Source organism: Mesorhizobium sp. M0909, assembly GCF_040319515.1.
Lineage (GTDB): Bacteria > Pseudomonadota > Alphaproteobacteria > Rhizobiales > Rhizobiaceae > Mesorhizobium.
In genome coordinates this window covers 1-55,969 of record NZ_JAMYOA010000022.1, presented here as the reverse complement: position 1 = coordinate 55,969, position 55,969 = coordinate 1, and the positions used below count along the sequence as shown (strand labels likewise).

Annotated in this window: 55 protein-coding genes and 1 tRNA gene (1 of these 56 cut by a window edge); 21 read left to right on the top strand and 35 right to left on the bottom strand. The window is 62.4% G+C overall.

What is annotated here, in order from left to right; all coding sequences use genetic code 11:
• Together argB and NKH83_RS26380 are read right to left on the bottom strand one after the other, a co-directional pair.
• Positions 1-540 carry the 5' portion of an acetylglutamate kinase gene (argB, locus tag NKH83_RS26385; RefSeq protein WP_023677482.1) on the bottom strand. 354 nt of this gene lie to the left of the window's left edge, so the window shows 540 of its 894 coding nt (coding positions 1-540); the start codon lies at positions 538-540; the stop codon falls past the left edge of the window.
• Positions 541-696: 156 nt separating this feature from the next.
• Positions 697-2,193 (bottom strand): amidase, encoded by a 1,497-nt coding sequence (locus NKH83_RS26380; RefSeq protein ID WP_352477046.1) that lies wholly within the window; start codon positions 2,191-2,193, stop codon positions 697-699.
• 126 nt (positions 2,194-2,319) lie between these two features.
• On the opposite strand from NKH83_RS26380, the gene NKH83_RS26375 reads away from it, so the two are divergent.
• The 4 genes from NKH83_RS26375 (at position 2,320) to msrB (ending at position 4,995) form a co-directional block, all read left to right on the top strand.
• The gene (locus NKH83_RS26375; RefSeq protein ID WP_352477047.1) at positions 2,320-2,859 is read left to right on the top strand and encodes a sigma-70 family RNA polymerase sigma factor; all 540 of its coding nucleotides are present in this window, start codon (positions 2,320-2,322) and stop codon (positions 2,857-2,859) included.
• Positions 2,856-3,560, top strand: coding sequence for an anti-sigma factor (locus NKH83_RS26370; protein WP_352477103.1), 705 nt, complete (start codon positions 2,856-2,858; stop codon positions 3,558-3,560). Before NKH83_RS26375 ends, NKH83_RS26370 begins: the two co-directional genes overlap by 4 nt.
• A 204-nt stretch (positions 3,561-3,764) precedes the next feature.
• The gene (locus NKH83_RS26365) at positions 3,765-4,322 is read left to right on the top strand and encodes a fasciclin domain-containing protein (protein ID WP_254815890.1); all 558 of its coding nucleotides are present in this window, start codon (positions 3,765-3,767) and stop codon (positions 4,320-4,322) included.
• Positions 4,323-4,494: 172 nt separating this feature from the next.
• Positions 4,495-4,995 carry a peptide-methionine (R)-S-oxide reductase MsrB gene (gene msrB, locus NKH83_RS26360; RefSeq protein ID WP_352477048.1) on the top strand — a complete coding sequence of 167 codons (501 nt, stop codon included), beginning with the start codon at positions 4,495-4,497 and terminating at the stop codon, positions 4,993-4,995.
• Positions 4,996-5,208: 213 nt separating this feature from the next.
• Here the strand turns inward: msrB and NKH83_RS26355 are convergent, their stop codons facing one another.
• Both NKH83_RS26355 and NKH83_RS26350 read right to left on the bottom strand, forming a co-directional pair.
• Positions 5,209-6,801: a DHA2 family efflux MFS transporter permease subunit gene (locus NKH83_RS26355; protein WP_502895625.1), complete on the bottom strand. Its 1,593-nt coding sequence runs from the start codon at positions 6,799-6,801 to the stop codon at positions 5,209-5,211.
• Between the two features lie 22 nt (positions 6,802-6,823).
• Positions 6,824-8,002, bottom strand: a complete 1,179-nt coding sequence (locus NKH83_RS26350; protein WP_352477049.1) for an HlyD family secretion protein — start codon at positions 8,000-8,002, stop codon at positions 6,824-6,826.
• A gap of 143 nt (positions 8,003-8,145) precedes the next feature.
• On the opposite strand from NKH83_RS26350, the gene NKH83_RS26345 reads away from it, so the two are divergent.
• The gene (locus NKH83_RS26345) at positions 8,146-8,895 is read left to right on the top strand and encodes a TetR/AcrR family transcriptional regulator (protein WP_352477051.1); all 750 of its coding nucleotides are present in this window, start codon (positions 8,146-8,148) and stop codon (positions 8,893-8,895) included.
• Positions 8,896-8,916: 21 nt separating this feature from the next.
• Here the strand turns inward: NKH83_RS26345 and yihA are convergent, their stop codons facing one another.
• The 5 genes from yihA to rpmH all read right to left on the bottom strand — a co-directional run bounded on the left by yihA (position 8,917) and on the right by rpmH (position 12,704).
• Complete coding sequence (yihA, locus tag NKH83_RS26340) at positions 8,917-9,576, bottom strand: ribosome biogenesis GTP-binding protein YihA/YsxC (protein ID WP_352472343.1); 660 nt, start codon at positions 9,574-9,576, stop codon at positions 8,917-8,919.
• Positions 9,573-10,211, bottom strand: coding sequence for a CatB-related O-acetyltransferase (locus tag NKH83_RS26335; RefSeq protein WP_352452996.1), 639 nt, complete (start codon positions 10,209-10,211; stop codon positions 9,573-9,575). The genes yihA and NKH83_RS26335 overlap by 4 nt, the downstream gene beginning before the upstream one ends.
• A gap of 144 nt (positions 10,212-10,355) precedes the next feature.
• Complete coding sequence (gene yidC, locus NKH83_RS26330; RefSeq protein WP_352477052.1) at positions 10,356-12,179, bottom strand: membrane protein insertase YidC; 1,824 nt, start codon at positions 12,177-12,179, stop codon at positions 10,356-10,358.
• Positions 12,180-12,192: 13 nt separating this feature from the next.
• Positions 12,193-12,546 (bottom strand): ribonuclease P protein component, encoded by a 354-nt coding sequence (gene rnpA, locus NKH83_RS26325; protein ID WP_352477053.1) that lies wholly within the window; start codon positions 12,544-12,546, stop codon positions 12,193-12,195.
• Positions 12,547-12,569: 23 nt separating this feature from the next.
• Positions 12,570-12,704: a 50S ribosomal protein L34 gene (gene rpmH, locus NKH83_RS26320; protein WP_008833937.1), complete on the bottom strand. Its 135-nt coding sequence runs from the start codon at positions 12,702-12,704 to the stop codon at positions 12,570-12,572.
• Positions 12,705-13,038: 334 nt separating this feature from the next.
• Here rpmH and NKH83_RS26315 point away from each other — a divergent pair, with 334 nt between their 5' ends.
• A complete protein-coding gene (locus NKH83_RS26315; protein WP_254815897.1) occupies positions 13,039-14,526 on the top strand; it encodes an ATP-binding protein in 1,488 nt (495 codons plus the stop codon).
• A gap of 324 nt (positions 14,527-14,850) precedes the next feature.
• Positions 14,851-14,927, top strand: a tRNA-Arg gene (locus NKH83_RS26310).
• A gap of 299 nt (positions 14,928-15,226) precedes the next feature.
• On the opposite strand, the gene NKH83_RS26305 is transcribed toward NKH83_RS26310, so the two are convergent.
• The gene (locus tag NKH83_RS26305; RefSeq protein WP_352477054.1) at positions 15,227-15,502 is read right to left on the bottom strand and encodes a hypothetical protein; all 276 of its coding nucleotides are present in this window, start codon (positions 15,500-15,502) and stop codon (positions 15,227-15,229) included.
• A gap of 89 nt (positions 15,503-15,591) precedes the next feature.
• Here NKH83_RS26305 and NKH83_RS26300 point away from each other — a divergent pair, with 89 nt between their 5' ends.
• Both NKH83_RS26300 and NKH83_RS26295 read left to right on the top strand, forming a co-directional pair.
• On the top strand, positions 15,592-17,268 hold the full coding sequence (locus NKH83_RS26300; protein ID WP_352808093.1) for a winged helix-turn-helix domain-containing tetratricopeptide repeat protein: 1,677 nt from the start codon (positions 15,592-15,594) through the stop codon (positions 17,266-17,268).
• Between the two features lie 973 nt (positions 17,269-18,241).
• Entirely contained in the window at positions 18,242-18,544 is a 303-nt protein-coding gene (locus NKH83_RS26295; RefSeq protein WP_352808092.1) for a DUF718 domain-containing protein, read from the top strand.
• Positions 18,545-18,586: 42 nt separating this feature from the next.
• Here NKH83_RS26295 and NKH83_RS26290 read toward each other — a convergent pair whose 3' ends face one another.
• The gene (locus NKH83_RS26290) at positions 18,587-19,729 is read right to left on the bottom strand and encodes an alpha-hydroxy acid oxidase (protein WP_352477058.1); all 1,143 of its coding nucleotides are present in this window, start codon (positions 19,727-19,729) and stop codon (positions 18,587-18,589) included.
• A gap of 62 nt (positions 19,730-19,791) precedes the next feature.
• Positions 19,792-20,820, bottom strand: a complete 1,029-nt coding sequence (locus NKH83_RS26285) for a LacI family DNA-binding transcriptional regulator (protein WP_502895627.1) — start codon at positions 20,818-20,820, stop codon at positions 19,792-19,794.
• Positions 20,821-21,363: 543 nt separating this feature from the next.
• Between NKH83_RS26285 and NKH83_RS26280 the strand changes: the two genes are divergently transcribed.
• From NKH83_RS26280 to NKH83_RS26265, 4 genes are all read left to right on the top strand, one after another.
• Positions 21,364-22,326, top strand: coding sequence for a sugar-binding protein (locus NKH83_RS26280; RefSeq protein ID WP_352477060.1), 963 nt, complete (start codon positions 21,364-21,366; stop codon positions 22,324-22,326).
• A gap of 112 nt (positions 22,327-22,438) precedes the next feature.
• Positions 22,439-23,983 (top strand): sugar ABC transporter ATP-binding protein, encoded by a 1,545-nt coding sequence (locus NKH83_RS26275; protein ID WP_352477104.1) that lies wholly within the window; start codon positions 22,439-22,441, stop codon positions 23,981-23,983.
• A 23-nt stretch (positions 23,984-24,006) separates the two neighbouring features.
• Positions 24,007-25,002, top strand: coding sequence for an ABC transporter permease (locus NKH83_RS26270; RefSeq protein ID WP_254815901.1), 996 nt, complete (start codon positions 24,007-24,009; stop codon positions 25,000-25,002).
• Positions 25,003-25,153: 151 nt separating this feature from the next.
• On the top strand, positions 25,154-25,684 hold the full coding sequence (locus NKH83_RS26265) for a DUF2231 domain-containing protein (RefSeq protein WP_352647785.1): 531 nt from the start codon (positions 25,154-25,156) through the stop codon (positions 25,682-25,684).
• 89 nt (positions 25,685-25,773) lie between these two features.
• On the opposite strand, the gene phnN is transcribed toward NKH83_RS26265, so the two are convergent.
• The 9 genes from phnN to NKH83_RS26220 form a co-directional block, all read right to left on the bottom strand.
• Entirely contained in the window at positions 25,774-26,403 is a 630-nt protein-coding gene (gene phnN / locus NKH83_RS26260) for a phosphonate metabolism protein/1,5-bisphosphokinase (PRPP-forming) PhnN (RefSeq protein ID WP_352477063.1), read from the bottom strand.
• A complete protein-coding gene (locus NKH83_RS26255) occupies positions 26,400-27,539 on the bottom strand; it encodes an alpha-D-ribose 1-methylphosphonate 5-triphosphate diphosphatase (RefSeq protein ID WP_352477064.1) in 1,140 nt (379 codons plus the stop codon). The genes phnN and NKH83_RS26255 overlap by 4 nt, the downstream gene beginning before the upstream one ends.
• A gap of 77 nt (positions 27,540-27,616) precedes the next feature.
• On the bottom strand, positions 27,617-28,324 hold the full coding sequence (locus NKH83_RS26250; RefSeq protein ID WP_352477065.1) for a DUF1045 domain-containing protein: 708 nt from the start codon (positions 28,322-28,324) through the stop codon (positions 27,617-27,619).
• Positions 28,325-28,471: 147 nt separating this feature from the next.
• On the bottom strand, positions 28,472-29,284 hold the full coding sequence (iolB, locus tag NKH83_RS26245; RefSeq protein ID WP_352477066.1) for a 5-deoxy-glucuronate isomerase: 813 nt from the start codon (positions 29,282-29,284) through the stop codon (positions 28,472-28,474).
• Positions 29,285-29,286: 2 nt separating this feature from the next.
• A complete protein-coding gene (locus tag NKH83_RS26240; protein ID WP_254815905.1) occupies positions 29,287-29,505 on the bottom strand; it encodes a DUF3329 domain-containing protein in 219 nt (72 codons plus the stop codon).
• Between the two features lie 41 nt (positions 29,506-29,546).
• On the bottom strand, positions 29,547-30,464 hold the full coding sequence (gene iolE, locus NKH83_RS26235; RefSeq protein ID WP_352808091.1) for a myo-inosose-2 dehydratase: 918 nt from the start codon (positions 30,462-30,464) through the stop codon (positions 29,547-29,549).
• A 46-nt stretch (positions 30,465-30,510) separates the two neighbouring features.
• Positions 30,511-32,355 (bottom strand): 3D-(3,5/4)-trihydroxycyclohexane-1,2-dione acylhydrolase (decyclizing), encoded by a 1,845-nt coding sequence (gene iolD / locus NKH83_RS26230; RefSeq protein ID WP_352808090.1) that lies wholly within the window; start codon positions 32,353-32,355, stop codon positions 30,511-30,513.
• Positions 32,356-32,389: 34 nt separating this feature from the next.
• Positions 32,390-34,324: a bifunctional 5-dehydro-2-deoxygluconokinase/5-dehydro-2-deoxyphosphogluconate aldolase gene (locus NKH83_RS26225; RefSeq protein WP_352808089.1), complete on the bottom strand. Its 1,935-nt coding sequence runs from the start codon at positions 34,322-34,324 to the stop codon at positions 32,390-32,392.
• A 199-nt stretch (positions 34,325-34,523) separates the two neighbouring features.
• A complete protein-coding gene (locus tag NKH83_RS26220) occupies positions 34,524-35,252 on the bottom strand; it encodes an SDR family oxidoreductase (RefSeq protein WP_352808088.1) in 729 nt (242 codons plus the stop codon).
• Positions 35,253-35,388: 136 nt separating this feature from the next.
• Between NKH83_RS26220 and NKH83_RS26215 the strand changes: the two genes are divergently transcribed.
• Complete coding sequence (locus NKH83_RS26215; protein ID WP_352808087.1) at positions 35,389-36,279, top strand: AraC family transcriptional regulator; 891 nt, start codon at positions 35,389-35,391, stop codon at positions 36,277-36,279.
• Here the strand turns inward: NKH83_RS26215 and NKH83_RS26210 are convergent.
• Positions 36,276-37,121 carry a MurR/RpiR family transcriptional regulator gene (locus tag NKH83_RS26210; protein WP_352464792.1) on the bottom strand — a complete coding sequence of 282 codons (846 nt, stop codon included), beginning with the start codon at positions 37,119-37,121 and terminating at the stop codon, positions 36,276-36,278. The two genes, NKH83_RS26215 and NKH83_RS26210, sit on opposite strands and share 4 nt — an antisense overlap.
• Before the next feature lie 153 nt (positions 37,122-37,274).
• Between NKH83_RS26210 and NKH83_RS26205 the strand changes: the two genes are divergently transcribed.
• On the top strand, positions 37,275-38,384 hold the full coding sequence (locus tag NKH83_RS26205) for a Gfo/Idh/MocA family protein (protein ID WP_352808086.1): 1,110 nt from the start codon (positions 37,275-37,277) through the stop codon (positions 38,382-38,384).
• A 31-nt stretch (positions 38,385-38,415) separates the two neighbouring features.
• Here the strand turns inward: NKH83_RS26205 and NKH83_RS26200 are convergent, their stop codons facing one another.
• Positions 38,416-39,117 (bottom strand): helix-turn-helix transcriptional regulator, encoded by a 702-nt coding sequence (locus NKH83_RS26200; protein ID WP_352808085.1) that lies wholly within the window; start codon positions 39,115-39,117, stop codon positions 38,416-38,418.
• 127 nt (positions 39,118-39,244) lie between these two features.
• On the opposite strand from NKH83_RS26200, the gene NKH83_RS26195 reads away from it, so the two are divergent.
• Positions 39,245-39,880: a LysE family translocator gene (locus NKH83_RS26195; RefSeq protein ID WP_352808084.1), complete on the top strand. Its 636-nt coding sequence runs from the start codon at positions 39,245-39,247 to the stop codon at positions 39,878-39,880.
• A gap of 49 nt (positions 39,881-39,929) precedes the next feature.
• Here the strand turns inward: NKH83_RS26195 and NKH83_RS26190 are convergent, their stop codons facing one another.
• The 7 genes from NKH83_RS26190 to NKH83_RS26160 all read right to left on the bottom strand — a co-directional run bounded on the left by NKH83_RS26190 (position 39,930) and on the right by NKH83_RS26160 (position 47,707).
• Entirely contained in the window at positions 39,930-41,021 is a 1,092-nt protein-coding gene (locus tag NKH83_RS26190; protein WP_352808083.1) for a 3-deoxy-7-phosphoheptulonate synthase, read from the bottom strand.
• Positions 41,022-41,599: 578 nt separating this feature from the next.
• Positions 41,600-42,394, bottom strand: coding sequence for an SDR family oxidoreductase (locus NKH83_RS26185; RefSeq protein ID WP_352808082.1), 795 nt, complete (start codon positions 42,392-42,394; stop codon positions 41,600-41,602).
• 23 nt (positions 42,395-42,417) lie between these two features.
• Entirely contained in the window at positions 42,418-43,419 is a 1,002-nt protein-coding gene (gene iolG / locus NKH83_RS26180) for an inositol 2-dehydrogenase (protein ID WP_352808081.1), read from the bottom strand.
• Positions 43,420-43,484: 65 nt separating this feature from the next.
• Positions 43,485-44,252 (bottom strand): ATP-binding cassette domain-containing protein, encoded by a 768-nt coding sequence (locus tag NKH83_RS26175; protein ID WP_254815918.1) that lies wholly within the window; start codon positions 44,250-44,252, stop codon positions 43,485-43,487.
• 2 nt (positions 44,253-44,254) lie between these two features.
• Positions 44,255-45,331: an ABC transporter permease gene (locus NKH83_RS26170; RefSeq protein ID WP_292655972.1), complete on the bottom strand. Its 1,077-nt coding sequence runs from the start codon at positions 45,329-45,331 to the stop codon at positions 44,255-44,257.
• Between the two features lie 94 nt (positions 45,332-45,425).
• Positions 45,426-46,367, bottom strand: coding sequence for a sugar ABC transporter substrate-binding protein (locus tag NKH83_RS26165; RefSeq protein WP_352477078.1), 942 nt, complete (start codon positions 46,365-46,367; stop codon positions 45,426-45,428).
• A 308-nt stretch (positions 46,368-46,675) separates the two neighbouring features.
• Positions 46,676-47,707 carry a LacI family DNA-binding transcriptional regulator gene (locus tag NKH83_RS26160; RefSeq protein ID WP_352477079.1) on the bottom strand — a complete coding sequence of 344 codons (1,032 nt, stop codon included), beginning with the start codon at positions 47,705-47,707 and terminating at the stop codon, positions 46,676-46,678.
• A gap of 131 nt (positions 47,708-47,838) precedes the next feature.
• Here NKH83_RS26160 and NKH83_RS26155 point away from each other — a divergent pair, with 131 nt between their 5' ends.
• Genes NKH83_RS26155 through NKH83_RS26145 form a run of 3 tightly spaced genes read left to right on the top strand, consistent with a single transcriptional unit; the run spans position 47,839 to position 50,556 of the window.
• Positions 47,839-48,969, top strand: coding sequence for a fatty acid desaturase family protein (locus NKH83_RS26155; protein ID WP_352808111.1), 1,131 nt, complete (start codon positions 47,839-47,841; stop codon positions 48,967-48,969).
• Positions 48,970-49,009: 40 nt separating this feature from the next.
• Positions 49,010-49,324, top strand: a complete 315-nt coding sequence (locus tag NKH83_RS26150) for a MocE family 2Fe-2S type ferredoxin (RefSeq protein ID WP_352477080.1) — start codon at positions 49,010-49,012, stop codon at positions 49,322-49,324.
• 2 nt (positions 49,325-49,326) lie between these two features.
• Complete coding sequence (locus NKH83_RS26145; RefSeq protein WP_352477108.1) at positions 49,327-50,556, top strand: NAD(P)/FAD-dependent oxidoreductase; 1,230 nt, start codon at positions 49,327-49,329, stop codon at positions 50,554-50,556.
• 35 nt (positions 50,557-50,591) lie between these two features.
• On the opposite strand, the gene NKH83_RS26140 is transcribed toward NKH83_RS26145, so the two are convergent.
• From NKH83_RS26140 to hslV, 5 genes are all read right to left on the bottom strand, one after another.
• Positions 50,592-51,551 carry a DUF1402 family protein gene (locus NKH83_RS26140; RefSeq protein WP_352477081.1) on the bottom strand — a complete coding sequence of 320 codons (960 nt, stop codon included), beginning with the start codon at positions 51,549-51,551 and terminating at the stop codon, positions 50,592-50,594.
• A 183-nt stretch (positions 51,552-51,734) separates the two neighbouring features.
• The gene (hslU, locus tag NKH83_RS26135; RefSeq protein WP_352477083.1) at positions 51,735-53,048 is read right to left on the bottom strand and encodes an ATP-dependent protease ATPase subunit HslU; all 1,314 of its coding nucleotides are present in this window, start codon (positions 53,046-53,048) and stop codon (positions 51,735-51,737) included.
• A 4-nt stretch (positions 53,049-53,052) separates the two neighbouring features.
• On the bottom strand, positions 53,053-53,649 hold the full coding sequence (locus tag NKH83_RS26130) for a DUF2585 domain-containing protein (protein ID WP_352477084.1): 597 nt from the start codon (positions 53,647-53,649) through the stop codon (positions 53,053-53,055).
• A gap of 4 nt (positions 53,650-53,653) precedes the next feature.
• A complete protein-coding gene (locus tag NKH83_RS26125; RefSeq protein ID WP_352477085.1) occupies positions 53,654-54,196 on the bottom strand; it encodes a GNAT family N-acetyltransferase in 543 nt (180 codons plus the stop codon).
• Positions 54,186-54,737, bottom strand: coding sequence for an ATP-dependent protease subunit HslV (gene hslV, locus NKH83_RS26120; RefSeq protein WP_254815927.1), 552 nt, complete (start codon positions 54,735-54,737; stop codon positions 54,186-54,188). The genes NKH83_RS26125 and hslV overlap by 11 nt, the downstream gene beginning before the upstream one ends.
• Positions 54,738-54,960: 223 nt before the next feature.
• On the opposite strand from hslV, the gene hisB reads away from it, so the two are divergent.
• Positions 54,961-55,560 (top strand): imidazoleglycerol-phosphate dehydratase HisB, encoded by a 600-nt coding sequence (hisB, locus tag NKH83_RS26115; RefSeq protein ID WP_352477086.1) that lies wholly within the window; start codon positions 54,961-54,963, stop codon positions 55,558-55,560.
• 4 nt (positions 55,561-55,564) lie between these two features.
• A partial coding sequence (locus NKH83_RS26110; RefSeq protein ID WP_352808080.1) for a DUF2628 domain-containing protein occupies positions 55,565-55,969 on the top strand: 405 nt, incomplete at its 3' end.

Here is a 55,969-nt window from a genome sequence, read left to right as displayed (position 1 = left end):
CGGGATCATTTCGGACCGCGCCAGGAGGTCGAGCAATGTGCGGTCGACCTCGACAGGCTCACCAACGAAGCCCAGGTCGAGCACCCGCTCGATGTTGGAATCCGGATCGATCATGGTCTTGCGCGCTTTTTCGGCAAACACCATGTTGCCGTCCTTGCCGCACAGGCCGATCGCCCACTCGCCCTCGGCATTGATCAGCGCGACGATCTCCTTGTTGATCGACCCGGCCAGCACCATCTCGACAATCTCGACGGTCTTCTGGTCGGTGACGCGCAAGCCGCCCTCGAATTTGGATTCGATGCCCATCTTGCTGAGCATGGCGCCGATCTGCGGCCCACCGCCATGCACGACGATCGGGTTGACGCCGGATTGTTTCAAAAGTGCGATGTCGCGGGCGAAAGCCTTGCCGAGCGCGATGTCGCCCATCGCGTGGCCGCCATATTTCACCACGACCGTCTTGTTCTCGTAGCGTTGCATATAGGGCAGCGCTCTTGAAAGCAGCGCGGCCTGCATTTCGGCGGTGGCGGCGACATCCGTCATCGGCGTGGTTCCCAGCTTGGCATGAACGGCGGCGTCTTAGCGGGAATTGGACGAGGGGGCAAACGGCTTTGCTGTCACGATCGATCAAATCGGTACTACTATTTGTTTGACCATGATCTTGTCCGAAAACCGGTTCCCACCTTTCGGGATCATGGTCTATGCCGGCACCTGCAGCGGCGCCCGCCGTCCCGGCCAGCCCGAGATCTTTTCCATCTGCGCGGCAAACGACAAAAGCGTTTCCTCGTCGCCGGGGCGGCCGGCGGCCTGGACGCCGAGCGGCAGGCCGGCATCGGTGACGTAGACCGGAAGCGTGATCGACGGTTGCCCGCTGACGTTCTGGATCGCCGGCCAGTGGGTGAACCAGAGGCTCTTGTCCATCAGCTGGCCGAATAGCGGCTTGAACTTCAGCAGGCCGGCGAGGCGCAGTCTGTCCAGGACATTCTCGATGAATTCGTCGACGCCTTTCGGGTCCATGGTGCCGCAGGCGAGCGGCGGGTGCGCGATGACAGGCATCAGCACCGCATCATAGCGCGCGGTTTCGGTGATAAGCCGGCGCGAGGCGGCGTGCAGCCGCTGCAGGCCGGCGTAGATTTCGCCGGCCGAGAGGATTTCACCGAACCGGCTCATTACGCGCGTGGCGCGTTCGATGTCGCCTGAGATGGAGCGGCCGACGCGCAAGGCCTCGGCACGCATCGTGCCGGCCACCGCCGCGGCGACGGTTCTGGCGAAATCGGCGATGAAATCGCGATCGATATAGGGCAGGTCGATCTCCTCGATGCTGTGCCCGCCTTCGCGCGCCAGCGCGATCGCCGCATCCAGAGCTTTCAACGTCTCTTCCGATATCGGCAGGCCGAGCGGCGATTTTCGATAGAAGGCGAGCTTGAGCTTGCCCGGATCGCGCCCGGCCGCCGCAGCAAAACTGCCGGTCGGCGACGGTGCCGCGTAGGGCGACAGCGGGTCGGGCCCGTGGGTCAGGTCGAGCAGCAGCGCCGTATCGCGCACCGAGCGGGCCAACGCATGGTCGACGACGAAGCCGTACCAGCTTTCGGTGACGAGCGGTGTCAAGGGCACGCGGCCGCGCGAGGTTTTCAGCCCGACCAGCCCGGTACAGGCAGCAGGCACCCTGATCGAGCCGCCGCCGTCCGAGGCGTGCGCCACCGGCACGACGCCGGCCGCGACCAGGGCAGCCGCACCGCCCGAGGAACCGCCGGTCGTGTGCGCGGTGTCCCATGGATTGCGGGTGACGCCGTAAGCCACCGACTCGGTCACCAGCCTCAGTCCGTGTTCGGGTGCGGTGCTGGTGGCGATCGGGATCAGGCCGGCAGCCAGATAGCGTTCCGTCATGACCGAGTTGAAATCGGGGGTGAAAGCCGGGATGCGGCTACCGCCATGCGTCGGCACGCCCTTCATGGCGATGCCGAGGTCCTTCAGCGCAAAGGGCACTCCGGCAAGCGGCAGCTTGTGGTCGACGGTTTTCGCGCGCGCCCGCGCCGCCTCAAAAAGCGGTTCGGCAATGGCGTTGATCTCCGGCCGGGTGGCCTCGGCCCGGGCGATCGCCGCATCGACGAGATCTTGCGGTGTGAGCTCTCCATTGTGCACGAGTGCGGCCTGGCCGGTTGCGTCATGCTCCCAAAGAACCCGCTCGATCGACATGGTCGCCCTCCCGCTCATGGCAAGCTAGCGGGCGGCGATTTCATTGGCAATCGAGGCTGGGGCTGCCGGTGCGCAAGACCATTTCAGTCGTTGCAAATACATTGCAATCGCCTAATTTGGCGGCCGATGACGCCGCAGGACATCAGCAACCTGATTGTCCGGACTTCGATGAAGGACCGGGCTGCGTTCGATCTGCTCTACCGGCAGACCAGCGCGAAACTTTTCGGCGTCTGCCTTCGTGTATTGAAGGATCGGGGAGATGCAGAAGAGGCGCTTCAAGAGATCTTCGTCAAGATATGGACGAAGGCGGACCGTTTCGCCGTTTCGGATCTGAGCCCGATCTCCTGGCTGGTGGCCATTGCGCGCAATCATGCGATCGATCGGATCAGAGCGCGGCGAGAGCCTGCCGCCTATATCGATGCCGCGCTCGACGTGGCCGATCCGGCGCCGGGGCCGGAGGCCATGGCCGTGGCGGGCAGTGAGTCCGGACGCATCTACCATTGTCTCGAGAAGTTGGAGAGTAACCGGGCGGCGGCCGTCCGGGGCGCCTATCTGGATGGCAAAAGCTATGCCGAGCTGGCGGAGCGCTATGGCGTACCGCTGAACACGATGCGGACCTGGCTGCGTCGCAGCCTGTTGAAACTGAGAGAATGCCTGGAAAGATGACGCTGGCTGACGACAATGGACCGGAACGTGGGGGCGACGACCTGTTCGCCGCCGAGTACGTTCTTGGCGTGCTGGCCGCCGATGAACGCGAGATCGCGTCGCGCCGCATCGATGCGGACGCCGCCTTCGCGCGCCTTGTCGATAGCTGGGAGGCGCATCTTTCGCCGATGGCCGCTGCCTATCCGGAGACAGAGCCTCCGATCAGGGTCAAGGAAGCATTGGACCGCCGGCTGTTCGCTGCAGAGCCGCGCGCCGGCCTCTGGTCGAGCCTTGGCTTCTGGCGCGGTCTTGCCGCCGTCGCCATTGCAGCGCTGGCGATCTACATCGCCGTGCCTTACTTCCGCCCGCCCACCGAACCGCCGCAGACGCGGCTTGTCGCCTCGCTGGCGGCCGAAGGCAGCGACGTCAAATATCTCGTTGTCTACGATGCCGCCCGTCACGAGGTCGGTCTTTCCCACGTTTCCGGCGAGCGGGCCGCCGGCAAGGACTTCGAATTGTGGATGATCGAAGGCAAGAAGGCGCCGGTGTCGATGGGCGTCATCCCGGCCGGTGCGACCGCGCATTTGGCCATCCCGCCCGCCGTTCAGGAGAAGTTGGCGCAAGGCGCCGTGCTTGCGGTCAGCGTTGAGCCTGCCGGCGGTTCACCGACCGGCCAGCCGACTGGACCGGTGGTCGCAGCGGGCGATCTGAAGAGCATCTGACCGCTTCTCATCTCCCGGAAGCAGACCTGAAAATCTATCTTCCGCGATTTAAACGCCTGCAAAGCTTGTTGGTGGTTGTCGATCCGCGCCGGGAAAATTTCAGCGGCACAATTTTTTGCGGAGAGGACGAAACTCAGGATTTTCCATCGCGTATCTCCTTGCGTTCCCGAATGAGGGGAATGATAACCCGAGGAGATTGAAATTATGCGTAAATTCGCCACCCTTTTGCTTGCCGGCACGGTCGCCATTTCTGCGCTCGCCACCATTGCCTATGCCCAAAATCCAATGGTCGGCGGCGCCGCCATGTATGCCCAGAAAAACATCGTCGAAAATGCGGTCAACTCGAAGGACCACACGACGCTGGTCGCTGCCGTCAAGGCGGGCGGCCTGGTCGATACGCTGCAAGGCGCCGGCCCCTTCACCGTGTTCGCGCCGACCAACGAGGCCTTTGCGGCACTTCCAGCCGGCACGGTGGAGACGCTGCTCAAGCCTGAAAACAAGGACAAGCTGGTCAAGATCCTGACCTGCCATGTCATCGGCGCCAAAGCGATGGCCGCCGACGTCGCCAAGATGGTCAAGCACGACGGCGGCACGCACAAGGTCAAGACGGTCGGTGGTTGCGAACTGTCGCTCAAGACCGACGGCGGCAAGGTCACCGTGACCGACGAGAACGGCAACGTCGCCAATGTGACCATCGCCGATGTCGAACAGTCCAACGGCGTCATCCACGTCGTCGACAAGGTTCTCCTGCCGAAGATGTAACAAACGCACGCTGCCGGCGAAGATATCGCTAGGGGCCTCCCTGCGCACACTCCGCGCCGTTCACGCAAGATGGATAGGCGCGGAGTCCCGCTTTGAGGACAGCGATCGTCACCGGCTTTTGATTTCCGTGTGGCGGTCGAATTTGGCACAAGCAGTAACAGGAGGAATGGCCATGAACCGTCGCGAGCTTCTTTTGAGTGGTGCGGCAGCCATTGGCGTTGTCGCAGGCGCCACCGCGCTGCGCATGGGCGGAGCCCAGGATGCACGCGCGGCCGAGACTTTCGAGGTTACCAAGACCGAGGCCGAGTGGCGCGCCATCCTGTCCGACGCGGCCTTCAATGTGCTGCGCAAGGAGGGCACCGAATATCCGGGCACCAGTCCGCTGCTCAACGAGCACCGCAAAGGCATCTTCGCTTGCGCCGGCTGCGGCCTGCCGGTCTATTCGTCTGAGACCAAGTTCGATTCCGGCACAGGCTGGCCGAGCTTCTGGCAGGAAATCCCGAATTCCATCGGCAAGACCGTGGACAGGTCGTTGGGCATGACCCGCACCGAGGTCCATTGTCGCCGCTGCGGCGGCCATCTCGGCCACGTCTTCGACGACGGTCCGCCGCCGACCGGGTTGCGACACTGCATCAATGGCGTCGCCTTGACCTTTAAGCCGGCGACGGCGTGAGGACGGCCGCGCCCCTTACTTTGTCGGAGCGCGCTAGAGCATCGGACCCAAAAGTGCGAAGCGGTTTTGGGAAAATCCGATGCTCAAACAAAAAGTTGGAGCGGTGGAGTGTCCGCCGCTCCAAGACTTCGTAATGGTTGATTTTGCGCATGACCCCGAAAATCGCTTTTCGGGGTCATGCGCGAGGGCGCCAGGCGGGGGATCCAGCGCGCCTCAATGGCCTCCGCCACCGCCGCCCTGAGCGGCTGGCTTGCGGATCACCAGGGTGAAGAGCCCAAGCGTCGCGAACAAAACCGTCAGCATGAAGAATACGTCCATGAACGACAGCAGCGACGCCTGCTGCTGGACCATGCCTGACAGTTTGGAGATGGCCGCCTTGGAGGCGTCGAGCCCGGCGGTCTGCTCGAAGTTGAGCGTCATGTTCTGCAGCTTCTGTTGCGCAGCGGCACTTCCCCATTGCACGTGCTCGGAGAGCCTGGCGTAGTGGAAGGCATTGCGGTCGATCAGCACGGTGTTGATGACGGCCAGGCCGACGGCGCCGCCGAGATTGCGGGTCAGGTTGAACAGGCCAGACGCATTCTTCAGCCGCTCCGGCGGCAAGGTTCCGAGCGCAATGTTGTTGATCGGCACCATGCACAGCATCATCGAGCAGCCGCGCAGGATCTGCGGGATCAGCAGTTCATAGAAATCCCAGTCGGCGGTGAGATGCGTCATCCACCAGGTTCCCGTGGCGAAGCCGAAGAAGCCGATCATCATCATGATGCGCGGGTCCATCTTGTTCGACAGGATGCCGGAGATCGGCGCGGTGAAGAACATGGCCAGGCCGCTGACGAACAGCGCCTCGCCGATCATCATCGAATCGTAGCCGCGGATGCGCCCCAGGAACACGGGATAAAGATAGGTCAGACCGTAGAGGCCGATGCCGACCACGAAGGAGAACAGCGAACCGAACGCAAAATTGATATTGCTGAAAGCCCTCAGATCGACAATCGGCTCCTCGGCGGTGAACACGCGCCAGAAGAACAGCACCGCGCCGAAGGTCATGATGACGGCGCAGACGAACACCGCCTGATCCTGCAGCCAGTCGTTGTTGGGACCTTCCTCCAGCACATATTCCATGCAGCCCAGGAAGGCGGCCATGCCGGCAAGCCCCCACCAGTCGAACTTGCTGAACAGCTTGAGATTGGGTTTGTCGAAGTCGATCAGCGACCAGGCGGCCGTGGTCACCAGAATGCCGGGCACGACGTTGACCAGGAACAGCCAGTGCCAGGACATGGCATGGCTGATATAGCCGCCGACGGTCGGGCCGATGGTCGGCGCCAGCGTCGCCACCAGGCCGATCATCGGCGAGACGACGGCGCGGCGGGACGGCGGGAAGATGGTGAAGGCGGCTGCAAAGACGCTCGGGATCATGCCGCCGCCGATGAAGCCCTGCACGGCGCGGTAAACAATCATCTGGTCGATATTGGTTGCGGTTGCCGCGAGCGCGCTGGCCGCGGTGAAGCCCGCCGCCGAGATTGTGAACAGCACGCGCGTCGACAGCATCCGGCTGAGGAAGCCGGACAGCGGGATCATCACGACCTCGGCAATCAGATAGGCCGTCTGCACCCACGGGATCTCGTCCGAGCTGGCGCTCAAGCCCGCCTGGATCTCGGCCAGCGAGGCTGAGACGATCTGGATGTCCAGGATCGCCATGAACATGCCGAACACCATCGCCAGGAAGGCGATGACGCGGCGGATCGGCATGTGATCTGTCTGGGCCGGGATGGCCGACACCGATCCGGCGGTAATGGTTGCGGTCGCCATGACCCTTGCTCCCGGTTCCGCTTTACTTCGATGCCGAAGGCGCCGTGCGGCTGTCGACGTCGACGACGACGCTCAGGCCGGCGCGCAGTTTGCCCGTCTTCAGCACATCCGCGGGCACGTCGATGCGAACCGGAACGCGCTGCACCACCTTGGTGAAATTGCCTGTGGCGTTCTCCGGCGGCAGCAGCGAGAACACTGCTCCCGAAGCCGGCGCCAGCGACGACACGGTACCCTCGAAGTCCTGGCCGTCGATCGCGTCGACCGACACCCTGACCTTTTCACCAGGCACCAGCCGGGCAAGTTGCGTCTCCTTGAAATTGGCGACGATGTAGAGCTTGTCCATTGGCACGATGACGGCGAGCTTCTGTCCGGGGCTGATCAGGTCGCCCTGCTCGACCGAGCGGTTGCCGACCACGCCGTCATAGGGTGCGCGCAGTACGGTGAAGGACAGATCCCGCACAGCCTTGTCGTGGGCAAGCTGCAGCGAGGCCAGCGTGCTGGCCGATTCCGCCCGCTGCGCCTCGAGCACGCCGATATTGGCCTGAGCCGCCGCGATCTGCGCGTCGGCGCCGGCTAGTGCGGCATTGGCTTGCTCGACCGCCGTCTGGGCGTCGTCCAACTGGGCCTGGGTACCGACGCGGGTCTTGAGCAACTGGGCGGCACGGACCTGAACCCGCTTCGCATTGTCGGCCGCGGCCTGGTCGGCGGCCTTCTGCGCCTGCGCCTGCTTGAGCGAGGCGCGGGCCGCTTCGGTCTGGGCATCGATGCGGTCGAGCGTCTTGCTCAACGTGGCGATCTGCGCCTCGGCCTGGGCAACGGCTATCTTGTAATCACCGTCATCGACGATCAGCAGCGGGTCGCCGGCCTTCACCTGTTGGTTTTCGGTCACTTTGACCTGATCGACATAGCCCGAGATTTTTGGCGAGATGAACGCCGTGTCGGCCTGGACATAGGCGTCGTCGGTCGAGATCATGAAGCGCCCGTCGGTCCAGTAATCGTAGCCATACCATGCGCCGGCGCCCAGCAGGGCCAGGCCGATGATGGGCAACAACATCGAGCGCATCGGGCGCTTCTTTTTGGCGGGAGCCAGCGGGGTGATGTCGGCGGGCTTGAGAGGGGCTTCCGGCGCTTCGATCGCAGGCTGGACCTTAGCACTGGGGAAAGGGCGGACTTCGGCACTGGTGGGCGCGTTCGAGGACATGATATCTCTCTAAATTAACTGGCGCTGAATGTTGTCAGACTGAACCGTTCGGTTCGATCTCGACGTTGACTTAGCGCTTAAACAGGCCCATATCAAGAGCAATCGAACCGGATGGTTCGAATTATTTTACGAGGTGTGATATTATGGCCGAAGCCCCCAAGGCCGCTCCTTTGTCTGATTCAGGCCCATTGTCCAGCGCTGGCAAGGAGCAGTGCGATCTGCTGGACAGCCTGCCGCGCGGCCGCCCGGCCGCGGGGCAAGACCCGGTCAAGCGCAGCCAGATCATCGAGGGTGCGCGCCGTGTCTTCATCGACAAGGGCTTCGAAGCCGCGTCGATGAACGACATTACGCGCGAGGCCGGCGTGTCCAAGGGCACGATCTATGTCTACTTCGCCAACAAGGAAGAGCTGTTCGAAGCGCTGATCGAGGAAGAACGCGGCACGATCTTCAAGAACATGTATGAGGTGCTCGACCAGATCGGCGACCTTCGCGAGACGCTGGTGAAGTTCGGCATCGTACTATCCATGAAGATCACTTCGGCTAGGGTCATCCTGGCGCAGCGGACGGTGATCGGTGCGTCGGAACGGATTCCGGAGCTTGGCGCGCGATTTTACGAACGCGGGCCGAAGCGCGGCCATGACAGGGTTGTCGTTTTCCTCAACATGGCTATCGAACGCGGTCTGCTGACGATCGACGACGTCGAGCTTGCCGCCTATCAGTTCACCGAACTGTGCCTAGCCGGTCTTTTCCGCCAGTGCATATTCGCCTATCGCACCAAGGCGCCAAGTGTGGCCGAGATCGAACATATCGTCAGGTCGGGCGTCGACGTGTTCCTGAAGGCCTACGGCACAGAACAGCTTGCAGAGCAGGAACGGGCCTCCAGTCCCGCCTGACCAGCCGTCGGAGTCCGTTGCCTATCCGCCATTGGCGGCGAGCACGATCGCCGCACGCAGTTCTTCGAGGCCCTCGCTCTTTTCCGACGACGTGGCGAGCACGAAGGGAAATGCCGCCGGGCGTTTCTTGATCTTCTGGAGCGTTTCCTCGACCAGTCGCGGTACCCCCGCCGCCTTGATCTTGTCGGTCTTGGTCAGCACGATCTGATACGACACCGCCGCCTTGTCGAGCAGCGACAGCACCTCGTCGTCCTTGGCCTTGATGCCATGGCGGGCATCGATCAGCACGTAGACGCGCTTGAGCGTCACCCGGCCCTTCAGATAGTCGAACACGAGCTTCGTCCACTCGTCGACCTTTTCCTTCGGCGCCGTGGCGTAGCCATAGCCCGGCATGTCGACCAGCGCCATCGGCGGCAGGTCGGCGCCTTCTCCCGAAAATCCGCCCGGCACGAAATAGTTGAGTTCTTGCGTGCGGCCCGGTGTGTTGGAGGTGCGCGCCAGCCCCTTCTGGTTGACCAGCGCGTTGATCAGCGACGATTTGCCGACATTGGAGCGGCCGGCAAAGGCGATCTCGGGCGGACCCTCCGGCGGCAGGAATTTCATCGCAGGCACGCCGCGGATGAATATCCAGGCTCGCGTGAACAATTCGATGCCGATCGTGGTCTTGTTCAACGCGTTCAAACCGCTGCCTCCAGAAGAAAAATGTTGCTGCCACGAATAGCATCGAGATTGCGGCTGATCTTTTCCACCGGCCAGTGCCACCACGCCAGCGCCAGCAGCCGCCGGATGGTCCTGTCGTCGAAGCGCATCTTTACCACCTTGGCCGGATTGCCGGCGACGATCGCATAGGCCGGCACATCGTGCGTCACCACCGACTTTGCCGCGACAATGGCGCCGTCGCCGATCTTCACGCCCGGCAGCATCACCGCTTCCATGCCGATCCAGACATCATTGCCGACGATCGTGTCGCCGCGGACCTCCTTCGACCATGTCGCCGGGTCGAAGCCTTCCTCCCAGCCGTGACCGAAGATGTTGAACGGATAGGTCGAAAAACCGGACATGGCGTGATTGGCGCCGTTCATGATGAAGCGCGCGCCTTCGGCAATGGCGCAGAACTTGCCGATGACCAGCCTGTCGCCGATGAACGGGTAATGATGCAGCACGCATTTTTCGGCGAATTTGTCGGGCCCGTCAGGGTCGTCATAGTAGGTGAAATCGCCGATCTCGATGTTCGGCGCCGTTACCAGCGGTTTCAGAAAGCCGACGCGCGTGTGCAACGGGATCGGATGCTTGATCGATGGATTGGGTCCGGTCATATCGAGCTCCGTCGGGCAACTGCCAGCCAGGTCAAAATAGCGCGATCCGCCCGGCCGTACCAATCGCTTAATCCAGACCGCCAGCCTGTACAAAAAGCCCCGGACGAACCGGGGCTTTCTGGTTTCGCATCATCGGAGCGCCGGCTATTCCGCCGGCGACGGTTTCTTGCGGAACAGCGCGACCAGATTGTCCCACAATTCGATCTTGGCACCCTGCCGCTTCATGATCACGCCCTGCTGCAGGATCGACAGCGTGTTGTTCCAGGCCCAGTAGATAACGAGACCAGCCGGAAAACCCGCCATCATGAAGGTGAAGATCACGGGCATCCAGGTGAAGATCGCCGCCTGCGTCGGGTCCGGCGGAGTCGGGTTCATGCGCATCTGCAGGAACATCGTCACGCCCATGATCAGCGGCCAGACGCCGATCATCAGCATGTGCGGCAAGGTGATCGGGATCAGCCCGAACAGGTTGAAGATCGATGTCGGGTCCGGCGCCGCCAGATCCTGGATCCAGCCGAAAAACGGCGCGTGCCGCATCTCGATGGTGATGTAGAGCACCTTGTAGAGCGAGAAGAAGACCGGGATCTGCAACGCCACCGGCCAGCAGCCGGCGAGCGGATTGATCTTCTCGGTCTTGTACAGCTCCATCATCGCCTGCTGCTGCTTCATCTTGTCGTCCGCGTATTTCTCGCGGATCTCGAGCATCTTGGGCTGCACCTTCTTCATGTTCGCCATCGACGCATAGGACTTGTTGGCGAGCGGGAAGAACAGCGCCTTGACGATGACGGTGGTGGCGAGGATCGCCAGGCCGAAATTGCCGAAGAATTTGTAGAGCGTGTCGATCAGCCAGAACATCGGCTTGGTGATGAAATAGAACCAGCCCCAGTCGATCAGCAGGTCGAACTGGCGAATATGACGGTCCTTTTCATAAGCGTTGATCGTCGAAACTTCCTTGGCGCCGGCGAATATCTCCGACTCCACGGTCGTCGATTGCCCGGGAGCGATTGTGACCGGATCGGACAGGAAATCGGACTGGTAGCTATGCGGGTGGGGTCCGCTTTTGAACTCGAAATAAGAGAATTTGGGCTGAAATTCGCGGCCGCTCGGCGGCACCAGGGTCACCGCCCAGTATTTATCGGTGATGCCGAGCCAGCCGTCGCTCGACTTGCCTGGTTTGTACTCCTTGTCCGATTCGACGCTGGAGTATTTGTATTCCTGCAGGCCCTCGCTTCCGGTAACGCCGATCAGGCCCTCGTGCAGCACATAGGTGCTGGCGATAGCCGGCTTGTCGAAGCGGGTGACGCGGCCATAGTTCGACAACGTCGCGGGTGCCGAGCCGCCGTTCTGGACCGTGTCGGATACGGTGAACATATATTGGCTGTCGACCGAGAAGGTGCGCTTGAAAACCAGGCCCTTGTCGTTGGTGAACGTCAGCGTGACCGGCGTCGCTGGTGTCAGCGTCGCATTGCCGTCGGTCTGCCAGACCGTGTCGGGGCCGGGCAGCCTGCCCACATCCGGCGTGCCGGAAAAGCCGATCTCGGCGAAATAGCCGTTTGGCAGGGACGCCGGGTTGAGCAACGCGATCTCGGGCGAGGTCTTGTCGACCGTCTCCCTGTAATGCTTGAGCCGGAGATCGTCGAGGCGCGCGCCGGTGAGGTTGATCGAACCTTCGAGGCTCGGCGTGTCGATCTTGACGCGCTTCGTCGAAGCAATCGCCTGCTCGCGGCCGGCCGGCGTCACCGCGTCGCCGCCGGGCGCGCTCGGAATGGCGCCCGGCTGCACCGGCGTTTCGCTCGCGCCGGGAGCGGTGCCTTGGGCAGCCTTCTTCTGCTCCGCCACGCGCTGTTCTTCGATGCGGGCGGCTTCGCGCTGCATCTCGCTGCGCGGCATCACGTAGAAATATTGCCAAAGCGCCAGGATCAGCACCGACAGTGCGATGGTGATGAAGAAGTTGCGGTTGTTTTCCATCGAAGCCCTTGGCCTATCGTGTTCCACGCAATCTGCGGGAGAGTTCGGCCTTCAACTGGCCGAACGGAGTCGTAAGCACGTCTTCGCGCCCGACGATGACATAATCATTGCCCGGCGCCATGTCATCCGCGGCATGCGTGCGCACGGCCTCTCTCAGCCGCCGCCGGATGCGGTTGCGAACGACGGCGTTGCCGACCTTCTTGGTGACGGTATAGCCGACGCGCGGCGCCTCGCCGTCGCCGCGGCCCAGGACCTCGACGAGGAAAAGCCGCCCGCGGCGCTTTTCACCACGACGGACGGCCAGGAATTCCGCGCGCTTCAGAAGCCGCTTGGGATGGGCACCCGTTGGCTTGCCGGTTGCGGGCAACGATCTTGTCTCTCGCTTGGTGCTCAGGCGCTGAGACGCTTGCGGCCGCGGTTGCGGCGGGCTGCGACGACGCCGCGGCCACCCTTGGTGGCCATGCGGGCACGGAAGCCGTGCCTGCGTTTGCGAACGAGTTTGGACGGCTGGTAAGTACGCTTCATTTGTTTAAATACCGCGGGGTGCGGCCCTTCTTGATTCTGTCACTTTGTAACAGGAGCTTTGCCGGGCCGGTTTTGGCGCGATCGAAACCGCGCCGGGACGAATGGCCCGAGCGTGAGCGGGCTTATAGAAAGAAGGGTTTTGGAAGTCAATCCAGCCTGTCGGGCCGGCGTTGTCGGACTGGCAGGGAAGTCCTTGCGGCCTCTTTCCGGCTTCGACCAAGGATGAATTTGGCAAAAAAGCCGCAATCGCCTAATCTTGCTCGATCAAGCGATCGTGAAGACGAGCAGTCCTTAAGACAAGCAGCCGTGATGACAGGCAGCCGTGACGACGAGCATGAGTGAAGTCCCAGCAACCGACGAAAGCATCGCCCAGGCGAAGGCCGCCACCCGCAGGGTGCCGCTGGCGCGCGGCCTGTCGACGAAGCTGCTGCTGCTCACCATCGTCTTCGTGCTCTTGGCCGAAATCCTCATCTTCGTGCCCTGGATCGCCAGCTACAGGCTGAGCTGGCTGAAGGAAAGGCTGAGCACCGCCGCCGCGGTTTCCATCGTCCTGGTGCAGGGCGAACCTGCCTCGCTGTCGCGTGCCGCCCAGAACGACGTACTGATGGCGATCGGCGCCAAGGCGATCGCCGTGCGCGACGGCGGCGTCTCGCGGCTTCTGGTCGTGGCCGAAATGCCGCCGCAGGTCGACGAGCATATCGATATCGCCAATGTCGGCATGATCAAGGGCATGACCGGCGCGCTGGACACGCTGTTCTTCGGCGGCAACCGCATGCTGCGCGTTTTCGGGCCGGTCGGCGACAGCGACAAGGAATTCGAGCTGATCATGCCCGACCACCGCCTGCGCAATGCCATGCTGATTTATTCGCGCAACGTCGCCTTCGTCTCGCTGCTGATCTCGCTGTTCACCGCCATGCTGGTCTATGCCGCGATAGACCTGATCATGATCGGCCCGATCAGGACGATGACACGCTCGATGCTGTCCTTTTCCGAGGCTCCCGACGATCCCGGCCGCATCATTCACCCCGCCGCCCGGGCCGACGAGATCGGCGTCGCCGAACGCGAACTGTCGCAGATGCAGGAGCGGCTGCAGAAGATGCTGACCGAGCAGAAGCACCTGGCAGATCTCGGCCTGGCCGTGTCGAAGATCAACCACGACATGCGCAACATCCTCGCCTCGGCGCAGCTGATGTCGGACCGCCTGCGCCAGGTCAAGGACCCGACCGTGCAGGCCTTCGCGCCAAAACTGCTGCGCGCGCTCGACCGTGCGGTGTCCTATTCGGAGGGCGTGCTGGCCTATGGCCGCACCCAGGAGCCGCCGCCGTCGCGCCGCAGGCTGCGGCTGCGCCAGCTGGTCGAAGATGTCCAGGGTCTGCTCGACATCGAATGCGGCATCGAATTCGTCAACGCCGTCGACCCGGTGCTCGAGGTCGATGCCGATTCCGACCAGCTGTTCCGCGTGCTCACCAATCTCAGCCGCAACGCCGTGCAGGCGATGGCGGCGGACACCGAGAGCGCCGTGGTGCGCCGCCTGACCATATCGGCCGAGCGCATCGGCAGCGTCAGCCGCATCGTCGTCACCGACACCGGCCCCGGCCTGCCGCCAAAGGCGCGAGAAAACCTGTTCGCGGCATTTCGCGGCTCGGCCCGCAGCGGCGGCACCGGCCTTGGCCTGGCGATCGCCCATGAATTGATCCGCGCCCATGGCGGCACGGTGGAGCTGGTCGAATCGATCGGCGGGCGCACCACATTCGCGGTCACCATTCCCGACCAGCCGGTCCGGCTCGACCAGGCCCGCAACGGGCTGCGCCGCCCGGCGTAACGAACCGTTTCGTTACGGATCGTTTCAATTCGCAAAGGGTTGGTCCGAGACTACCAGCCATGGGCTCGGCCGCCGTGCAACGGCTCGTTTCGTTACGGACCGTTCCGATTGGCAAATGACCGATCCAAGACTCGGACCTGTCGGCTCGGCCGCCGCGTGACGCGGCCTTGCCTTCGCCGGCCGGCGCATGACGGCAGAGCATGACTGCAAAACTTTTGGCTAGGATCGGCTTGCTTTTCGCAAATTCAGTCGCTAGGGAACAGCTCACATCGCGGCCGGTCGCCAGGATCGGATCGCGGGGCTATGCCAAGCATGGCCTGTTGCGCGCCCGTAGCTCAGCTGGATAGAGCACCAGACTACGAATCTGGGGGTCAGGAGTTCGAATCTCTTCGGGCGCGCCACTCGTAATTCACTGATTTGACATGGGAGGTCTTCCAGGCCCAGAACAAAACCGGGTACATCAGTTCGCTGTTGCCCAGTCCGGCTATTCTCGCCTCGGCTTTCAAGGTCGCCAACGGGTGGAGAGCGGAAGTAGCAGGAATCTTATCTGTGCCGGGATTGAGGACAAAAACTGACATTCCATGATGCGCGTGGGCAGGATCCAAATTTCTGGAATCTTGCGGTTCTTCGCCGGGGCGCCGCCTCAGCTCGTACCAAACATTCGCGTCTCCCCGCGAAACGTCGCCTCAGTCATTCGTGCTCAGGATGATGCGAGCGTCGCCTCTGTTTGCGTACAATATACGAAAGAAATAAAAGCAGGCGGATGCGGCGGAAGGAATTCGTTCTGATGTTTCCATGCGAGACAGAGGGCGTATGTATCGAAGGGTTTCTGTTCTCGGCGTTCTTCGATACGGCCATTTGCAAATGTAAGCGAAATAACATGCGCGGTTGCATTCACAATAAGGGAGTCCGCTTTTGCAGCCGTTTGCGCTGTCAAAAGGAGAGCGAGAGCGATGATGAACCTGGTCCGTTTCATGTCAGCCTCCTGTCCAATCCAGCACCGCCAGGATCGCTTGGATGCGGCGGCCGAATGGGCTAGGCTAGGGAGCGCGCCATGAGGGTGAAATGTCCCGAAAGGCTCCTGAAATTGACCCGAAATCTGCCGAAACGATCACGTTTGGCGGTTTTGTTTTCCTGACCAAAAGCAACGAACTTCGAACGGTTGAAGGCAAAGCGGTCGATCTCCGCAGCCAGTCCGCCGAAGTGCTCTATGCGCTCGCGGCGCGACCGGGCGAGATTGTGTCCAAAGATGTGCTGATGCAGGCGGTTTGGCCCGATACCTTCGTAACCGACGACAGCCTTACCCAATGCATTGCCGATATTCGCCGCGCATTCGGGGACGACGGGCATGTGATCGTGGAAACCTTCCCCAAGCGAGGCTACCGGCTGAATGCCGATGCATCGGACGCGGCGGACCCAAACGCCGCAGCCGGCACGGAACGCGCCAGGACACGATTTTCGCAACGCGGCTTCATTCTTGCTGCACTCGTCCTCGTTGCGGCAGCGATCGGCGCGTATTTCGGCGCGGAAATATGGCGTGCCGCCCCGGTTCGTTCGAGGGACATGCCCAGGATTGCAATCCTTCCCTTCGACGACATGAGTACCGGCGCGGACGTGGGATATCTCAGCGATGCCGTCGCCGAGGGGATCATCACCGAGCTTGCGCGGAGCAAGACTTATGCCGTCATCGCCCGGAACTCGAGTTTCAGGTACCGCGACCAGCCGGTCGACGCCAGGCAGATTGGAGATGAACTCGGCGTCGACTACCTGCTCGAAGGCAGCCAGCAGAAGATCGGAGACCGGCTGAAAGTGACCGCACAATTGCTGAATGCGCATGACGGATCGCATCTCTGGGCCAACACCTACAACCGGGAGATTGGCGATCTTTTCGTCGTCCAGGAGGAGATCATCCGCACGCTTGCGGATCGGGTCGGACAGAGGATCCAGAGACCCTTGCCAAAGAGCGATGCCGCGCAGGTCAGCGCGCTCCGCTATTACCTGATGGGGAAGGTCGAGGTCAAAAAGGACTTCTCTGCTGCGGGGAACGCGTTGCTACGGCAGTTGAGCCTCAAAGCGCTCGAAGCGGATCCGAACGCCCAGTTCGGCTATATCGGGCTGGCCTGGTCCTATCGCAATGCCGCGGTGTTCGGGTGGCACGAGCAGGAGTATAACCGGGATGAGGTGTTGAAACGCGCCGCCGTGTACGCCGACAAGGCCATCCTGCTTGCTCCGGACGACGCCGAGACGCATAATGTCCGCTCCAGCATCCACACCGAAGCTGGCGAGATCGGGCAGGCCCTTGCCCGGTACGATCAGGCGATCGCCCTGAATCCCAGTGATTCGAATATCCTCGTCCACAGTACGGACGTGCTGCTCTATGTTGGCCGCACGGACGAAGCGATCGATCGGATCGAGCGGGCCAAGGGCATCGATCCTTTCCACCCTGACTGGTTCCACTGGCAGATGGGCTGGGCGCTCTGGGAAAAGAACGATTGCCGGGCAGCGCTGACGGCGATGCGGAAAATGTCCAGAATCCCGAGCGGCGCACACCGAATGCTTGCGGGGATCCACGCTTGTCTGGGAAACAAGCGGGAGGCAAAGGAAGCGCTAGGGGTTTTCCTCCAGAACTCGCCCGGCGAGTCCATCAGCAAACAACGCAGGGAGTGGGAGAAGATATGGACCGCGCCCGGAAGCCTCGACCGCTGGCTCGAACACATGCGGTTCGCCGGGTTGCCGGAGTGAACGGCTGTCCGTGCGCGACCCCGCAGAAGACCGACTGGGCCGCTACGTTGAAGCCTTTGTGTCATGGGCGATGGTTGCCCTCAAAGTAGGATCATCCTTCGCAAGGAATATCGGGGGCGGAAGGTCGGCAATGCGGCCGCCTTGCGCCATAGTGCGCTCGCACCCGAACTTCTGGAACGAGTCGAAAACTGACAATCCGTCAAGGTAGGCTCCTGGCGCAAGGCGGACGCTGCTTCGGAAATTATATAGGCACTACAATAACATAGAGGTTCCCAGTTTCATCCTGTCCGGCGCGCCATCAATCCAATGCACGGCCCGCCTCAGGGGACCTCTCGGGCGCGGTGAGCTCACAGCCGTCCGACAATAACCGGCGCCGGTCGTCGGAAGGTCGCGAGACGTGAGCGCTACCATGCCAAAAAGGGGATCGTCAGCTAATGCTGCTCAGTCGGCCTGCTTGATCTCCAGGCCCGGTTCAGTCGGCGGAGCTGGCGTGCAATCCTGGCCAGTGCATTCCTGCACGGGATCTTTCGCCGGCGGGAGACAATTTTGGCCTTCACAATGAACGGGCGGCTGCGCTGCGGCTTTATTGTTCGGCGGCACAGGCCGATCCTCAGCGCGAACGGCCGGCATTCCAAGGTCGATCATGGCCGTGCACAAGAGCGCAATCCGAAGCAAATTCATTTTCACCTCCACAACTGACGGCGAGACGCAGACTATACATTCGAACTGCGGCCAACATCCTGTCACCCGCGAACGGCGTTAACAGCGCGTTTCATTGCCGGTCGGAAGGGCGCATCAAGTGAGATCGAGCGTCGTCCTCTTCCTGCTAAAACAGCGCCAGAAACGGGGGCTTTCGGCCTGAGATGACTGAAGCCAACCTTCCGATTTTCGTGTACACCTGTTCGAAGGGTTCGAGTTGCGTTAGGGCTTTTGCATATTCGAGGTTTTTCAGTTCTTTCACGAGGGAACGTACATGACGGCATTCAACAGCGTCCGCTTCCGGATCAAGCCTGTTCATGAAGACGAGTTCGTCGAACTGTTCAGCAGCGCTCCGCGCAATTTCGAGGGATTACGAAAGATGGCTCTCGTCAAATCGGAAGATGGCGCCTTCTTCTCGATTGGAGAATGGGACACTTTCCAGCACATGGTCGATGCCCGGCCCAAAATGCTGGGCAATCTTGATCGGTTCCGGCATATGTTGCAGCAAATTGAGGGCGGACATACGGATGCTGTTTCCGGCGAGGCCGTCTTCGAAACGGGCGGCAGTTCGGTATAGGGTTCGCACTTCGAAAAGCTTATGCTGTGCGTCCCGGCTCCCTCACCTAAACCGCACATTTTCCCTGGAAAGCTCTGCCACCGACCTGCATCCCATCAGCCGCATGCCGCGTTCGATCTCGGTTCGCATCAAGCCGAGCGCCCGTTCGACGCCGGCCTGTCCGGCGGCTGCCAACGGGAACAGATAATACCGCCCGACGCCGACGGCCTTGGCGCCCAGCGACAGGGCTTTCAGCACATGCGTGCCGCGCTGGACGCCGCTGTCGATGATCACGTCTATCTTGTCGCCCACCGCGTCGACGATCTCGGACAGCTGGTCGAAGGGGCTGCGCGAGCCGTCCAGCTGCCTGCCGCCATGATTTGACAGAACGATGCCGCTGCAGCCGATGTCGACCGCCTTTCTGGCATCGGCGACGCTCATGATCCCCTTCAGGCAGAACTGTCCGTTCCAGAAGCGGACCATGTCTTCGACGTCCTTCCAATCCAGCGACGGGTCGAGGATCTCCGTGAAATAGCGGCTGATGGAAAGCGCTCCGCCGCCGAGATCGATATGGCCGTCCAACTGCGGCAGGCTGAACTTTTCGTGGGTCAAATAGTCGATGGCCCATCTCGGCTTGATCGCGAACTGCATCATGCCGCCGAGCGTAAGCCGAAAGGGGATGGAAAAGCCGGTCCGCAGGTCACGCTCGCGGTTGCCGCCGGTGACGCTGTCGACCGTCAGCATCATCACCTCGACGCCGGACGCCTTGGCGCGCTCCATCATGGCGTGGTTCAGGCCGCGATCCCTGTGGAAATAGAACTGATAGACCTGTGGCGTCCTGTGCTGGCGCACTTCCTCCAGGCTGACCGTGCCGAGCGACGAGACGCCGAACATCGTGCCGAACTTCTCCGCCGCCGCGGCGACGGCGCGCTCGCCGCTATGGTGAAACAGCCGCTGGAGAGCCGTCGGCGAACAATAGACCGGCATCGCCAGCTTCTGGCCCATGACGGTGACCGACATGTCGACCTGTCCAACGCCGGCAAGGACGTTGGGGACGAGATCGCAGTCCTCGAAAGCCGCCGTGTTGCGCCGCAGCGTCGTCTCGTCGTCCGCGCCGCCATCGATATAGTTGAAGATCGGGCCTGGCAGGCGCTGTTTTGCCAGCCGGCGGAAGTCCTGAAAATTGTAGCAGTTTTGCAATCGCATGAAATCAATCGGGTATATGCCGGGCCTGATGTCAAGCCTGTGCCATTGTCGATCGCCGGCGCTCAGCCCGCCACAGCGCCAACCGACTCCCGCTCCACCAGCGGGCATTCGAGCTTGGTTACGGGATAGCGGCTCCGGCCGCGACCGGGAGCAGCGGGGACTTCCAACTGCTCGATCGCCCATTGTCCCATCGCCATATGCGGCAGGATCGACGTCGTCAGCGGCGGGAACAGATGCCGCGCGATCTCCTCGTCGTCATAGCCGACCACCGAAATATCTCCGGGGATGTGCAGGCCGGCCTCCTTCAGCGCCTCGTAGCAGCCGATCGCGGTCCGGTCGTTCTGGCAGAAGATGGCGGTCGGCCGGTCCTTCAGCGCCAAGAGCTTGACGGTCGCGGCATAGCCGGCGCTCGCTGACCAATCGCCTTCGACGACCAGCGCCGGGTCGAACGGGATGTCGGCCGTCGCCAGCGCCCGGCGGTAACCTTTCAGCCGGTCCTGTGCCGCCTGCATCCAGGGCTCGCCGGTGATGGTGGCGATACGGCGATGGCCATAGCTGATCAGGTGCCGGGTCGAGCTCTGGCCGCCGGCGATCTCGCTCGGCACCACGGCGGGGAAGGCATAGTCGGCGGTGTAGCAGTTGAGCAGGATGACCGGAATGTCGAGGCCGTAGAGATAGTCCGGCGCGACGATCTCGCGGGTGAAGATGGTCATGTAGATCAGCGCCGAAATGCCCCGCTTGGTCAGTGCCGCAATGGCCCGGGGCTCCATCACCTCGTCGCCCATGGTCTGCGCCACCAACACTACATTGCCGGCGTTCCACGACGCTTGCCGCGCCCCTTCAATGGCGACGACCGCCTCCGGGCTGGTCGCCAACTGGTCGACGGCGAAGCCGATCACGCCATCCAGCCCGTCGAATGCGGCAACCGGGGCTCGCAAGGCAGAAAACACCGGCGGCGAATAGCCCAGCGTTCGCGCCGTCTCGATCACCCGCTCTCGGGTTTGCTGCGACAGCCTGATGCCCGGCGTGTTGTTGAGGACGAACGAGACCGTCGCCTGCGAACAGCCGGCGACCCTGGCGATGTCGGTCATGGTGACGCGGCCCTTGGGGTTTTTCCCGGACGGCTTGCGCCGCCTGGTACCCTCAAGGACGGGATCACGCAGTGGTTCGTTCATGTCGTTGGTACCTCGAATCTCGCGTTTATAGGGCGAAGCGCTACTAATAGATATAATTGACCCTTCTTGGGCGATGTAGTCCCCGGTTCAAAACGGTTGCGACTGGGGAGGCCTCTCTCCTTTGTGGCGAGAATCTCGACCAAACTAATACTCTTTACTAATATCCGGCATCCCTATAACGTCAATCCATCATGCCCGGACGACGTCGGACCGCGCATGTTCGGAACGCAGCCAGCCTGGTATCGGACGGTTCCCGTCAGCCGAAGCTTGCCTGCCGCTCCGGGAAATGTCAGACAAATCGGACTATTTACGAACGGCGAATGAGTCTCTAAAGTCGACGATCGCGGCTGGAATGGCGTCGTTCTTCGCTGCCGGAAACCCTTGAGGAGGAGGGCGTCCAAGCCGCGCCGGCACGTTCATCATCAGCGAAAATTACTGAGTCAAAATGGGAGGTTGAATATGAAATCTGTGATACGAAATGCGTCCGTCGCCGCTGCGGCCCTGCTGCTCGGCCTGTCCGCCGGCGCAATTGCGCGGGCCGACGACAAGCCGACACTGGCCTTCGTCGTCAACGGCGCTTCCGATTTCTGGAAGGCGGCGGAAGCCGGCGTAAAGAAGGCTCAAGGCGAACTGCCCAACTACAAACTGGAACTCAAATATCCGGAGCAGTCCTCGGTCGCCATCCAGCAGCGCCTGATGGACGATCTGGTGACGGCCGGCGTGAAGGCGATCATGGTCTCGGCCGTCGATCCCAAGACGTCGACCGACGGGCTGAACAAGATCGCCTCGGAAACGGCGTTGTTCACCACCGACAGCGACGCGCCGCAGACCAAGCGTGTCGCCTATATCGGCTCGTCCAATGTCGATGCCGGCAAGCAGGCGGCGGAGATCGCCAAGAAGGCAATGCCTGACGGCGGCAAGTGCCTCGGCTTCGTCGGCCTGCTCGGCGCCGACAACGCCAAGGAGCGCATCCAGGGCATGAAGGAAGGTCTCGCCGGCACCAAGATCGAATTGGTCGACGTGCGTGGCGACGACATCGATCAGGCTCGCGCCAAGAAGAACGTCGAGGACGCGCTGGTCGCCAGCCCCGACGTCACCTGCATGGTCGGCTTCTATTCCTACAACACGCCGCGCATCTATGAAGCGCTGCGCGATGCCGGCAAGCTCGGCCAGATCACCGTCGTCGGCTTCGACGACGATCCGATCACACTGGGCGGCGTCAAGGAAGGCACCGTCGCCGCCACCGTCGTGCAGCAGCCCTTCGAATGGGCCTATCAGGGCATGAAGCTGATGGCTGCCTATCTCGAGGGCGACAAGTCGGGCATTCCCGCCGATGGCCTGATCATCATCCCGACCAAGATCATCGGCAAGGACGATGTCGACGCCTACGCCGCCAGCCTCAAGGCGATGTCTGGAAACTGAGCGAATTAGGTTGCGCCGGCTCAAGGTTCGCCTTGAGCCGGCGTTCTATTGACGGGCCTCGCGCGGCTCGTCAGTCTGAGGCCAAATGGCTCACCGGCTGCTGTCAGGCGTGATGAATTATTCCGACCCATCCATCGTTGCATCTGCGGACGCTCCGTTCCTGAGCCTCAACGGTGTGCGCAAGACCTATCCCGGCGTCGTTGCGCTGGACGGATTCTCGATGGAGGTCAGGCCCGGCGAGGTCATTGGCCTGGTCGGCGAAAACGGCGCCGGCAAATCGACGCTGATGAAGATCCTCGGTGGCGTGACCAGGCCGGACACCGGCACCATCACCGTCGATGGCGTCGCCCATGACGGGCTGACTGTCGAGGCCAGCATCGGCTCGGGCATCGCTTTCGTCCACCAGGAACTCAACCTGTTCGAAAACCTCGACGTGGCCGCCAATATCTTCTTCGGCCGCGAACCGCTGCGCGCCGGGCCGCTCAAGCTCGTCGACCGCGCCAGGCTGCGAGCGCAGGCGGCGCCGCTGCTCAAACGCGTGGGCGCCAATTTCTCGGCCGATACGCCGGTGTCGGCGCTGTCGCTGGCGCAGCAGCAAATGGTCGAGATCGCCAAGGCGCTGTCGATCAAGGCACGGTTGGTTATCCTCGACGAACCGACGTCCAGCCTGCCGATCGCCGAAACCGACAAGCTGCTCGGTGTCATCAAGGCGCTGAAGGCAGACGGCATCGGTGTCATTTTCATCTCGCACCGCCTTCACGAGGTCGAGCGCGTCGCCGATCGCGTCGTCGTGCTCAGGGACGGAATGCTCGCCGGAACCTTGCCGAAGAGCGCCATCAATCATGACCAGATGGTCAAGCTGATGATCGGCCGCATGCTGAAGGAGCGCGAGAAGGCCGCAGAATCGGCGCGCCCGCCGGGCTCCGTCGCGCTGTCGGTCAAGGCCATTCGCACCGCCGCCTATCCTGACCGGCCCGTCGACCTCGATGTGAGGCATGGCGAGATCCTCGGCCTGGCCGGCCTCGTCGGCTCCGGCCGGACGGAACTGGCGCGCGTGCTGTTCGGCATCGACAGGAGCTTTGGCGGCTCGTTCCAGCTTGACGGAAAAGACCTGGTTCTTGGTTCGGCCGCCGACGCAGTGGCCAACGGGATTTTCCTCGTCCCGGAAGACCGCAAGCTGACCGGCATCCTGCTCGACCTGTCGATTGCCCAGAACATCTCGCTGCCCAATCTGCCGGCGCATTCGCGGCGCTCGCTGGTCTCGGCCAGCGCCGAGACCGCCACCGCCGAGAAACAGAAGACCGATCTCGGCATCAGGGCGCCCTCCGTGCAGACGCGCACCGGCACGCTGTCGGGCGGCAACCAGCAAAAGGTCGTGCTGGCCAAATGGCTGGCGATGAAGCCGAAGGTGATGATCCTCGATGAGCCGACACGCGGTATCGATATAGGCGCCAAGGCCGAGATCTACGGGCTGATGCGGGCGCTGGCCGATGCCGGGGTCGCCGTGCTGATGATCTCCAGCGACATGGAGGAGGTGATCGGCGTTTCCGACCGCATTGCCGTCATGCATGAGGGCCAGATCTCCGGCATTCTCGACAAGGACCGGTTCAGCCAGGAAAACGTGCTGCTGCTGGCGGTCGGCAAGCAGCCGAAGTAATTCGCAGGCGTTGGGAGAAGACGATGAGCAAGAAAGATCTCGGCCTGCTGATCCTGATCCTGGTGGTCGGCGCGGTGGTGGCGATCATCAACCCGCGCTTCCTGCTGCCGATCAATCTCGCCAACACCTCGAACCTGATCGGGCTGTTCGGCATCCTGTCGATCGGCCAAGCCTTCGTCATCATCACCGGCGGCATCGAATTGTCGGTCGGCTCGGTGGTTGCGCTACTCGGTACGCTGTTCATCGATTTCATCGCCGTGCGGGAGATGGAGTGGCCTCTCGCCTTCGTGCTGATCATCGCGCTCGGCGCCATCATCGGCCTGATGCATGGCTGGCTGATCACCCGGCTGAAGTTGCAGCCGTTTGTCGTCACTCTCTGCGGCCTGCTGATCTATCGCGGCGTGGCGCGCTTCTACACTGCCGACGGCACCGCCGGCTTTGCCTTTGGGCAGAACTTCCCGGAACTCGAATTCCTGACGGCGGGGCGGTCCTGGGGCGTGCCGAACAGTTTCATCGCGCTGATCGTCATCGCCGTCGTCATGTGGGTGGTGCTGCACCGTTCGGTATTCGGGCGCTATCTCTACGCCATCGGCAAGAACGAGGAAGCGGCAAAATATTCCGGCATCCGCACCGGCCGCATCGTCATAGCCGCCTATGTCATCTGCGGCGTGCTGACGGCGCTGTCGGCTATCTATTTCGCCATGTACACACGCTCGATCTCGCCGGCGAGCCACGGCCAGTTCTACGAACTCTACGCCATCGCGGCAGCGGTGCTCGGCGGCTTCTCGCTGCGCGGCGGCGAAGGCTCGCTGATCGGCGTCCTGCTCGGCACGGTGCTGCTGCAGGAGCTGCAGAACCTCGTCAACCTGCTCGGCATCCCGTCCTCGCTCAACTTCGCCGTCATGGGCGGGGTGATCCTCATCGGCGTGCTGGTCGACCAGCAATGGGGCGTGTTCAGGGCGCGGCGGCGGATGCTGGAAGCTACCCGTAAGGGCGTGGCGGGTGCTGCCGCGGAATGACGCAAAAATAGCTGGATGAAATGCGCCGACTGCCATTGGCAGGCATCAAAAAGTTGGCCTGAGCTTCGCGACAGCAGTTCAGATTAATCTCCATTTGGAACGAAACCCGTATCGAAGCGTTTATTTAAGCTTTGCTATGCGGAGGCGTCCCATGCCCACGAATCCAGTAAGTACCGCAAAGGTCGGAACTCACCCTCTCCACCCGATGTTGATACCTTTTCCTGTCGCGTTTCTTGTCGGTGCCTTTGTCACCGACCTGGTTTTCTGGGGAACTGCCGATGCTTTCTGGGCACGGGCATCGATGTGGCTGATCGGGGCAGCCATCGTAATGGCCCTTCTCGCCGCGACAGCCGGTTTTATCGACTTCCTCAACGAGCCGCGCATTCGCGCCTTGTCGGACGCCTGGTATCACATGCTGGGCAACCTGACGGCGGTCGTTGTGGCACTGATCAATTTTTATCTTCGCTATGCCCAAGGCGCCGAAGCCGCGGTCCGACCATGGGGTGCGCTCTTGTCGTTCATAGTGGTCTGCATACTGCTGTTCACCGGCTGGAAGGGCTGGGAAATGGTGTATCGCCATCACGTTGCAGTTCTGGATACACCAGCGGATGCGCCAGTGAAGCCTTCGACAACCACTGCCACCGATACTCGTCACGCTGGTCGGGACCGGCACGCCGCATGAGGCCATAATCCCGAAAAGGGGGTACCGGCTTCCAAAGATATTGGTTAGACAAGTAGCGCCCATACCGAATGCATCGGATGGGCGCTACTTTAGATAAGGCCCGACATGTCGGAGAAGGCCATGGCCTTGCGCAGCACCTCGGCGAAGCGCTCGCCGGCGGCTTCACGAGGGCCGCTATTGTCGATCGAGGTGACACCCGGTCCGGACAGCGCCACATTGGCACTGCGCGCCAGCCGTGCCAGCACTTCGCCGCGCGACTCGCGACCGCGCAATGCCAGCCGCTCGGCCAGGATATCCGGTGTAGCCGTGATCTCGACGACAGCCAGATTGGCGTAGCGCTCCCGCAGCGCCGGGATGATCGCGCGCGAGACGTTGGCGATCGCGACACGGCCGTTGGAGACCGACCAGTCGACTTCGGCCGGGATGCCGTAGTGCAGGCCATGCGCCTCCCAGGAAATGGCGAAGGCGCCATCCGCTTCGGCCTCGACAAAGGCAGCATCGGCGAGCGTATCGTGATCCTCGGTGGCCGCATCGCTCGGCCGGGTGATCACCCGGCGCACGAACTCCAGCCGGCTCTCGCCGGCAAACACCGCGCGCGCATAGCCGATCACCGTGTCCTTGCCGGCACCGCTCGGCCCGACGACGGCGACGAAGACACCGTCGCGGATCGGAAATCCCGCGGCGGACAATTCACGCTCGACCGATGCCGACACCATCATGCGACCCGGCGTCCCTGCCGCCAGACCGTGCGGACGACCGGGACATGGTCGTCGACGCGCACGCGAACCAGATCGGCGCGCCGGCCGGGCTCGATGACACCGCGATCGGTGAGGCCGACCGCCTCGGCCGGGTTCTTCGAAACCATGGCCACAGCCTGCGGCAGCGAGATACCTTCGACCACGTCGCCGAGGAAGAAGGCCGACTGGATCAGGCTGAACGGAATGTAGTCCGATGACAGTATATCGAGCAGGCCGTCGCCGGCCAGCGTGCGGGCCGAGACATTGCCCGAATGCGAAGCGCCGCGCATGACGTTCGGCGCGCCCATCAATACGCCGAGCCCTGCCTTTTTCGAAGCCCTTGCTGCCTCCTCGGTGGTCGGGAACTCGGCGACGCGCACACCTTGCTCGATCGCTTCGTCGACATGGCCGACGGTCGCGTCGTCATGGCTGGCGAGCACGATGCCGCGCTCATGACAAGCCGCGGCGATGAAGCTGCGGTTCGGGCTCGAGTTCCTCGCCGATTCAGCCATCCGCTTTTCGCAGAATTTCTGGAAATCGCGATCCGTAAGCTTCAGCTTGCGCTGATAGTAGTAGGCGTAGGTCTCGAGATCGACGAATTGCCGCTGTCCCGGCGCATGGTCCATCAGCGACGCCAGCCTGACCCGCTCGTCACCGTCGAAATTGGCGAAGGCTGGAAGGCAGTCCGGCGCCGAAACCTCGCAGCGCAGATGGATGAAATGGTCGGCCCTGAGCCGGTCCTGCTGGACACTGTCCTCGATCGCGTCGGCCAGCTTGCGTATGTCGGCAGCCGTCAGGTCCGCATCCTCGTCCATGCCGACGCGCAAGGCGTCGAGCACGGTGGTGATGCCGGCGGTCGCCACCTGCGCGTCATGGGCGAGCACCGCGGCGATCGGGTTCCAGCGCACTTTCGGCCGTGGCGCGTAATGGCCTTCGAGATGATCGGTGTGGAGTTCGACCAGGCCAGGGATGATGAAGTCGCCGCCCATGTCCTCGCCGGTTCGGCCAGCGCCGGGAGCAATGTCGGCTATCACGCCGTCGCGCAGCACGATCGACCCTTGGACGATCTGGTCGGCTAGCACGATCCGGGCGTTGTCAAGAACAGTCTCGGCGGTCATTTCAAGCAGTCCTTGCAGGATTTTGCAGCCAACTGGACCAATTGGCGTCGCACAAACGCGGTTAGAGCAAATAGTCATTAGGCAGTTCTTCTGGCCGGGCGGCGCCCGAGCGCGTGATGGGACAGCACCATGAACGGCGCGCCAGGTTCAGTTTCCACAAACAGCGTCAGCGCGTCCACCGGCACCGGCCTTTGCAGCACGCCCGCAAACAGGCTGTCGATTGCTAAGCGAAGACGAGGGCTTTCCTGTGACGAGACCCGGCCGGACAGCGTCATGTGGAAGCGAAACGTCTCGAACACATAGGGATAACCCCATTGGCAGAGATTGCGGAACTCGTCGGGCTTCAGCGAATCGGGGCTGCGCCGTTCGATCTCGGCTTCCGTCAACGGCGCGCGAAAGCGGTCGAAGTCGCGCACCACATCATCGGCGAAGCGGTTGAGCGACGGCAGCGGTGCTTCCGGCACCAGCGCGAAGAAGCCGTCGATCTGGCTGACGACGAGGCGCGGGATCGTAACCACCGGCGTCGCCTCGGCAAAATCGTCGAGTGCCGCGCGAAGCGAGGTTTCCGTCTCATTGGAGGCCAGTCGAAAGGGCGCCTTCAGCGTCGCATGAAAGCCATAGCGGCGCGCCGAAGCGGTATGGAAGGCAACTTCTGCCGCCGACAACTCGCCTACTGCCTCGACCGGCTTTGTGGCGGCACCGAATGGGTCGCGGCCGAGCCAGTTGGCGGCGATCCGTGCCAGCGGTTCGTCCTGTCGGGGGGTGAAATAGATCGCGTAGCGCATCGAAAGTCCTTGTCAGCCCCGCTGCCATAGGTGATTTCCATGACGAATTGACGAAGCTTTGCGGCGTTTTCGGTAACAAAACCACACAGCCGGGTCGTTAGCCGACGATTTTTCGCTTGGACCAGCGGTTGGGGCGAAGGGAAGTGGTCAGGCCTTCATCAGCCATTCGTGCTCGGGCGCGTTGTGGAATTTCCACGTCCGCTTCGGTCCGGCCATGACGTTGAGATAATAGAGATCATAGCCGTGGCAGGCTGCGCAGGGGTGATAACCCCTGGGTACCAGCACGACGTCGCCGTCCTCGATAGCCATCGCCTCGTCGAGCGAACGAGCACCGCTCTGGTCGGCGTCGGTGTAGACGCGCTGGAAAGCAAAGCCCTGTGGCGGGTTGAGACGGTGGTAATAGGTCTCCTCCAGATAGGATTCAGCCGGCAGATTGTCCTGGTCGTGCTTGTGCGGCGGATAGCTCGATGTGTGGCCGCCGGGTGTGACGACCTCGACCACCAGCAAGGAATCGGCCGGCTTGCCTTCCGGCAGGATGTTGGTGACATAGCGCGTGTTGGTGCCTTTGCCGCGAACCTCCTGGCCGAGATCGTCGGGCCCGATGACACGGACCGGCAGACCGCCGCCCAGTCCTGGCGCCGAGCAGACGGCAAGTTCGAGATCGGTATCGGCGCTCACCGACCATTCCGACCCCTGCGGCACATAGACCGACCAAGGCTTGCCTTCGAACGGCGACATGCGTTCGCCCAGCAGGCCGAGATCCTTGCCGCCGGCTTTGGCCTTGCCCTTGCCGGTGACGAACACCAGGCAGACCTCACGATCCGCGGTTTGCCCGGAAGCGCTCTCGCCGGGCCTCAGCCGATGCAGATCGAAGCCGACATAGGTCCAGCCGGCGTTTTGCGGCGTCACATGAGCGACGCGGCCGTGGCCCTTATTGGCTTTGATGAGCAGCTTAGGCATGGTCATTCCTTCGGTTTGGCGTCCGCCGATGGCTTGTCCTCGTCAGCCGGCTTGTAGAGATAGAAGAATTGCCAGACAGCATAGCCGGCGAAGCCGAGCGCGATCACGCCCCAGAACGGCGTGCCGGTGGCGAATTCGATCACCGACCAGACCAGGCAGACCGCGACAACGGCAACGCGCCGCCACAGCGGCCGGAAAAACGGGTGCTCGGAGTCTTTCATCGGATCACCCCCGGCATCGGATCAGCCCTTCCTCGCGAGCCTCAAGCATTGGGAAAGCCTTGTGTCTCCACCGTATAGCCGGCCGCTGTCATCACCCGCATCAATTCCTTGTAGCCGACCTGCGCCATCTTGAGCGGCGGGTTCTTCTTCGGATCCTGCTCGGCCTCGACCACGAACCAGCCTTCATAGCCATGGTCGGCGAGCCTCTGGACGATGGCGCCAAAGTCCAGCGAGCCATCTCCCGGCACGGTGAAGGCACCAAGCGCCACCGCATCGAGAAAGGATTGCCTGCTACGATCCAGCTTGTTGATCACCTCCATGCGCACGTCTTTCACATGCACGTGGTTGATGCGCCGGTGGTGGTTATCAATAGCGCGCAGCACATCGCCCCCGGCAAAGGCCAGGTGACCCGCGTCGAGCAGCAGTGGAATGCCTTCTCCCGAATAGCGCATGAAGGCGTCGAGCTCTGGCTCGGTCTCGACCACCGCCGCCATGTGATGGTGATAGGAGAGCGGCATGCCTTGCTCGGCACACCATTCGCCGAACTGCGTGAGCTGCTTCGCGTAGGCTTTCATCTCATCGTCCGAAAGCCTGGGCTTGCTGGCGAGGGGTTTCGAGCGGTCGCCCTGGATGGAGCGGCCGACTTCGCCATAGACGATGCAGGGCGCATTCACCGCCTTGAACAGATCGATCATCGGCTGGATACGATCCTTGTTTTTCGCCATGTCTTCATTGACCAGCGTCCCCGAGAACCAGCCGCCGCAAAGTGTCACGTCGGCCTCTTTCAGGATCGGCAGCATGATTTGCGGATCGTTGGGAAAGCGGCGGCCCATTTCCATGCCGGTAAAGCCAGCCGAGCGCGACTGGCCCAGGCACTCCTCCAGCGACACATCATCGCTGAGTTCGGCAAGATCGTCGTTCCACCATGCAATGGGGGACATGCCCAGTTTGGCTTTCAAGTCGTCACTCCAGTTTCGGACATTTCGAGGCGCGTTCGCGGATGGCTCAAAGAACCCGCCCGCTCAGCGCTTCCTCGTATTTCTTGCGCGCCGCATTCACTTGCGGCCGTGCCGAGACTTCCGGCACTGCGACATCCCACCAGCTTCCACCGGCCTCGGTCGAAACCAGCGGGTCGGTGTCGATGACCAGCACGGTCGTTCGCGTGTTCTTCTTCGCTTGCGCCAGCGCCGTTTCCAGCCCGGCGATCGATGGCACTTTTTCGGCAATCGCACCCATGCTCGCAGCATGTGCGGCGAAGTCGATCTCGGGCAAGGTTTCGTGACGGGCGTCCTTCAGCAGATTGTTGAAGTTGGCGCCGCCGGTCGCCATCTGCAGCCGGTTGATGCAGCCATAGCCGCGGTTGTCGAGCAGCACGATGGTCAGCTTGAGGCCGAGCATCACAGAGGTCGCGATCTCGGAATTGAGCATCAGGTAGGAGCCGTCGCCGATCATCACGACTACCTCTTGGTCCGGCTTGGCCATCTTGACGCCGAGTCCGCCGGCGATTTCATAGCCCATTGTCGAGAACCCGTATTCTGCGTGGTAGGAGCCGGGCGCACCCGCCTGCCAGAGCTTGTGCAACTCGCCGGGCAAGCCGCCGGCGGCATGGAGCAGTACCACGCCGGAGCCCATGGCGCGCTGTACGGCGCCGATCACCTGCGCGTCGGACGGATAGGCGGCATTGGTCGACGCAGTCACCTTGCCCGCCTCCGCCTGCCACTCCTTTTTGCCCTTGATCGCATTGTCGGTCCAGGCGGCAGGCGCCTTCCAGCCCTTCAGCGCCTCGCCGAGTTCGGCGAGCCCTTCCGCCGCATCGGCGACCAGCGTCAGCGCCTGGTGCTTTCCGGCGTCGAAGGGCTGGACGTTGAGTCCGATCATGGTCCTGCCGGCGTTCTTGAACAGTGCCCAGGAGCCGGTAGTGAAGTCCTGCAGCCTGGTGCCGACGGCAAGCACGACGTCGGCCTCTTCGGCCAGCCTGTTGGCAGCCGAAGTGCCGGTGACGCCGACCGCCGCCATGTTCAGCGGATGATCGTCGGGCAGCGAGGATTTGCCGCCTTGCGTCTCGCAGACCGGAACGCCGGCGTCCTGCACCAGTCTGGCCAGTTCACCCGAGGCCTGCGAATAGAGTACGCCGCCGCCGGCAATCACCAATGGCTTCTTCGCCGCTTTAAGTGCTGCCACCGCGGCGGCCAGCTCCTGGCGATCCGGACGTGGTCGCCGCTGATGCCAGATTCGTTCGGCAAAGAAGCTCTCGGGGTAGTCATACGCTTCTGCCTGCACGTCCTGGCACAGCGCCAGCGTCACCGGGCCGCATTCGGCGGGATCGGTCAGCACCTGCATGGCGCGGTTGAGCGCCGGCATGATCTGCTCCGGCCGGGTGATGCGGTCGAAATAGCGCGACACCGGCCGGAGGCAGTCATTGACGGTCGCCGTGCCGTCGGAGAAATCCTCGGCCTGCTGCAGGACGGGGTCGGGAATGCGATTGGCAAAGACGTCGCCGGGCAGAAACAGGACAGGCAACCTGTTTACATGCGCAAGCGCCGCAGCGGTCACCATGTTGAGCGCGCCGGGGCCGATCGAACTGGTCGCAGCCATGAAGCGGCGGCGGAAATTGGCTTTGGCATAGGCGATCGCCGCATGCGCCATTGCCTGCTCGTTATGGGCACGGAAGGTCGGCAGCTCGTCGCGAACCTGGTACAGCGCCTCGCCGACGCCGGCGACATTGCCGTGGCCGAAGATCGCCCAGACACCGCCGAAGATCGGCACCTTCTTCCCGTCCATCTCGGTCATCTGTCGAGCAAGAAAGCGGGTCAGAGCCTGCGCCATCGTCAGGCGGATTGTCTTGGTCATGTCGGTTCCTCCGCAGTCCTTATGCCGCGCCTTCTTATGCTGCTTTGCGGCCGCGCGCGGCAAGCCACGCCTCGGTCAGTCTCTCGAAGCGAGATGCCATGTCGGCAACCGCTTCATCGTCCGACATCTTGCCGGCAAGCCATTGTTCGGCCGCGTTGATGAAGATGGTGCGGCCGACGGCAAAGCCCTTGACGATGGGCGCCTTGGCGGTGGCGGCAAAGGCCGCTTCCAGCTCGTCCTGCGGCGCTTCCAAACCGAGCAGTACAATCCCGCGGCACCACGGATCGTTTTTCAGGATCACCGCCTCGATCTTTGCCCATGCGCCGTGCGATGCCTGCGGTTCGAGCTTCCACCAATCGGGCTTGATGCCGAGTGCGTAGAGTTCCTCGAGCGCGCGCGGGATGGTCATGTCGTCGAGCTTGCCATGCTTGCCGGCGATGATCTCCACCAGAAGTTCTCTGCCCACTTTCCGCGCGGCCTCGAACAAAGCGCGCAGTTTCTGCTGCTGTTCGGTCTTCAGCTCCGCCGGATCATCGGGATGATAGAAGCACAGGCACTTGATGCAGTGGTCGACCGGCCATTCGGTCAGTTGCGAACCAATGTCTTGCGAGAACTCGAAGCGAAGCGGCCGCGAACCCGGCAACTCGACCGGCCGGCCGAGCCAGGTGAAGGAATGGTGGGCGAATTCGAACATCGCCTCGCGTCCGTATTTTTCGTCGAGCAGCATGCCATAGCCGGCGCGGCCGGCCGCGACTTTGGCCGCAGCCTTGACGGTCAGCACCTTGAAAGCCGGGATCCGCGACGGATCGGCGCCGGCTTTTGCCGCGACGTCCTCCAGCTGGACGCGGTGGTCGCAGGCGAACGCCATCAGCGAGGGGATGTCGCGCCGGCGCGTGGTCGCCCAATGGATGTGGTTGATCGCCTCGTCCTTGCGCAGCGCCAGGTGCTTGCTGCCGTTTTTCAGGAAGAACTGCAATTCCTCGAAAGTCGGGTATTCAGGTGCGCAGAGGAGCCGCGACACGGCAAATGCCCCGCAGGCATTGGCCCAGGTCGCCGCCGTCGCCAGGCTTTCCTCGCCGAGCCAGCCGCGCAGGAAGCCCGACATGAAGGCGTCGCCGGCGCCAAGCACATTGTAGACCTCGATAGGAAACCCCTTGCCGACGATACCGTCCTCGAGATCGTCACTGATCGGCCCGTCATAGACGATGCAGCCCATGGCGCCGCGCTTCAGCACGATCGTTGCCGCCGACAGCGAGCGGATGGTTTTCAGCGCGCTCAGGCAATCATCTGCGCCCGACGCGATCATGATTTCCTCTTCGGTGCCGACGATGAGATCGCAGTCGGGCAGCACCGTCTTCAGCCGCGCCGACACGCGGTCGGATTTCACATAGCGCTCAAAGCCTTCGGCGTGGCCGGCGAGACCCCAGAGGTTGGGGCGGTAGTCGATGTCGAACACCACCTTGCCGCCTTTGGCTTTCGTGACACGGATCGCCTTGCGCTGGGCGGCGTCGCTGTTGGGTCGTGAAAAATGCGTGCCGGTGACGACGATCGCGCGTGCTGAAGCGATGAACGCCTCATCGATGTCGTCTTGCGAAAGCGCCATGTCGGCGCAATCGCTGCGATAGAAGATCATCGGCGAGACGCCTTCATCCTCGACCGACAGCAGCACCAGGGCGGTCAGCCGCTCCGGATCGGCCTTGAGGCCTTGGACCGAAACGCCCTCGCGGGTCAGCTGCTCGCGGATGAAGCGGCCCATCTGCTCATTGCCGACGCGGGTGAGCAGCGCCGAGCGCAGGCCTAGTCTGGCAGTGCCGACTGCGATATTGGCCGGACAGCCGCCGACCGACTTGGCAAAGGAAGTAATGTCCTCAAGGCGCGAGCCGATCTGCTGGCCGTAGAGATCGACGGAAGCGCGGCCGATCGTGATGATGTCGAGCGGCGAATATTTCGCTTCCACGGCCTCGCCCATTCGAACCTCCCATCGGCTTTGTTGTCTTGGGTAACACGCGCGAGCGGCAGCGTGGCGCCAGCAATATGAAATAATAATTCCAATCCATAGTCAATATGGAACGAGCATTCCCAAGCTGAAAAGTGCTGTGCAAAGCTCGCGCGTTCAGAAACTTTGAAGTCAGACGAACGTCAAGTGTCTACCACTGAGACCAGCTGATTTACCAAGGAAGTGGGCCATCATCGTTGAAGTAGCCGGCGGTCGGGCCATCGGCGTCCAAGGTCGCCAGGTGAATGACGATCTCCGCCGCCTGCTGCACCGTACGGTGACCTTTATACCCGTTGAGATCGGTGGCAGTGTAGCCAGGCGCGGCGGCGTTGACCTTGATGCCTTGCGGTGCGAGCTCCCTGGCGAAGGCCACCGTGATGGCGTTTAACGCTGTCTTGGAGCTGCCGTAGCTCATCATATTGACGGCGTGGTTCGCGGTGGCGGGATCCAGCGCCCGGCCGATGGAGCCGGTGGAGCTGCTCACCATCACGATCCGGGCAGCAGGTGCTGCCAGCAGCAGCGGCAGGAATGCCTGGGTCACGCGGATCGGGCCGAAGACATTGACGTCGTAGGTGGCCTGGATATCGGCGATCCGCTGCTGGCTCGGCGGCAGGTCGTAGTTGATGGCGACGCCGGCGTTGTTCACCAGCACGTCAAGGCGGGGGCTGGCCTGCCTGAACGCCTCGGCTGCCGCCTTCACACTGTCATCCCTCGTGACGTCCAGCTCAAGCCACTCCACGTCGTGGCCTTCGGCGCGCAATGCCTGCGCCGCCGCCATGCCGCGTTCGGCGCTCCTGGCGCCGAGCCAGACCTTGAAGCCCATGGTCGCCATTCGCCGGGCGATTTCACGGCCTATACCCTTGTTGGCGCCGGTCACCAGCGCAGTTTTCGATGTCGTCATATCGTATCTCCATGTTTGCTGTGGAAGACCCACAAATGGCGCGAGGCAGCGGGCGCCGCGCGCCGGAAACTCTCCAGCTCTTGCCTAATCCTCTCACGCTGTTGCGCGGCCAGTGCGAATGCGCGATGCTGGCGCAATGAGCGAGGCGCTGCAGGAGTTGATCGAAATCGCCGGCCGCCATGCGCGCGGGCGAAGAATAAGAACGGCGATTCCCCGCGTTTCGATCGGCCGCAGCGAAGTCGCGACGGCGCCATTGCCGGGTGTGTGGGGGTCGGGGGTCTTATTCGTATTGCAGGGCGCGAAGACGGTTCTGATCGGCGACCGGGCTCTTCGTTACGACCCGGCCAGCTATTTTATCTACACTGTCGAGACGCCCAGCATCAGCCAGATAGTCGAAGCGAGCGCCGCACGTCCTTATCTGGCCATTGGCTTGACCCTTGACCTGCAGGCTGTCGCCGCGCTCCTCGTTGAGCACGGGCCGATCCTCGGCGGCGACAGGTTCTCCACCTCTCCCGTTGATGACGACCTGCTCGACGCGTTGCGTCGAATGCTGCGGCTGCTTGACCGGCCAGCGGAGATTCCCGTGCTCGCGGCCATGCTCGAGCGGGAGATGCTGTTTCGGCTCCTGCAAGGCCCGCAAGGCGGAAAGCTTCGTGAACTTGCGCGCGCCGACGGCCATCTGTCCCGGATTGGCCAGGCGATCGCCCGGATCCGCTCGCATCCCCATCAGCCGGTTCGGGTCGGGGATCTGGCCGAAATCGCCCATATGAGCAGTGCTGCGTTTTATCGTCACTTCAGGGCGGCGACGGCCATGAGCCCAATCCAGTATCAAAAGCAAATCCGCTTGCTGGAAGCCCGCCATCTGCTGATTGCCCAGCCGGGCAACGTGGCGCGTGTCGCCTTCGCTGTCGGCTATGAGAGTGCTTCCCAGTTCAGCCGGGAGTATGCCCGCCAGTTCGGATCGCCGCCTGCCCGCGACGCAGCGCGGCTTTTGGCAGGAGGCGAAACGGCAATAGAGGTGATCTAAGGCTTGCGCTTCCTGCCGCTGTCGCGCCGCTTCTCGCCGACCGCGACGGTCAGCGCCATGGCCAAGGCCATCGTCGCCGACAGCGAGCGGAAGCCGGCGAAATCGGCCTCGGCGACCTCGAACCAGACCCTGGCGAACTGGGCGAGCGGCGAAAAGGAGGAGTCGGTAATCGCCACGATCGGCACGCCTTGCTCCGAAATGACGCGCGCCTCCTCGATGGTGGCCGGGGCATAGGGTGAAAAGCTTATGGCGATGACCGCGTCCCTTGGAGAGGCAAAGCCGATCATCTCCGCATTGAGGCCGGCGGCCGATTCGATCAGCTGGTTGCGGATCTTGAGCTTGCCCAATGCGTAGGCGATGTAGGAGGCGACCGGGTAGGAGCGCCGCTTGGCCAGCACGTAAATGGTTTCGGCCTTGGCCAGCACGGCGATCGCATCTTCGAAATGGTCTTCATTCAGCGTGCGCGAAATGTCGTTGAGCGAGGTGCTGGCTGCGGCAACAAAACCGTCGAAAATCGCGCGGTGGCCGGCGCCTTCCTCGGCCTTGGCGCGCAATGCCGCCAGCCTTTCATCATAGGACGAGTTGCGCTCGCGCAGACGCTCGCGAAACACCAACTGCAGGCTGGTGAAACCATCAAAACCAAGCTGCTGGGCAAAGCGGATCAGCGTCGAAGGCTGGACACCGGCGGAAGCGGCGATGCTGGCGGCGGTGCCGAAGGCGATATCGTCTGGGTTGTCGAGCGCATAGGCGGCGATCTGGGCGATACGTTTCGGCAGGCTCTGGCGCCGCTCCAGGATCGTCGCCCGCAGCGTCTCGAAATCGCGCGGCACCCGTTCGTCCATCGTCGCTCCGCCCAGGCCCATCGTCTGGTTCCCTCTGTGCCCCATCATAGCGGGCCTGTGCAAGAACACCATAAAAAATGAGACAAGCGTTCCATCTGCAGACAAAATGGACTAATTCATCCACACAAACTTTGCACACAGGGAGGCAAGCGGATGGTCGGGGTAGGTCTTATCGGCACGGGCTTCATGGGCAAGTGCCACGCCATTGCCTGGAACGCGGTTGGTACCGTCTTTCCCGATGTGGACAAGCCAAGGCTGGTTCATCTGGGCGAGGTCAACGAGGACCTTGCCACACGCCGTGCCAGCGAATTCGGCTTCGCCAGGGCCTCCGGTGACTGGCGCGCGGTGGTCGACGATCCCGACGTCGATGTCATCTCGCTGACCACGCCGAACCAGTTCCACCCGGAAATGGCCATCGCCATCCTCGAAGCCGGGAAGCATCTGTGGTGTGAAAAACCGATGGCGCCGAGTTTTGCGGAGGCGCAAGCAATGGCTGCGGCAGCCCAAAAGTCCGGCAAAGTCGCCGCGCTCGGCTATAACTACATCCAGAACCCCGCAATCCGCCATATCGGCGCGCTGCTCGACGAGAAGATCATCGGCGAGGTCAACCATCTGCGCATCGAGATGGACGAGGACTTCATGGCCGATCCGGAGGCGCTGTTCTTCTGGAAGCACGAGGCGGCGTCCGGTTACGGCGCGCTCGACGATTTCGCCGTGCATCCGCTTTCGCTCATCGCCGTGCTGTTCGGCCGCGTTGCCCGCGTCATGTGCGACATGGCCAAACCCTATGCCGAACGCCGCGTCGCCTCTGGCGGGCGCCGCGCGGTCGAAACCTACGACATCGCCAGCATCCTGATGCATCTTGAAAACGGCATCGCCGGCACGCTGCTGGTCAACCGTTCGGCCTGGGGCCGCAAAGGCCGGATCGCCATCCAGATTTTTGGCTCGAAGGGCTCGATCCTGTACGATCAGGAGCGGATGAATGAGTTCCAGCTCTATCTGACAGCCGACCGGCCGACCGAGCAAGGCTATCGCACCATCCTTGTGGCGCCGCACCACAAGCCCTACGACGCCTTCCTGCCGGCACCCGGCCACGGTCTTGGCTTCAACGACCTCAAGATCATCGAATGCAGGGAACTTTTGACGCGGCTGGCCGGCAAGCCGGCGCGCATCATCGACTTCGACGAAGGCCTGGAGATCGAGCGCACCGTGCACGCGATGGCCAGGTCGTTCAGTGAGAGCCGCTGGGAGGACGTGAGATAGCCCCCCCGGCATCCGCTTCACAGTGGCCGCTTCAGCCGCCTGCGGCCGAGGTGTCCGTTTCCCACCCGTTCACCCAGACCTGCCGCAAGCCGTCGCCTGCACCCTTGAACCATAGTCCCGTCGCCTGGCAATCCTCGATCCGGTCGCTGCGGAAATTGCGGATTGCCTGGCGCAGCTCGCACCAGGCAACGATGTTGGCGGTTTCGGAGTAGTAGATGAGGGCGATCGGACAGATGATGCGCTCGGTGGCTCGGCCCAGTTCGTCGCGGTAGGAAAGGTCCAGCTTGGCCTCGTCGCGGATGGCACGGCGCACCAACGCCAGATCGACCGCGGAGGCCGATGGCGCGGCAAAACCCCATGCATGCAACTGATTGGCGTCGAGCGTCTGGCGCAAAGGCGGCGGCACCGCGCCGGCAATCTTGGCGCTGACGCGCTTGGCCGCCTGCTTGAGCTCGCTGTCGCCCGTGCGTTCGAGCAGCGCGAGAGACAGTACGATCGCCTCCATCTCCTCGATCGAAAACATCAACGGCGGCAAGTCGAAGCCAGGACGCAATATGTAGCCGATGCCGCGCCCGCCCTCGATCGGCACGCGCATCGCCTGCAGCGCGGCAATGTCACGATAGACCGAGCGCACCGTCACCTCCAGCCGCTCGGCGATCATTGCCGCCGTCACCGGCTTCCTCGCCAGCCGCAGGATCTGGATGATCTCGAACAGACGCGATGCCTTGCGCATTCCCTCACTCGGCCCGAAGGCAACTGACAACACCTCGTCAGTTGGACTGACCTATAGGATCGTCTATCGGATTGAAAATCAACAAGTTCCTCTGCAGCTCGCCTGCATGAGGCGACAGGCAACTGACATGGACTACGCGGCAAACCTCTGGCTCTTTTTTCTCCTCCTTGTCGGCATCATCATCGTGCCCGGCATGGACATGCTTTTCGTGCTTGCCAATGCGCTGACCGGCGGCAGCAGCAGAGGGCTTGCGGCGACCGGCGGCATCATGCTGGGCGGCGTGGTGCATACGCTGAACGGCGCGCTCGGCGTCGGCCTGCTCATGCATTTCTTGCCGATCCTCTTCAATCCGCTGCTGATTGCCGGCGCCGCCTACATGGCCTTTATCGGCATCACGCTGATGCGCAGCTCCATCACCGTCGGCCATGACGGCCCTGCCGCCAGCCGCTCCGCATGGAAGGCCTTTCGCCAGGGGATCATGACCTGCCTGATCAATCCAAAGGCCTATCTCTTTGTTCTTGCCGTCTATCCGCAGTTTCTGAGGCCGGATTACGGTCCGATCTGGATGCAGGCGATCATCATGGGGCTGATGACGATCGCCACACAGTTCGCTGTCTATGGCGGACTCGCAATTACCGCCGGTCGCAGCCGGGATCTGCTGGTCGCCAATCCAAGGGCAACCGCTCTTGCCGGCCGGGCGGCCGGACTGCTTCTCGTTGCGGTTTCGGCGCTCACCGTCTGGGAAGGCCTGAAGGCGGCGTGAATTCCGAGCCCGAAGGGCGCAACGTCCATGGCAGCGGCGCCGGCCGGGGTCATGCGGCTCCCGCACGGCTTGATATCATGGCGCGTCGCACCGACCGGCGCCGCTCGACCGCGTCGGCAAGGCCGTAAAGCACCGTCTCGGTGGTTGCCCAGTCGATGCAGCCATCGGTGATGCTCTGGCCATAGACAAGCGGCTTGCCCGGCACGACATCCTGCCGGCCGGCGACAAGGTTGCTCTCGATCATGACGCCGATGATGCGCTCGTCGCCCGCCGCGACCTGGCACGCCACCTCGGCTGCCACCCCTGGCTGGTTTTCCGGCTTCTTGCTGCTGTTGGCGTGGCTGACATCGATCATCAGCCGCGGCGCCACGCCGATCCGGCCGAGTTCCGCGCAGGCAGCAGCAATGCTTGCCGCGTCATAATTCGGCACAATACCGCCGCGCAGGATGACGTGGCAGTCCTCGTTGCCGGTGGTCGTAGCGATGGCGCTGCGCCCACCTTTCGTCACCGCCATGAAATGATGCGGCTGGGCGGCGGATTTCACGGCTTCGGCGGCGATCCGCAAATTGCCGTCGGTGCCGTTCTTGAAGCCGACCGGGCAGGACAGGCCTGACGCCAGTTCGCGATGGATCTGGCTCTCGGTCGTGCGCGCGCCGATCGCGCCCCAGGCGACGAGGTCGGCAATATATTGCGGGGTGGCCATGTCGAGGAATTCGGTGGCCGCCGGAAGGCCGAGATTGTTGACCGCGGAGAGCACGTTGCGGGCCATCCGCAACCCCTTGTCGATGTTGAAGCTGCCGTCGAGATCGGGATCGTTGATCAGGCCTTTCCAACCGACCGTCGTGCGCGGCTTCTCGAAATACACCCGCATCACGATCTCCAGCCGGTCCGACAGGCTTTCGCGCAGCGTCGCCAGACGACTGGCATAGTCCACGGCAGCCGCCGGGTCGTGGATCGAACAGGGGCCGACGACAACCACCAGCCGGTCGTCGGCGCCGGTCAGCACGGCGTGGATCGCGTTGCGTGATGCAGCAACGGTGCGCGTCGCCGTCAGCGTGCGCGGTATCTCCCGCATCACCTCGTCCGGCGTGCTCAATTCCCTTATTTCTTTGACCCGAAGATCGTCTGTGGTCGTCAACACGGCTTTCTGCTCCTGTTTGTTTGGAGCATGATCTTTTCCGAAAACCGGACGCCACTTTTCGGGATCATGCTTTAGGAGACCTGCCGGCAAACAAAAAAGCCGCCAGGTCTGGCGGCTGTTCGGATTTGATGCTGCAATCTTCAGATCGAGCGCAATCCTCCCGCCGCCAGCGAGCTGCTAAAGTACCAATACGTGGCGGTCAGGTTGATCATGCCAGCCCTATAGCCGAAACTGCGGCGCTTGTCACGCACCTGATGAGGCTGCGTAGTAGCGCTGCGCATGGGATCTGACGGGTTGGAGGCCTGTTGGCAGCCAATTCGGGATTGGTCGAAGCCTCCGCAACTTCGTCATCCCAGGGCGAAGCAGGAGCGAAGCTCCGTCGCGAAGACCCTGGGATCCATGCCGTAACCTTGGCCGAGGGGTGCAGCGGAGCAGAATTCTGCACCGTTGCGGCGCTCTGAAGGCGCGGCATGGATCCTGGGGTCTGCGCCGCGTCGCTTCGCTCCTTACTCCGCCCCAGGATGACGAAGCGATGGGCGTTCTGCCCATTGACCAGTGCGTCAGGGTGCGCCGCGACACTATTCCGGCGACGCCCCCGCGATGCTCTGGTCGTAGTCGACCAGCGATCCGGTCATGACGCCGGACTGCGGGCTGATCATATAGCTGATCAATCGGGCAAGCTGTGCCGGTTTCACCAATTGACCCATCGGCTGCGCGGCCTCGGCCCTTTCCAGCCAGTCGTCCGGCGCGTCGTGCCATTTTTTCTGCACGATCGCTTCGCCCTCGGTGTCCATCCAGCCGGGGAGCACCGCATTGCAGCGGATGCGATTGCCGCGATAGGCATTGGCGACATTCTTGGTCAGTGTCGCCAGCGCACCCTTGCTCGATGAATAGGATGCCAGGAACGACTGGCCGCAATGCGCCGACATCGACAGCACGTTGACGATCGAGCCCGGTGCCTTGCGCGCAAGCAAATGCGCCACCACGCCCTGCATCAGGAAAAACGGGCCGCGCACATTGGTCTGGAATATCTGGTCGAAGAGATCCTCGGAGGTCTCGACCAGCGAGCCACGAGCCGAGGTGGCAGCGGCGTTGACCAGCGCGTTGACGGTACCGAAATGACCAATCGCCATTTCGACCGCACGCTTGCAGTCGGCCACTTTTGAGACGTCGGCGCTGATGAAGATGGCATCGACGCCTGCCCGCTTGAGAGTGGCGACAGCCTTGTCGCCCTTTTCCTGCGAGCGGCCGATCAGCGCCAGCGCCCGGCAGCCCTCGTCGGCCAGCGCTTCGGCCACGGCGAAGCCGATGCCTTGCGCGCCGCCGGTGACTATGGCGCGTGTTTCGGAATTGCGACCGGCTGAACCGTTCATCGCCTTGCTCCTGTGCTTGATAGTCAGATTGTTTTATCGAGGCGGACGGTTTTGCCTTCCTTGGCCGATTCCAGCGCCGCATCTGCCAGCCTGAGCGCCACCAGGCCATCCTGGCCGCTCGGCGCCGCCTTCTTGCCCGACGTCGCTGCCGCGATGAAGGCGGCGATCTCGTTGGCATAGGCGTCGAGATAACGGGTCATGAAGAAATCGTGCAGCGGCGGCCGCGTATAACCTTTCTCGTTGGCCAGTTCGATCGACACCGGCCGCTGGTTTTCGGCCGCGATCATGCCTTTCGAGCCATGCACCTCGATGCGCTGGTCGTAGCCATAGGTGGCGCGACGCGAGTTGGAGATGACGCATTGCTTGCCGGAGGCGGTTTCGAGAATGACGCTGACGCTGTCGAAGTCGCCGGCTTCGCCGATCTTTTTGTCGACCAGCACCGAAGCGTGCGCGCTGACCGCCACCGGCTCCTCGCCGAGCAGGAAGCGCGCCATGTCGAAATCATGAATGGTCATGTCGCGGAAGATGCCGCCCGAGCGGCCGATATAGTCGAGCGGCGGCGGGCCGGGATCGCGCGAGGTGATCGTCACCATTTCGACGGTGCCGATGGCGCCGTCGTCGATCGCCTTGCGCACGGCGGCAAAATGCGGATCGAAGCGGCGGTTGAAGCCGACCATCAGGGTGGCGCCGGCCTTGTCGACGACGGCCAGGCAACGTTCCACCCTGGCGGCGTCGAGGTCGATCGGCTTTTCGCAGAAAATCGCTTTACCCGCTTTGGCGAAGCGTTCGATCAGATCGGCATGGGTGTCGGTCGGCGTGCAGATGACGACCGCATCGATATCGCCGGCCTTCTCGATGGCATCGATGCTGCGCACTTCGGCGCCATAGGCAGAGGCCAGATCGGTCGCCGCCTTCTCGAAGGCGTCGGCAACTGCAACCAGCCTGGCCTGCGGATTGGAACCAACGGCGCGAGCATGGACCTTGCCGATACGGCCGGCACCGAGAAGAGCAAAGCGAAGAGGCATGAAGAATTTTCCTTTGAGGATGGTTGGGAAGGGAAGGCGTGTCAGCGCCGGTGGCCTCGTTGCCGTTACGCCGCAAGCTCCGCCTGCCCGGTCTTGGCACCGGTGATGTAGGAGACGATATCGTTGCCGTCGGTGTCTTGCTTGCGCAAATTGGCGACGATGCGGCCGCGCCGGAAAACGACGATGCGGTCGACCAGGTCGAACACCTGGCGCATGTTGTGAGAGATCAGGATCAGCGGTTCGCCATTTTCCTTCAGCGTGCGGATGATGTTTTCGACCTGCATCGTCTCCTGCACGCCGAGTGCCGCCGTCGGCTCATCCATGATGATGAGTTTGGAAGCAAAGGTCGCGGTTCTGGCAATTGCCACGCACTGGCGCTGGCCGCCCGACATATGGCGGATGGTGTTGGAAAGATTGGGGATCTTGACCGCCGTGCGGACCAAGGCTGCCTCGGTCGCCTTGCGCATGAACTTGCGATCGAGGATCGAGAAGGGTCCTAGATTGAACAGCACCCGCTCGCGGCCGAGGAACAGGTTCGACGGCACGTCGAGGTCGTCGGCGAGCGCCAGGTTCTGGAACACCGTCTCGATGCCCGCCTCGCGGGCTTCGATCGGACCGGCAAAATTCACTTCCTTGCCGTCGAACCACATCCTGCCGCTGGTGCGCTGCTCGACGCCGGTGATCTGGCGTACGAAGGTCGATTTGCCAGCACCGTTGTCGCCCATGATAGCGACATGCTCGCCCTTGCGCAGCTCGAAGTTGGCACCCTCCAGCGCATGGACGCCGCCATAATACTTGGTCAGGTTTTCGGTCTTCAGGACGATGTCCGACATGATCAAGCCCTCATTGCCCGCAGGCGTTGGCGCCACTGGTCGAGAACGACTGCGCCGACGATGATCACGCCTTTGACCATCTCCTGATAATAGGCGTCGAGGCGCAGAAAGGTGAAGCCGGAGATGATGACGCCGAAGATCAGCGAGCCGATCACCGTCCCAATAATCGAGCCGCGGCCGCCCGACAGCGAGACGCCGCCGATAACCGCCATGGCGATCGCGTCGAGCTCGTACATCACACCCATGCCGGCCTGGGCGGTGAGATTCTTCGAGCTCAGCACCACGGCGGCGAGCGCGGCGAGGACGCCGGCAATGACGTAGACGAGGATCTTGTGGTTGGCGATGTTGATGCCGGACATGCGCGCGGCGTCCTCATTGGAGCCGATTGCATAGCAGTGCTTGCCATATTTGGTGTAGCTCAGGATCAGCTGAAACAGCACCGCGAGCGATATGAAGATGATGACCGGCATCAGCCCCTTGCCGATGGCGGCGAAACTCTCGGTCGGAAACGAGATCGGCTGTCCCTTCGACCACCATTTGGCGATGCCGCGCGCGGTGACCATCATGCCGAGCGTGGCGATGAACGGCGGAATGCGGGTGTAGGCGATCAATGCACCGTTGACCAGGCCGGCCAGCAGTCCGCAGCCGATCGCGACCAGCACCGGCACGATCACCGGCAGGTCGGTCCAGCCCTGGGCGATGAACATCGCCTTGGGGTTCGGGTTGCCGTTGACGGTCGCCACCTGGGCGAAGCTCATGGCGATCATTGCCGTGGCGCCGACGATCGAACCTGAGGACAGGTCGATGCCGCCGGTAATGATCACCTGCGTCACGCCGATGGCAATGATGCCGACGATCGACACCTGCAGGATGATGATCTGCAGGCGCGCTTCGTTGAAGATCGCATCGATATTGTCGCGGGTATTGAACAGGAAGCTGTCGCCCAGGAAGACCCGGCCGATCAGCTCGAAAGCGCCGACCAGGATGACGAGCGCCAGGAAGACGTTGAATTCGGCCGGCCATGCGCGCCGCTTCGCATCATAGCTGAGCCCGCCGACGCCGTGAGATGTCTGTGCCAATCGTGCTTCCTCCGTCAGCCACGGTCTCTTCGGCCGCTCTTCAGGCCGAGAGAGAAGGAGGAGCGGCGCTGGTGCGCCGCTCCGGTCCGCTGCCTCAGTTCTTCTTCAGGAACTTGTCGATATTCGCCGGCGTGACCAATTGGAACGGGATGTAGACCTTGTGCTCGACCTTTTCGCCCTTCGCCAGCTTGAGCGCCGCGTCAAGCGCGCCGGCGCCCTGGCCGGCCGCGTCCTGGAACACCGTCACATCGAGATCGCCCGCCTGCATCGCCGCAAGCGCGTCCTGGGTAGCGTCGACGCCGCCGACGACAACCGACTTCATGTCGATGTTGGCGGCCTTCATCGCCTGAATGGCGCCGATCGCGCTTTCGTCATTGTTGGCGATGACGCCGTCGAACGGCTTGCCGGTCGACAGCCAGTTGGTCATCAGGTTCTGCGCTTCTTCGCGCTTCCAGTTCGACGTCTGCTTATCGATGATCTTGATGAAGCTGCACTCCGGCGTGGCGATCACATCGTCAATGTCCTTGGTGCGCTGCACCGCTGCCTGGTTCGACAGTTCGCCCATGATCACATAGACGTTGGCTTCAGTCTTGCCGGCCTCCTTGAACAGGCGGCAGACCTCCTTGGTCTCGAGCGTGCCGGAATCGGCTTCGTTCGAGGCGACGAAGGCCTGGTTTTCGGGCAGCGTGTCGACGTTGACCGGCTCGCGATTGACATAGACCAGTGGAATCTTGGCGGCGGCGGCTGCGTCCGACATCGCCTGGGTAGCCGAGGTGTCGACCGGGTTGACGATGATGGCGTCGACGCCCGAGGCGGCGAAGTTCTTGATCTGGTCGAGTTGCTTGGCGACGTCGTTCTGCGCATCCTCCACCTGCAGTTCAACGCCGTCCATGCCCTTGGCCTGCTCGATCATGCCATTGCGCAGCACGGTGAGAAAATTGTCGTCGAACAACGCCATCGACACGCCGATCTTGGCAGCGAAGGCGGACGAACTCATCAGCGCCACGAACGCGACGCCCAACAGCAGTTTTTTCATTTTATTTCTCCTCCACATTGGTGTCCGGCTGCACCGATCTACCCGGAATCCCCGATCTCGCAGGGAATTCTCTCCCGATTGCCATTTTAGTTCCGGAGGCATTTGCCTGAAACAGATCTTCCGGAACGAAAGAACCAAAATGCTCAGTCGGTGAAATATTTATTCCATTTCGCGTGGGCGTCAAGCGAGATTTCGCCATGAAGGATGGATTTTCGGCATTTCAAGCGCATTTGGACGGACGCTCAGGCAAGCCAAGCCTGAAAGCGTTCTGATAGATTACATCATGTCTGCCGCCAATGACCGCGACGTCAGATGTTTTCCGGCAGATAGATGTCGAAGGGCAGAAAGGTCTGGCCCGGCGCATTCGCAGCGCCGCTCTCGATGGCATGCGCCATCAGCCCGACAAGCTCGCGGCAAAGCGCTGCCAGTGGCGTCGAGATCACCATCGTCAGAAAATTATCCGCCAGCGCCGAGCGGGAATCGGGCGTGATCTCGTTGCAGACGACCGCCGGCATCTCTGCCGGCTTTGCCTCCCTCAGCGCCGAGATCGCGCCTTCCATGCCGCCACCGGCGACATAGCAGCCGACGAGATCAGGGTGGCGGGCTAGAAGCTCGATCATTGCATCATGCGTGATCTGGTTTGCTTCCAGATTGACCAACGTCTCGAGCAGAGTGAATTCCGGCGCCTGCTCGCGAAAGAAGGAGCGAAAACCGATCTCGCGAAGCTCATGGCCATGGAAGCGATGGCTGCCGACGAAGAGGGCAACCTTGCCAGGCCTCTTCGCAGCCTTCGAGATCATCCAGGCGGCGGTGCGGCCGACCTTGCGATTGTCCAGGCCGACATAGCCCTCGCGAATACCGGACGCAAAGTCGGAAAGCAGGGAGAACACCGGCACGCCATTGGCTTTGAGAGCCTCGACGGCGACCGTCAGCGTCGGGTGATCAGGCCCGACCAGGGCGACGGCCCTGGATTTGGCGGCCAGCTTGCGCATCCGCTCGACGATCTCGTCCGGCGCCAGCGAGCCGGCGAAGTCGATGGTCGCCACGCCGCGAAAGCGCGGCGACTGCGATACCGCCAGTTCAAGCTCGCGGGCAAATTCGTTGTAGAAGACGTCCTCCCGCCGCAACAGCAGGAACCCGAGCCGATACTCCGGCAATTCATGGCGCATCCGCTGCTTGATCAGCCCGGCTGCGTGATAGCCAATGCTGGTCGCCGCTTCATAGACGCGGCGCGCGGTTTCCTCGCGCACCGGCAACCGGTTGTTCAGCACCCGGTCGACGGTGGCGACGCTGACCCCCGAAATGCGTGCCAGGTCGGTAATCGTCGGCCGTTTCGCCATCGCTGCCTCGCTCTATTGTCCTGCTTTTACACCATTATGATGGAAAATGATAGAAACTATCTTTGTGATATTGAGCCTATCAGGCTTCGGCGTTATTTGAATGCGGACCGACTATGATCGAGGCCTCCGCCATGGTGGATATTGGACTCCGAACCGGGAACACGATCGCCACAGCAGCGTCCCGGCGTGACTACAGCCTGATCGGCCGCGACGCGAAGCTCGCCATCGAGAACGGGCTGGCGGCGGCCGAGTGGTATCACACGCACGTGCCACGCAAGCAGATGAAGGAGCTGATGCAGCGCTCCGACGGCCCGGCGATCCGCGATACGGTCATCTGGCTCGGCGCCTTAATCCTGAGCGGAGCCGGCGGCGTCTGGTTCTGGGGCAGCTGGTGGTGCGTGCCGTTCTTCTTCGTCTACGGCGTCCTCTACGGCTCCTCCACCGATTCACGCTGGCACGAATGCGGCCACGGCACCGCCTTCAGGACGCAGTGGATGAACGACGTGGTCTATCAGATCGCCTGCTTCATGATCATGCGCAACCCGGTGACCTGGCGCTGGAGCCATACGCGCCACCATACCGATACCATCATCGTCGGCCGCGATCCGGAGATCTCGGTGATGCGTCCGCCCGATCTGCTGCGCGTCGTGCTCAACTTCGTCGGCATTCTCGACGCCTGGCATGCGATGAGGGACATGCTGCGCAATGCAGCCGGTATCGTCAGTCCGGCCGAAAGAACCTTCATTCCCGACCAGGAGCAGCCGAAGGCAATTGGCATTGCCCGCATCTGGACGACAGTCTATGCCGCGACCATCGTGCTGGCGCTCTACACGGGCTCGTTCCTGCCGCTGATGCTGGTCGGGCTGCCCAGGCTTTACGGCGCGTGGCACCATGTCATGGTCGGCCTGCTGCAGCATGGCGGCCTGGCTGAAAACGTCACCGATCACCGGCTCAACAGCCGCACCGTCTACATGAACCCGATAAGCCGCTTCATTTACTGGAACATGAACTACCACGTCGAGCATCACATGTTTCCCATGGTGCCCTATCATGCGCTGCCCAGGCTGCATGAGCTGATCAAGCACGATCTGCCGGCGCCGACACCGTCCATCCTGGCCGGCTACCGCGAGATGATACCGACCTTCCTGCGGCAGCTGCGCAATGAGGATTATTTCATCAAGCGCGAACTGCCGCCGACGGCGAGGCCCTATCGCGAGCACTTCCACAACGACAACGCTACCGCTGCGGTGGCTGCCGAATGACAAGGCCATGCCGAGGCACCAAAAATCGAGGGACCCGTAAATGAGCGACTGGGTCGAGGCCTGTGACGCCGAGGACATCGACGAAGAGGACGTGATGCGCTTCGACCATGGCGGCCGCACCTTTGCTATCTATCGCAGCCCCAACGACGAGTATTTCGCCACCGACGGGCTTTGCACGCATGAGAAGGTGCATCTGGCCGACGGGCTGGTCATGGACGACATCATCGAATGCCCGAAGCACAATGGCCGCTTCAACTACAAGACAGGGGCTGCCAGGGGCGCGCCTGTCTGCGTCGATCTAAGGACCTATCTGGTCAAAGTCGACGCCGGCAAAGTCCTTGTCCGGATCGGTTGATGATGACGAAGGGAATGGTCGTCATCGGCGCCGGCGAATGCGGCGGGCGCGCCGCCCTTGCGCTGCGCGAGCTCGGCTATGATGGCCCCGTAACCTTGGTCGGCGACGAGCCGCATCTTCCCTATGAGCGCCCGCCGCTGTCGAAAGACGCGATGGTCGCCGACGCGCCCCTGATCAAGGCGATCGCCAGCGACGCGATCCTGGCCGAGCGCTCTATCCGGCATATCCATTCGGTTCTGGCTGTGGCGATCGACCGCACGGCGCATGTCGTGCGCCTGTCCGACGGTTCCGCCCTGGCCTACGACAAGCTCCTGCTGGCGACCGGTTCGGTGCCGCGCAAACTGCCTATGCCGGGCCTTGGCGGGCGCTGCGTCTATCTGCGAACCTTCAACGATGCGCTGGCCATTCGTGCCCATCTCAACGCCGGCAATCGCATCGCCATAGTCGGCGGCGGCTTCATCGGGCTCGAGCTCGCCGCGGCGGCGCGCAGTCTGGGTGCCGCGGTCACCGTCATCGAGGCGCAGCCGCGCATTCTGATGCGCGGCGTGCCGGCCGAGATCGCGCAGGTCATCCATCAGGCGCATGAAGCCGAAGGCGTAAAAATCCTGTGCGGCGAGGGCATCGCGGCCATTGCCGATGACGGCGCCGACGTGCGAATCGCGCTTGCCGGTGGGCACGACATTGTCGCCGATCTTGCCGTGATCGGCATCGGCGCCGTGCCGGTGACCGGACTTGCCGCGGAGGCGGGGCTGACCATCGACAATGGTGTCGCCGTCGACGCCGAGCTTCGCACCAGCGACCGGCATATCTTTGCCGCAGGCGATTGCTGTTCGTTTCCGCTCGCCATCTATGGCGGCCGGCGCGTGCGGTTGGAAGCCTGGCGCAATGCGCAGGAGCAGGGCGCACTCGCCGCAAGGAACATGCTTGGCGCCGGCGAGGCGCATTCGGCGGTGCCTTGGTTCTGGTCGGATCAGTACGGATTGACCCTGCAGATCGCCGGCCTGTCGGACCAAGGCCGCAGCATCGTTCGCCGCGACGTTGGCGACGGCGCCTTCATCCTGTTTCATCTGGCCGAGGACGGCAGGCTGGTTGCGGCAAGCGGCATCGGCCCCGGCAACGCGGTCGCCCGCGATATAAGGCTGGCAGAGATGCTGATTGCAAAGCAGGCAAAGCCGGCGCCGGAAGCGCTAGGCTCGCAAACGGTCAAGCTGAAGTCGCTGCTGGCGGCGTGAGCTGAGGGCGTGGATAGTTGGCCGAACGCGTTTGGCTAAAACAGCGCTTTCAGCTCCGGCAGCTTGTCGTTGATCAGCCAGCCATAGTAATTTTCCTCAGGCAGTTTTTCCGGCTCGCCCGCAGCGCGGCGCTTGTCGTTCTCGGCCTTCAGCGCATAGGCGCGCTGTTCGGGGCTGCCGACATTGTAGAGCGTCGACGTGAGGCCGGGATTGCCTGAGATGTCGAAGCCGGCAATGCTTCTATAGGCGTCGATCGATTTCCGGATCGTTGCTGCGACATAAGGCAGTGTCAGGTCAGGATCCATGATGGTCTTGTAGACCGCGTTGGGGTCGCTGACGTCGAGTTCCGGCAGGCCGGAAACCTTGTGCACGAGGTCGCTCATTTCCAGCGCCGTCAACGGATTGAGCTGGCCAAGGCCAAAAGTCTGGCCGGCATAATAAGGTTGGAAGAAAGTGGCACCGAAGCGGTCGTCGGGGAAGCTCTCGCCGTTGACGGTCTTGCCGCGGAACGACCGGTTCCACACCTGCTCGCGGCACTCCCATAGGTCGTAGCTATCGGACGTCCCGGCGCATTTGGCGAATTGCGGCCGCTGCACGAAATCGGTGATGTCCTCGCCGTCATAGGCGAAGGAGAGCTTGCTCGATAAATACGAGATCGCCTTGACGTAGTAGGTCTGCAGCCGGTCGTAGGCATCGACATTGTAGGTGTGCTCGCCGACGATGGCGCCGACGATATGCATTGGGTCGATGCCATAGGCCGCGGCTGCCTGCTTGATCTTGCCGCGCAACTCGGCATCGTTCTGGAGCAGCGCAAAGACTTTGCGGTATTTCGCCTGGAAGGTGGTGTTGGTCGCCTGGGTGCGCCGGCTCGATGCGCCCGGTATGTCAGGCTGCTCGGTGTTGCGGTTGCCCGGCGGCACCATCGTTGCCGCTTGCGCGGCGAACATGGCTGTCGCCAGCGTCAGCCCCAAAATGACGAGGATCAGTTTTTTCATGCGCCACCGCCCAAATAATCGGCGGCAAACTAGGTAATGCTCCACCGGGAGTCGAGAGACGCCTGCACCGGACGGGACGAAAGCTTGCCGGATGCTTCCATTTGGCCACACCTCCGGAATGCCGGGCTGAATTTGACGGAGGCCGGGAGTAATTCCCCGGCCTCTTGGAGAATCAAGAGTCTCCTACAAGATGAAACGCGACAAGTCCGTGTTTCTGGAGAGGTCGCCGACATGCTTCTCGACATAGGCGGCATCGATTGTCACCGAGGTGCCGTTACGGTCCGGCGCGTCATAGGAGATGTCGTCCAGCACCCGTTCCATCACCGTCTGCAGCCGCCTGGCGCCGATATTCTCGACGCTGGCGTTAAGGTCGACGGCGATGCCGGCCAACGAATCGATCGCGTCATCGGTGAAGACCAGGTCGACGCCTTCGGTCTTCATCAGCGCGATATATTGCTTGATCAGGCTGGCTTCGGTCTCGGTGAGGATGCGGACGAAATCGTCCTTCTCCAGCGCCCGCAGCTCGACGCGGATCGGCAGGCGGCCCTGCAATTCCGGCAGCAGGTCGGAGGGCTTGGCGACGTGGAACGCGCCCGAGGCGATGAACAGGATATGGTCGGTCTTCACCGGTCCATATTTGGTCGCAACCGTGGTGCCTTCGACCAGCGGCAGCAGGTCTCGCTGCACACCTTCACGCGAAACACCAGCACCGATGCCGCCTTCGCGCGAGGCGATCTTGTCGATCTCGTCAAGGAAGACGATGCCGTCATTCTCGGTCGATTCGAGAGCCCTGCGCACCACTTCGTCCTGATCGAGCAGCTTGTCGGACTCGTCGCTGATCAACAGCCCGTAGGACTCCTTGACGGTCGTCTTGCGCAACTTGGTCTTCTTGCCGCCCATCGCCTTCGACAGCATGTCGTTGATGTTGAGCACGCCGATATTGGCGCCCGGCATGCCGGGGATCTCGAAGCCAGGCATGCCGCCATTGCCGGTATCGGCCACTTCGATCTCGATCTCCTTGTCGTCGAGCTCGCCGTCGCGCAGCTTCTTGCGGAAACTGTCGCGGGTGGCCGGGCTCGCCGTCTTGCCGACGAGCGCTTCGAGCACCCGTTCCTCGGCGTTGACGTGGGCACGCGCCTTGACGTCCTCGCGCATCTTCTCGCGCACCAGCCCGATGGCGATCTCGACCAGATCGCGGATGATCTGCTCGACGTCGCGGCCGACGTAACCGACCTCGGTGAACTTGGTGGCCTCGACCTTAACGAAAGGCGCACCGGCAAGGCGCGCCAGGCGGCGTGAAATCTCGGTCTTGCCGACACCGGTCGGGCCGATCATCAGGATATTCTTCGGCATCACCTCTTCGCGCATCTGGCCCTCGAGCTGCTGGCGGCGCCAACGGTTGCGCAAGGCAATCGCCACCGCACGCTTGGCATCTTTCTGGCCGATGATGAAGCGGTCGAGTTCCGAAACGATTTCGCGGGGAGAGAAGGTGCTCATATCACTAAATTCCACTTTGCCACTGCCGAATGGACTCGAATGGATGCAGCAGCATGATCACGTTGAGTGTCAGATTGTCCCGGATGAGATAGCCGACACCGAATTCGAAGATGAGGGCGAGGGTGACGATCACCCATATAGGAAGCCTTCGCGCCATGACAAACCCCAGCACCATGGCCAGCGTGTCCGACACCGAATTGACAATGCTGTCGCCATAATAATCGAGCGAGATCGTGCCGGCGCGGTAGCGGTCGATGATGAAAGGACTGTTCTCGAGCAGCTCCCAGCCGCCCTCGATGACGACCGCAAACGCCAGCCTGAGCCCGATCGGCGAGCGCGGGAAAAGGAACCACGCCAGCGCATAGAACAGGAAGCCGTGAATGATGTGCGAGAAGCTGTACCAGTCGGAAATATGCTGGGAATTCTCGGAGCTTTGCACGATGCCGTGCCACAGCTTGACATAGCCGCAGCTACAGATCGGCGTCCGCCCCATGCCGTAGAGGACCCCGGCCTGGAAGATGACCAGGCCGAGAACCAGCAGGAGCCCCATTCGCCAACTGTCTTCGTAGGCCGAGACGGTTTTGTCGCTGGATACGCTCATGCTGTTATTGCCCCTCTTCTGCGTCACCCTGTCCGGCATCACCCTCTGGGGCATCAATGGCCATCAGCACGGCATCGCCATATTCCGACTTCCTGCGATCGATAGCCGTAAAACCGGCCTTTTCATAGGCACGGATAGCCCGTGCATTGGCGGGGTCCGGGTCGATGATGACGCGCGGCGTACCTTCCTCGAAAAGCTGCTCGACGAACTGCCGGACGATCGCGGAGCCGTGGCCGACCCCGACAAGCTCGGGCACGCCGATCGACAGATCGATGCCGAGCGTGCCGAACGGCTGGTCGCTATAGGGATGGCCGTCCTCCAGATGCGGATCGTAGCTCTGCAAATAGCCGATGGGCTTTCCGTCCAGCTCGATGATCAGCGGCTCGACCGAAATGCTGTCGATATGCTCGCGGATCTCCGCAATCTCGGTCTCTGGGTCGTCCCACCACTCGGCGACATGCGGCTCGGCAAGCCAGCCGGCGATCATCGGCAGGTCCCTCTGGGTCACCGGCCGAAAACCATAGCGGAGGCTCCGCTCAGGCGGCATCGAGGGTTTCGACGACGAAGTTGTTGTTTGTGTAGACGCAAATGTCTGACGCGATCTGCATCGCCTTGCGGGCGATCTCCTCTGCGCCCTTGTCGCTGTCCATCAGCGCGCGTGCCGCTGCCAGCGCGTAATTGCCGCCGGAGCCGATGGCCATGACGCCAAATTCGGGCTCCAGCACGTCGCCGGTGCCGGTCAGCGCCAGCGACACCGACTTGTCGGCCACCAGCATCATCGCTTCCAGCCGCCGCAAATAGCGGTCGGTGCGCCAGTCCTTGGCAAGCTCGACGCAGGCGCGTGTCAGCTGGTCGGGATATTGTTCGAGCTTGGCTTCGAGCCGCTCGAGCAGAGTGAAGGCATCGGCGGTGGCGCCAGCGAAACCGGCGATGACGTTGCCGCCCTTGCCGATGCGGCGCACCTTCTTGGCGTTGCCTTTCATGATCGTCTGGCCGAGGCTGACCTGGCCGTCGCCGGCGATCACCACCTTGCCGCCCTTGCGCACGGTCAGGATGGTCGTGGCATGCATGGTCAGTTCATTCGACATTTCCTGCTCCGACAAGCACCGATCCCATCGAGGCGATCGGTGCGTTACGAGTGACTTGATCGGCCATATGTATGCATAGGCCGGACGATTGCAAACCGGCCATCCGCCGGGCCGGATAGTGCTCCGCAGCGGTAACTGGCAATCGCCGGATCATGCTGCTAGAAGGCTTTCGTTTTCAGGCCTGTGAACGCCTGACGTGCAAATCTGAAACAAGGATGAGGTCATGGCGCCCCGTTCCGCCGAGATAAGCCGCAAGACCAGGGAAACCGACATCTCCGTGTCGGTTCAAGTCGACGGCTCGGGCAAATCCGACATTTCGACGGGCGTCGGCTTCTTCGACCATATGCTGGACCAGTTGTCGCGCCATTCGCTGATCGACATGACCGTGAAGGCCAAGGGCGACCTGCATATAGACGACCACCACACCGTCGAGGATACGGGCATCGCGCTCGGCCAGGCGCTGGCCAAGGCATTGGGCGAGCGGCGCGGCATCATGCGCTACGCCACGATCGACCTCGCCATGGACGAGACACTGACGCGGGCGGCAATCGATGTCTCCGGCCGGCCTTTTCTGGTCTGGAATGTTTCGTTCTCGTCGCCGAAGATCGGTACGTTCGACACCGAGCTGGTGCGCGAATTCTTCCACGCGCTGGCGCAGAATGCCGGCATCACGCTGCATATCACCAATCATTACGGCGCCAACAACCACCACATCGCCGAGACCTGCTTCAAGGCCGTGGCGCGTGTGTTGCGTTCGGCACTTGAGCGCGACCTGCGCCAGCCGGACGCGGTTCCCTCCACCAAGGGATCCCTGAAAGGGTAACGCCATGGCCATCTATGTCGTGATGGAGCCGCCAGGCCGCGGTGAAAGCGTGGACACCACCTTTATCCGTGACGGCTTTGCCTGGCTCGGCTTCCTGGTGCCGCCGCTGTGGCTGGCCTGGCACCGGCTGTGGGTCGAGGCGGCATTGGCGTTTGTCGCCATGGGCCTGCTCTCGATACTGGGCGAAAGGCTGGACCTGGAAACAGCCGGCTCGCTTTTATCCTTCCTTGTCATGCTCTTTGTCGGGCTGGAGGGACAAGGCTTGCGAATTGCAGCCCTGCGCCGTCGCGGCTGGCATGAATGGGGCGGGGGCGACGCCCCCCCCCGCCCCCCCCCCCCCCCACCCCAATTTTTTTTTGATGTGATTATAAAAAAAAGAACGAGACCCCCCCACCACAAAGGTGTGGAA

Coding starts and splice junctions, on each gene's coding strand:
- rpmH (WP_008833937.1), bottom strand. CDS start 12,704: ATGAAGCGTACTTACCAGCCGTCCAAACTCGTTCGCAAACGCAGGCAC.
- hslV (WP_254815927.1), bottom strand. CDS start 54,737: ATGTCGAATGAACTGACCATGCATGCCACGACCATCCTGACCGTGCGC.
- NKH83_RS26270 (WP_254815901.1), top strand. CDS start 24,007: ATGAGCAAGAAAGATCTCGGCCTGCTGATCCTGATCCTGGTGGTCGGC.
- NKH83_RS26160 (WP_352477079.1), bottom strand. CDS start 47,707: ATGGCGAAACGGCCGACGATTACCGACCTGGCACGCATTTCGGGGGTC.
- NKH83_RS26125 (WP_352477085.1), bottom strand. CDS start 54,196: ATGCCGCCTGAGCGGAGCCTCCGCTATGGTTTTCGGCCGGTGACCCAG.
- NKH83_RS26345 (WP_352477051.1), top strand. CDS start 8,146: ATGGCCGAAGCCCCCAAGGCCGCTCCTTTGTCTGATTCAGGCCCATTG.
- NKH83_RS26315 (WP_254815897.1), top strand. CDS start 13,039: ATGAGTGAAGTCCCAGCAACCGACGAAAGCATCGCCCAGGCGAAGGCC.
- NKH83_RS26375 (WP_352477047.1), top strand. CDS start 2,320: ATGACGCCGCAGGACATCAGCAACCTGATTGTCCGGACTTCGATGAAG.
- NKH83_RS26370 (WP_352477103.1), top strand. CDS start 2,856: ATGACGCTGGCTGACGACAATGGACCGGAACGTGGGGGCGACGACCTG.
- NKH83_RS26155 (WP_352808111.1), top strand. CDS start 47,839: ATGGTGGATATTGGACTCCGAACCGGGAACACGATCGCCACAGCAGCG.
- NKH83_RS26140 (WP_352477081.1), bottom strand. CDS start 51,551: ATGAAAAAACTGATCCTCGTCATTTTGGGGCTGACGCTGGCGACAGCC.
- phnN (WP_352477063.1), bottom strand. CDS start 26,403: ATGATGGTGTCGGCATCGGTCGAGCGTGAATTGTCCGCCGCGGGATTT.
- NKH83_RS26240 (WP_254815905.1), bottom strand. CDS start 29,505: ATGAAAGACTCCGAGCACCCGTTTTTCCGGCCGCTGTGGCGGCGCGTT.
- NKH83_RS26200 (WP_352808085.1), bottom strand. CDS start 39,117: ATGCGCAAGGCATCGCGTCTGTTCGAGATCATCCAGATCCTGCGGCTG.
- NKH83_RS26350 (WP_352477049.1), bottom strand. CDS start 8,002: ATGTCCTCGAACGCGCCCACCAGTGCCGAAGTCCGCCCTTTCCCCAGT.
- NKH83_RS26225 (WP_352808089.1), bottom strand. CDS start 34,324: ATGGGCGAGGCCGTGGAAGCGAAATATTCGCCGCTCGACATCATCACG.
- NKH83_RS26145 (WP_352477108.1), top strand. CDS start 49,327: ATGACGAAGGGAATGGTCGTCATCGGCGCCGGCGAATGCGGCGGGCGC.
- hslU (WP_352477083.1), bottom strand. CDS start 53,048: ATGAGCACCTTCTCTCCCCGCGAAATCGTTTCGGAACTCGACCGCTTC.
- yidC (WP_352477052.1), bottom strand. CDS start 12,179: ATGGAAAACAACCGCAACTTCTTCATCACCATCGCACTGTCGGTGCTG.
- NKH83_RS26275 (WP_352477104.1), top strand. CDS start 22,439: ATGAATTATTCCGACCCATCCATCGTTGCATCTGCGGACGCTCCGTTC.
- NKH83_RS26280 (WP_352477060.1), top strand. CDS start 21,364: ATGAAATCTGTGATACGAAATGCGTCCGTCGCCGCTGCGGCCCTGCTG.
- NKH83_RS26255 (WP_352477064.1), bottom strand. CDS start 27,539: ATGACCGCCGAGACTGTTCTTGACAACGCCCGGATCGTGCTAGCCGAC.
- iolG (WP_352808081.1), bottom strand. CDS start 43,419: ATGCCTCTTCGCTTTGCTCTTCTCGGTGCCGGCCGTATCGGCAAGGTC.
- NKH83_RS26355 (WP_502895625.1), bottom strand. CDS start 6,801: ATGGCGACCGCAACCATTACCGCCGGATCGGTGTCGGCCATCCCGGCC.
- NKH83_RS26130 (WP_352477084.1), bottom strand. CDS start 53,649: ATGAGCGTATCCAGCGACAAAACCGTCTCGGCCTACGAAGACAGTTGG.
- NKH83_RS26335 (WP_352452996.1), bottom strand. CDS start 10,211: ATGACCGGACCCAATCCATCGATCAAGCATCCGATCCCGTTGCACACG.
- NKH83_RS26220 (WP_352808088.1), bottom strand. CDS start 35,252: ATGACGACATCGAAAACTGCGCTGGTGACCGGCGCCAACAAGGGTATA.
- NKH83_RS26250 (WP_352477065.1), bottom strand. CDS start 28,324: ATGCGCTACGCGATCTATTTCACCCCCCGACAGGACGAACCGCTGGCA.
- NKH83_RS26175 (WP_254815918.1), bottom strand. CDS start 44,252: ATGTCGGACATCGTCCTGAAGACCGAAAACCTGACCAAGTATTATGGC.
- NKH83_RS26305 (WP_352477054.1), bottom strand. CDS start 15,502: ATGAAACGGACCAGGTTCATCATCGCTCTCGCTCTCCTTTTGACAGCG.
- NKH83_RS26300 (WP_352808093.1), top strand. CDS start 15,592: ATGTCCCGAAAGGCTCCTGAAATTGACCCGAAATCTGCCGAAACGATC.
- NKH83_RS26265 (WP_352647785.1), top strand. CDS start 25,154: ATGCCCACGAATCCAGTAAGTACCGCAAAGGTCGGAACTCACCCTCTC.
- NKH83_RS26290 (WP_352477058.1), bottom strand. CDS start 19,729: ATGCGATTGCAAAACTGCTACAATTTTCAGGACTTCCGCCGGCTGGCA.
- NKH83_RS26295 (WP_352808092.1), top strand. CDS start 18,242: ATGACGGCATTCAACAGCGTCCGCTTCCGGATCAAGCCTGTTCATGAA.
- iolD (WP_352808090.1), bottom strand. CDS start 32,355: ATGACCAAGACAATCCGCCTGACGATGGCGCAGGCTCTGACCCGCTTT.
- NKH83_RS26205 (WP_352808086.1), top strand. CDS start 37,275: ATGGTCGGGGTAGGTCTTATCGGCACGGGCTTCATGGGCAAGTGCCAC.
- msrB (WP_352477048.1), top strand. CDS start 4,495: ATGAACCGTCGCGAGCTTCTTTTGAGTGGTGCGGCAGCCATTGGCGTT.
- NKH83_RS26365 (WP_254815890.1), top strand. CDS start 3,765: ATGCGTAAATTCGCCACCCTTTTGCTTGCCGGCACGGTCGCCATTTCT.
- NKH83_RS26195 (WP_352808084.1), top strand. CDS start 39,245: ATGGACTACGCGGCAAACCTCTGGCTCTTTTTTCTCCTCCTTGTCGGC.
- NKH83_RS26150 (WP_352477080.1), top strand. CDS start 49,010: ATGAGCGACTGGGTCGAGGCCTGTGACGCCGAGGACATCGACGAAGAG.
- NKH83_RS26165 (WP_352477078.1), bottom strand. CDS start 46,367: ATGAAAAAACTGCTGTTGGGCGTCGCGTTCGTGGCGCTGATGAGTTCG.
- NKH83_RS26185 (WP_352808082.1), bottom strand. CDS start 42,394: ATGAACGGTTCAGCCGGTCGCAATTCCGAAACACGCGCCATAGTCACC.
- NKH83_RS26215 (WP_352808087.1), top strand. CDS start 35,389: ATGAGCGAGGCGCTGCAGGAGTTGATCGAAATCGCCGGCCGCCATGCG.
- NKH83_RS26285 (WP_502895627.1), bottom strand. CDS start 20,820: ATGACCGACATCGCCAGGGTCGCCGGCTGTTCGCAGGCGACGGTCTCG.
- NKH83_RS26380 (WP_352477046.1), bottom strand. CDS start 2,193: ATGTCGATCGAGCGGGTTCTTTGGGAGCATGACGCAACCGGCCAGGCC.
- hisB (WP_352477086.1), top strand. CDS start 54,961: ATGGCGCCCCGTTCCGCCGAGATAAGCCGCAAGACCAGGGAAACCGAC.
- NKH83_RS26210 (WP_352464792.1), bottom strand. CDS start 37,121: ATGGACGAACGGGTGCCGCGCGATTTCGAGACGCTGCGGGCGACGATC.
- iolB (WP_352477066.1), bottom strand. CDS start 29,284: ATGCCTAAGCTGCTCATCAAAGCCAATAAGGGCCACGGCCGCGTCGCT.